The organism is Pseudomonas sp. Irchel s3h9 (genome assembly GCF_900187475.1).
Lineage (GTDB): Bacteria > Pseudomonadota > Gammaproteobacteria > Pseudomonadales > Pseudomonadaceae > Aquipseudomonas > Aquipseudomonas neuropathica.
The window spans coordinates 169,815-227,485 of sequence record NZ_FYDH01000004.1; the positions used below are offsets into that span (position 1 = coordinate 169,815).

General features: G+C 59.3%; 38 protein-coding genes and 1 pseudogene (1 of these 39 only partly in view). 20 read left to right on the forward strand and 19 right to left on the reverse strand.

Features of this window, described 5'->3' with window-relative positions; genetic code table 11:
* Positions 1-89 precede the first annotated feature (89 nt).
* Entirely contained in the window at positions 90-1,448 is a 1,359-nt protein-coding gene (locus CKW26_RS08325; protein ID WP_095048216.1) for an OprD family porin, read from the forward strand.
* Between the two features lie 118 nt (positions 1,449-1,566).
* Here the strand turns inward: CKW26_RS08325 and CKW26_RS08330 are convergent, their stop codons facing one another.
* A complete protein-coding gene (locus tag CKW26_RS08330; protein ID WP_034153426.1) occupies positions 1,567-2,409 on the reverse strand; it encodes a mechanosensitive ion channel family protein in 843 nt (280 codons plus the stop codon).
* A gap of 181 nt (positions 2,410-2,590) precedes the next feature.
* Entirely contained in the window at positions 2,591-3,076 is a 486-nt protein-coding gene (locus CKW26_RS08335) for a YajQ family cyclic di-GMP-binding protein (RefSeq protein ID WP_007912755.1), read from the reverse strand.
* Between the two features lie 140 nt (positions 3,077-3,216).
* Between CKW26_RS08335 and CKW26_RS08340 the strand changes: the two genes are divergently transcribed.
* From CKW26_RS08340 to CKW26_RS08350, 3 genes are read left to right on the forward strand one after another with little or no spacing between them, the layout of a single operon-like run.
* Entirely contained in the window at positions 3,217-4,134 is a 918-nt protein-coding gene (locus CKW26_RS08340; RefSeq protein WP_095048217.1) for a putative 2-dehydropantoate 2-reductase, read from the forward strand.
* Positions 4,135-4,179: 45 nt separating this feature from the next.
* On the forward strand, positions 4,180-6,216 hold the full coding sequence (locus CKW26_RS08345; protein ID WP_095048218.1) for a HAMP domain-containing sensor histidine kinase: 2,037 nt from the start codon (positions 4,180-4,182) through the stop codon (positions 6,214-6,216).
* A gap of 3 nt (positions 6,217-6,219) precedes the next feature.
* Positions 6,220-6,804, forward strand: coding sequence for a cob(I)yrinic acid a,c-diamide adenosyltransferase (locus CKW26_RS08350; protein ID WP_095048219.1), 585 nt, complete (start codon positions 6,220-6,222; stop codon positions 6,802-6,804).
* 120 nt (positions 6,805-6,924) lie between these two features.
* Here CKW26_RS08350 and CKW26_RS08355 read toward each other — a convergent pair whose 3' ends face one another.
* The 4 genes from CKW26_RS08355 to secA form a co-directional block, all read right to left on the reverse strand.
* The gene (locus CKW26_RS08355) at positions 6,925-7,872 is read right to left on the reverse strand and encodes a Nudix family hydrolase (RefSeq protein ID WP_095048220.1); all 948 of its coding nucleotides are present in this window, start codon (positions 7,870-7,872) and stop codon (positions 6,925-6,927) included.
* Positions 7,869-8,501 carry a glutathione S-transferase family protein gene (locus CKW26_RS08360; protein WP_095048221.1) on the reverse strand — a complete coding sequence of 211 codons (633 nt, stop codon included), beginning with the start codon at positions 8,499-8,501 and terminating at the stop codon, positions 7,869-7,871. The genes CKW26_RS08355 and CKW26_RS08360 overlap by 4 nt, the downstream gene beginning before the upstream one ends.
* 159 nt (positions 8,502-8,660) lie before the next feature.
* A complete protein-coding gene (argJ, locus tag CKW26_RS08365; protein ID WP_095048222.1) occupies positions 8,661-9,878 on the reverse strand; it encodes a bifunctional glutamate N-acetyltransferase/amino-acid acetyltransferase ArgJ in 1,218 nt (405 codons plus the stop codon).
* 122 nt (positions 9,879-10,000) lie between these two features.
* The gene (secA, locus tag CKW26_RS08370) at positions 10,001-12,736 is read right to left on the reverse strand and encodes a preprotein translocase subunit SecA (protein WP_095048223.1); all 2,736 of its coding nucleotides are present in this window, start codon (positions 12,734-12,736) and stop codon (positions 10,001-10,003) included.
* Between the two features lie 308 nt (positions 12,737-13,044).
* Here secA and CKW26_RS08375 point away from each other — a divergent pair, with 308 nt between their 5' ends.
* Positions 13,045-13,500 carry a DUF721 domain-containing protein gene (locus tag CKW26_RS08375; protein ID WP_016983197.1) on the forward strand — a complete coding sequence of 152 codons (456 nt, stop codon included), beginning with the start codon at positions 13,045-13,047 and terminating at the stop codon, positions 13,498-13,500.
* Between the two features lie 124 nt (positions 13,501-13,624).
* On the opposite strand, the gene CKW26_RS08380 is transcribed toward CKW26_RS08375, so the two are convergent.
* Entirely contained in the window at positions 13,625-15,112 is a 1,488-nt protein-coding gene (locus tag CKW26_RS08380; RefSeq protein WP_095048387.1) for a helicase HerA-like domain-containing protein, read from the reverse strand.
* A 190-nt stretch (positions 15,113-15,302) separates the two neighbouring features.
* Between CKW26_RS08380 and CKW26_RS30485 the strand changes: the two are divergent.
* From CKW26_RS30485 to CKW26_RS08400, 5 genes and pseudogenes are all read left to right on the forward strand, one after another.
* Positions 15,303-16,334, forward strand: a pseudogene (locus tag CKW26_RS30485) (cache domain-containing protein); the annotation flags it as partial.
* Positions 16,335-16,427: 93 nt separating this feature from the next.
* A complete protein-coding gene (locus tag CKW26_RS30490) occupies positions 16,428-17,192 on the forward strand; it encodes a methyl-accepting chemotaxis protein (RefSeq protein ID WP_371043227.1) in 765 nt (254 codons plus the stop codon).
* Between the two features lie 371 nt (positions 17,193-17,563).
* The gene (locus tag CKW26_RS08390; RefSeq protein ID WP_095048388.1) at positions 17,564-18,676 is read left to right on the forward strand and encodes a glycosyltransferase family 1 protein; all 1,113 of its coding nucleotides are present in this window, start codon (positions 17,564-17,566) and stop codon (positions 18,674-18,676) included.
* A complete protein-coding gene (locus CKW26_RS08395) occupies positions 18,669-19,445 on the forward strand; it encodes a DUF2334 domain-containing protein (RefSeq protein ID WP_095048225.1) in 777 nt (258 codons plus the stop codon). The genes CKW26_RS08390 and CKW26_RS08395 overlap by 8 nt, the downstream gene beginning before the upstream one ends.
* Positions 19,442-20,437, forward strand: a complete 996-nt coding sequence (locus tag CKW26_RS08400; RefSeq protein ID WP_095048226.1) for a lysylphosphatidylglycerol synthase transmembrane domain-containing protein — start codon at positions 19,442-19,444, stop codon at positions 20,435-20,437. The genes CKW26_RS08395 and CKW26_RS08400 overlap by 4 nt, the downstream gene beginning before the upstream one ends.
* Positions 20,438-20,485: 48 nt before the next feature.
* Here the strand turns inward: CKW26_RS08400 and CKW26_RS30040 are convergent, their stop codons facing one another.
* The gene (locus CKW26_RS30040) at positions 20,486-20,662 is read right to left on the reverse strand and encodes a hypothetical protein (protein ID WP_177409234.1); all 177 of its coding nucleotides are present in this window, start codon (positions 20,660-20,662) and stop codon (positions 20,486-20,488) included.
* A gap of 84 nt (positions 20,663-20,746) precedes the next feature.
* The gene (gene purU / locus CKW26_RS08405) at positions 20,747-21,595 is read right to left on the reverse strand and encodes a formyltetrahydrofolate deformylase (protein ID WP_007912774.1); all 849 of its coding nucleotides are present in this window, start codon (positions 21,593-21,595) and stop codon (positions 20,747-20,749) included.
* A 336-nt stretch (positions 21,596-21,931) separates the two neighbouring features.
* Here purU and mvaT point away from each other — a divergent pair, with 336 nt between their 5' ends.
* A complete protein-coding gene (mvaT, locus tag CKW26_RS08410) occupies positions 21,932-22,309 on the forward strand; it encodes a histone-like nucleoid-structuring protein MvaT (RefSeq protein WP_007912775.1) in 378 nt (125 codons plus the stop codon).
* A gap of 96 nt (positions 22,310-22,405) precedes the next feature.
* Here mvaT and sbcB read toward each other — a convergent pair whose 3' ends face one another.
* Positions 22,406-23,836 carry an exodeoxyribonuclease I gene (gene sbcB, locus CKW26_RS08415; protein WP_095048227.1) on the reverse strand — a complete coding sequence of 477 codons (1,431 nt, stop codon included), beginning with the start codon at positions 23,834-23,836 and terminating at the stop codon, positions 22,406-22,408.
* 181 nt (positions 23,837-24,017) lie between these two features.
* On the opposite strand from sbcB, the gene CKW26_RS08420 reads away from it, so the two are divergent.
* From CKW26_RS08420 to CKW26_RS08445, 6 genes are read left to right on the forward strand one after another with little or no spacing between them, the layout of a single operon-like run.
* A complete protein-coding gene (locus CKW26_RS08420) occupies positions 24,018-24,743 on the forward strand; it encodes an RDD family protein (RefSeq protein WP_095048228.1) in 726 nt (241 codons plus the stop codon).
* Positions 24,740-25,717 carry a stage II sporulation protein M gene (locus CKW26_RS08425; protein ID WP_095048389.1) on the forward strand — a complete coding sequence of 326 codons (978 nt, stop codon included), beginning with the start codon at positions 24,740-24,742 and terminating at the stop codon, positions 25,715-25,717. The genes CKW26_RS08420 and CKW26_RS08425 overlap by 4 nt, the downstream gene beginning before the upstream one ends.
* Positions 25,704-27,251: a DUF4129 domain-containing protein gene (locus tag CKW26_RS08430; RefSeq protein WP_095048229.1), complete on the forward strand. Its 1,548-nt coding sequence runs from the start codon at positions 25,704-25,706 to the stop codon at positions 27,249-27,251. Before CKW26_RS08425 ends, CKW26_RS08430 begins: the two co-directional genes overlap by 14 nt.
* Positions 27,248-28,411, forward strand: coding sequence for a DUF4350 domain-containing protein (locus tag CKW26_RS08435; RefSeq protein ID WP_095048230.1), 1,164 nt, complete (start codon positions 27,248-27,250; stop codon positions 28,409-28,411). Before CKW26_RS08430 ends, CKW26_RS08435 begins: the two co-directional genes overlap by 4 nt.
* On the forward strand, positions 28,408-29,409 hold the full coding sequence (locus tag CKW26_RS08440; protein ID WP_095048231.1) for a MoxR family ATPase: 1,002 nt from the start codon (positions 28,408-28,410) through the stop codon (positions 29,407-29,409). Before CKW26_RS08435 ends, CKW26_RS08440 begins: the two co-directional genes overlap by 4 nt.
* Complete coding sequence (locus tag CKW26_RS08445) at positions 29,406-30,737, forward strand: DUF58 domain-containing protein (protein WP_095048232.1); 1,332 nt, start codon at positions 29,406-29,408, stop codon at positions 30,735-30,737. The genes CKW26_RS08440 and CKW26_RS08445 overlap by 4 nt, the downstream gene beginning before the upstream one ends.
* Here CKW26_RS08445 and CKW26_RS08450 read toward each other — a convergent pair whose 3' ends face one another.
* The 6 genes from CKW26_RS08450 to CKW26_RS08475 form a co-directional block, all read right to left on the reverse strand.
* Positions 30,738-34,766, reverse strand: a complete 4,029-nt coding sequence (locus CKW26_RS08450) for an Ig-like domain-containing protein (RefSeq protein ID WP_095048233.1) — start codon at positions 34,764-34,766, stop codon at positions 30,738-30,740.
* Complete coding sequence (locus tag CKW26_RS08455; protein WP_095048234.1) at positions 34,759-38,835, reverse strand: neuraminidase-like domain-containing protein; 4,077 nt, start codon at positions 38,833-38,835, stop codon at positions 34,759-34,761. Before CKW26_RS08455 ends, CKW26_RS08450 begins: the two co-directional genes overlap by 8 nt.
* Before the next feature lie 50 nt (positions 38,836-38,885).
* A complete protein-coding gene (locus CKW26_RS08460) occupies positions 38,886-42,581 on the reverse strand; it encodes a Tc toxin subunit A (RefSeq protein WP_095048235.1) in 3,696 nt (1,231 codons plus the stop codon).
* Between the two features lie 150 nt (positions 42,582-42,731).
* Positions 42,732-45,830: a hypothetical protein gene (locus CKW26_RS08465; protein ID WP_095048236.1), complete on the reverse strand. Its 3,099-nt coding sequence runs from the start codon at positions 45,828-45,830 to the stop codon at positions 42,732-42,734.
* A 423-nt stretch (positions 45,831-46,253) separates the two neighbouring features.
* Entirely contained in the window at positions 46,254-46,610 is a 357-nt protein-coding gene (locus CKW26_RS08470; protein WP_095048390.1) for a PilZ domain-containing protein, read from the reverse strand.
* 229 nt (positions 46,611-46,839) lie between these two features.
* Positions 46,840-47,226 (reverse strand): tol-pal system YbgF family protein, encoded by a 387-nt coding sequence (locus CKW26_RS08475; RefSeq protein ID WP_093430516.1) that lies wholly within the window; start codon positions 47,224-47,226, stop codon positions 46,840-46,842.
* A gap of 170 nt (positions 47,227-47,396) precedes the next feature.
* Here CKW26_RS08475 and pyk point away from each other — a divergent pair, with 170 nt between their 5' ends.
* A complete protein-coding gene (pyk, locus tag CKW26_RS08480) occupies positions 47,397-48,848 on the forward strand; it encodes a pyruvate kinase (RefSeq protein WP_095048237.1) in 1,452 nt (483 codons plus the stop codon).
* 264 nt (positions 48,849-49,112) lie between these two features.
* On the opposite strand, the gene CKW26_RS08485 is transcribed toward pyk, so the two are convergent.
* Genes CKW26_RS08485 through CKW26_RS08495 form a run of 3 tightly spaced genes read right to left on the reverse strand, consistent with a single transcriptional unit; the run spans position 49,113 to position 51,926 of the window.
* Positions 49,113-49,862, reverse strand: coding sequence for an enoyl-CoA hydratase-related protein (locus CKW26_RS08485; protein ID WP_095048238.1), 750 nt, complete (start codon positions 49,860-49,862; stop codon positions 49,113-49,115).
* A gap of 29 nt (positions 49,863-49,891) precedes the next feature.
* Positions 49,892-50,827, reverse strand: coding sequence for an iron-sulfur-binding ferredoxin reductase (locus tag CKW26_RS08490; protein WP_095048239.1), 936 nt, complete (start codon positions 50,825-50,827; stop codon positions 49,892-49,894).
* A complete protein-coding gene (locus CKW26_RS08495) occupies positions 50,820-51,926 on the reverse strand; it encodes a diguanylate cyclase (RefSeq protein WP_095048240.1) in 1,107 nt (368 codons plus the stop codon). The genes CKW26_RS08490 and CKW26_RS08495 overlap by 8 nt, the downstream gene beginning before the upstream one ends.
* A gap of 670 nt (positions 51,927-52,596) precedes the next feature.
* Between CKW26_RS08495 and CKW26_RS08500 the strand changes: the two genes are divergently transcribed.
* Both CKW26_RS08500 and CKW26_RS08505 read left to right on the forward strand, forming a co-directional pair.
* The gene (locus CKW26_RS08500) at positions 52,597-54,120 is read left to right on the forward strand and encodes a fumarate hydratase (RefSeq protein WP_034153454.1); all 1,524 of its coding nucleotides are present in this window, start codon (positions 52,597-52,599) and stop codon (positions 54,118-54,120) included.
* A 202-nt stretch (positions 54,121-54,322) separates the two neighbouring features.
* On the forward strand, positions 54,323-57,671 hold the 5' portion of the coding sequence (locus tag CKW26_RS08505; protein ID WP_095048241.1) for a SpvB/TcaC N-terminal domain-containing protein. The gene runs 1,172 nt beyond the window's last position; 3,349 of the gene's 4,521 nt are visible here — the first part of the coding sequence; the start codon lies at positions 54,323-54,325; its stop codon lies off the right edge, out of view.

Consider the following 57,671-nt stretch of genomic DNA (forward strand, 5'->3'; position numbering starts at 1 on the left):
GTTTGCGCCGACACAAAAAGAAAGAGCCGCCCAGATAATAAAACAGGTGGGACGGCAGTACTCTTCTAAAACCAAAGGAGCAAATCACGATGCGCGTGATGAAGTGGAGCATGATCGCACTGGCAGTTGCTGCAGCCGCCAGTACTCAAGTGGCTACAGCCGCCCCGTTTGTAAGTGACCAGTCTGAAGCCAAAGGTTTTGTTGAAGACGCGAAACTCACCGAGACGTTGAAGAACTACTACTTCAACCGCGACAACAAGAACGGCGGCCATGACCAGAAAGACTGGACTCAGGGTTTCCTGGGCAACTTCACCTCCGGGTACACCCAAGGTACCGTTGGTGTTGGTATTGATGCATTCGGTTACCTGGCCTTGAAACTCGATGGCGGTGACGGTACTTCCGGTTCGGGCAACATGAGCCGTAGCGATACCATCAAAGCCAACGGTTACGCCCGCGACGTCAATGACAGTCAAGGTAAAGCCGGCGCAGCCATCAAGTTCCGCGTATCCAAAACCGAGTTGAAAGTCGGCGATATGCAGCCAAGCACTGCACCAGTGTTCGCTGTTGGCGGTTCCCGCATCCTTCCGCAAACTGCCAGTGGCTTCCAGCTACAAAGCAGCGAAGTCAAAGACCTTGACCTCGAAGCCGGTCACTTCTACTCGGCCACCAGCCAGGACAAAAACGCCCGTGATGGCGAGTTGTGGGCCACTTACGCCGGCGTCAAAGCTGACTCCATCGACTACTTCGGCGGTAAGTACGGTATCACTGACAATCTGTCCGCTTCGCTGTATGGCGCCAAGCTGGAAGATATCTGGAACCAGTACTACGCCAACCTGAACTACACCATCCCGATGGGTGGCGATCAGTCGTTGAACCTGGACGGTAACATCTACCGCACCACCGACACCGGTCGTGCTGAAGCAGGCGAGATCAGCAACACTGCGTTCTCCCTTGCTGCTGCGTTCTCGTTCCTGAAAGCTCACACCTTCACCCTCGCCTTCCAGAAGGTCAACGGTGACACTCCGTTTGACTACATCGGTGTCGGCGGCCACGGTCCTTCGAACCGCGGTGGTGACTCGATCTTCCTCGCCAACTCCATCCAGTACTCTGACTTCAACGGTCCTGGCGAGAAATCCGTTCAAGCCCGCTACGACCTGAAAATGGCCGAGTATGGCGTTCCTGGCCTGAGTTTCATGGTCCGTTACGTCAATGGCTGGAACATCGACGGCACCAACACTCCGACCGTCAGCTCTTATACCGGCGCTTACGGCGAAGATGGCAAACACCACGAAACCAACTTCGAAGCCAAGTATGTTGTTCAATCTGGCCCTGCTAAAGACCTATCCTTCCGCATTCGTCAAGCCTGGCACACTGCCAACGCTGACGAAGGCGAAGGCGACGTCAAAGAGTTCCGCCTGATCACCGAATACCCACTGAACATCTTGTAATCGTCAGTGGTTAGTTTGGAAGCATAAAAAAAGGCCCATCTTGCGATGGGCCTTTTTTATTGCCTGTCACTTGCAATAGTTGCCTGACCGACAAGTCAGGCAATTAATTAGCAACCTATCATTGTGTTGCCGATTCCTGTACCACACGAATCACACGCTGTGGAAACGGAATATCAATACCGGCCGTCTTCAAACGATCACGCGACTGTTCGTTAAACATGAACATTACGTCCCAGTAATCTGCAGTTTTAACCCACACACGCAGGGAAACAGTGATCGAACTGTCGCCCAATGTCGAAATCACGGCCTGAGGTGCAGGATCCTGCAACACACGCTCATCCTTGGCCAGATCCAGCAGCACCTGACGGGCCTTCTGCAGATCGGCTTCGTAATCAACGCCTACATCAAATACGACCTTGCGAGTCGGCTGACGGTTGGTGTTAGTAATGATGCCGTTCGACAGGTTGCCGTTTGGCACGATGATGGTTTTGTTGTCGCCAGTACGCAGCACGGTGTGGAAAATCTGGATGCTGTCGACCGTACCCGATACGCCTTGCGCTTCGATCCAGTCACCGATACGGAACGGACGGAACAGCAGAATCAGCACGCCACCGGCGAAGTTCGCCAGACTGCCCTGCAACGCCAAGCCGATTGCCAGACCGGCAGCACCGATCGCAGCAACGAAGGAGGTAGTTTCAACGCCGATCATCGAAGCGACGCTGACAATCAGCAGCACTTTGAGAATGATGTTCGCCAGGCTGCTGATAAAGCCTTGCAGCGCCAGATCGGCATTACGCAGGGCCAGCAGACCACCGAGTTTCTGCGTGACCTTGTTGATCAGCCACCAGCCGATGGCCAGCGTGATCACTGCCAGCAGCACGCGGCTGCCGTATTCCATGATCATCGGAATCCACGCCTGGGACGCCTTGACCAGGTTGTCCACCTCAGCATTCAAATCCATGTTCTATCTCCTGATTTCCGGCCATTCGGCACGCGAAAAATAAGCGGCAGAAAACCGCCGGGTGTACAAAAAACAATGTGGGAGCGAGCCTGCTCGCGAAGGCGCCGTGTCATTCAGCAATGAGTTGACTGACACACCGCCTTCGCGAGCAGGCTCGCTCCCACAGATCATCTGACCGAGCTTAGTCGCGGAAGTTGTTGAACTGCAGTGGCATGCCGAATTCCTTGGCCCGCAGCGCCGCGATGGCCTCTTGCAGGTCATCACGCTTCTTGCCGGTCACGCGTACTTGCTCGCCCTGAATGGCCGCCTGCACTTTGAGCTTGGCATCCTTGATGTGGCCGACGATTTTCTTCGCCAGTTCCTTGTCGATACCTTCCTTGAGCACGGCGTCCTGCTTCATCAGCTTGCCCGATGCGTAGGCGTCTTTGACTTCAAGGCACTGCACATCGATCTTGCGCTTGACCAGCGCCAGCTTGAGGATTTCGATCATTGCTTCCAGCTGGAACCCGGCTTCAGCAGTCAGGCTGACGGTGAGGTCCTTTTCCTTGAACTCGAAGCTGCCTTTGCCTTTCAGGTCATAACGACGATCGAGTTCCTTCACGGCGTTCTCGACCGCGTTGGTGAGTTCGTGTTTGTCCAGTTCGGATACCACGTCGAACGACGGCATGTAATCTCTCCAATAAAAAGGCGCGCTCGATGTGGATGGAGCGCGCTTGGCTTGCGGTTAAAATCGGGCTCATTATAACGGGTCTTTTCCCACCGACACGGCGAGCCGCACATGCCTGTACGCAATCGAGCAAAAAACTGATGGCCACCCCCTGGCACGTTCTTGGCGCCGGCAGCCTCGGCATGTTGTGGGCCACACGTCTGGCGCGGGCCGGCCTGCCGGTCCGGCTGATCGTGCGTGATGCCGAGCGCTTGCGCAGCTATGAAGCCGTGGGCGGATTGACGCTGGTCGAACAAGGTCAGGCCAGCACCTATGCCGTGCCCGGGGAAACACCCGACAGCCCCGAGCCGATCCGCCGTTTGCTGGTGGCCTGCAAAGCCTACGACGCCGAAAGCGCCGTCGCCCGCCTCGCCCCACGGCTGACTGCGGACGCCGAACTGATCCTCCTGCAAAACGGCCTCGGCAGTCAGGACGCCGTCGCCAACCGTGTGCCGCTGGCACGCTGCATCAGCGCTTCAAGCACCGAGGGTGCCTTTCGCGATGGCGACTGGCGTGTCGTGTTCGCCGGTCACGGATTCACTTGGCTGGGCGACGCGGGCCATCCGGTCGCGCCGATCTGGCTGGACAATCTGGACGCGGCAAAGATCCCCCACGAATGGAGCACCGATATCCTTACGCGGTTGTGGCGCAAACTGGCGCTCAACTGCGCGATCAATCCGCTGACCGTGCTGCACCATTGCCGCAACGGTGGCTTGCAGGAGCACCATTGCGAAGTCGCCACCCTGTGCGCCGAACTCGCCGAATTGCTCGAGCGCTGCGGCCAACCCGCCGCCGCCGACAACCTGCAACAGGAAGTCGAAAGGGTGATCCACGCTACGGCTGCCAACTACTCGTCGATGTATCAGGACGTCGCCAACCGGCGCCGCACCGAAATCAGCTATCTGTTGGGCCACGCCTGCAAAGTCGCCACGCGCCACCAGTTGAACCTGCCGCACCTCAATCGATTGCAGCAACGACTGGTCGCTCATCTGCACAGCCTTGGATTGCCCAGCGACTGAGCAGCGGCTACGCTGGCCACTTGTTCCTTTGTTGCGATAAACCTGATGCCATTGCGCCAGCGTCTCGAAAACCTGCCGGTCGGCCAGAAACTGCTGGCCGCCCTGCTGGTGCTGTTGACCACTGTATTGCTGGTCGCCAACCTGACCTTTATCAGCGCCGCCTATTACATCTCTCAGGAAAGCATGGCGCCGCAGGCCTTGCAGACCATCGGCCGACTGATTGCCAACCCGAGTCTGGTCAGCGAAGCGCTGCAATCACCGCAAAGCGCCGAGCGTCTGCTCAAAGAACTCGACAGTTACTCACCGCTGCGCGCCGCCGCCCTTTATGACGGCAAGGGCGAACGGCTGGCGCAAGTCCAGCGCGGCGAAAAACTCAGCCTGCCGGAACGCTATCGGCACATCGAAGCGTGGCAACTGACCGAGTTTCGCAGCAACCAGTTGATCACCCTGCCCCGCCCCGGCACCGCGCCGGGCCATCTGTTGCTGGTGGCCAGCAGCGAGCTGCCGATGGCGTTCTACACCGGCACGCTGACCGCGAGCCTCGGTATCCTGATTTTCAGCGTGTTGTTGTGGCTGGTGATTGCCCGGCAGATCAAACGCCTGATTACCCGACCGATTCATCAGCTTGAGGAATTGTCGCGTCAGGTGACCCGCGAAGAGAACTACGCCCTGCGCGCCTCACGCGGCAATCATGACGAAATCGGCAGCCTCGCCGAGGCGTTCAACACCATGCTGTCGCGCATCGAAGCCCGCGAACAGCAGCTCAAGCGCGCCCGCGACGACTCGCAAGCGGCTTACGATCAGGCTCAGGGCCTGGCTGAGGAAACCCGCCACACCAATCGCAAACTGGAACTGGAAGTCCAGGTGCGCAGCAAGATCGAAAAGAAACTCACCGGTTTCCAGAACTACCTCAACAGCATCATCGACTCGATGCCCTCGGCACTGATCGCCCTCGACGAGCAGCTCTACGTCACCCAGTGGAATCAGGAGGCCAGCGCTCTCTCCGGTACGCGATTGGACGAGGCACTGAACCAGCCAATTTTCCTTGCCTTCGAACCGCTCAAGCCGTTTCTGCCGCAGCTCAAGCAGACCGTCGAGCAGCACACCGTGGCGAAAATCGAGCGGGTAACCTGGTTCAAGGACGATGAACCGAAGCATTACGCACTGACCTTCTACCCGTTGATGGGCGGCGCCGGGCGTGGTGTGGTGATCCGCATCGATGACATCACCCAGCGTCTGTCGCTGGAAGAAATGATGGTGCAGTCGGAAAAAATGCTCTCGGTCGGTGGCCTCGCCGCCGGCATGGCCCACGAAATCAACAACCCGCTGGGGGCGATCCTGCACAACGTGCAAAACATCCGTCGACGCCTGTCCGCCGACCTGCCGAAGAACCTCGAAACCGCCGAGCAACTGAACATCGACCTGGACACGGTGAACCGCTACCTGCAGGGCCGCGAAGTGCCGCAATTGCTCGATGGCATTCAACAGGCCGGCGCTCGGGCAGCGAAAATCGTCACCCACATGCTCAGCTTCAGCCGTCGCAGTACCCGGCAGATGGCGCCATGCGATCTGCCGGCGCTGATCGATCAAGCCGTGGAAATTGCCGGCAACGACTTCGACCTGGCCATCGGTTTCGACTTCAAGGGGCAAGCGATCATCCGTCAGTTCGACCCGGCGCTCGGCCCGGTACCGGGCACCGCCAACGAACTTGAGCAAGTGCTGCTCAACCTGTTGAAAAACGCCGCGCAGGCGATTCACCAGCGCGAAGACGACAGTGAGCCGGGGCGGATCATCCTGCGCACCAAGCTCAATCCGCCATGGGCTGAAATCCAGGTCGAAGACAACGGCATCGGCATGAGCGAGAACGTGCGCAAACGCACCTTCGAGCCGTTCTTCACCACCAAGGAAATCGGTCAGGGCACCGGGCTTGGCTTGTCGGTGTCGTATTTCATCATTACCAACAATCACAAAGGGCAGATGGAGGTGCAGTCAGCACCGGGCCAGGGCACGTGTTTCACCCTGCGCCTGCCGTTGACGCAACCGCTGCCCATCGCTGCCGAAACCAATCAATTATCGAGGTAACCCATGGGCTTTCGCCTGTCGAAAATCTACACCCGCACCGGCGACAAAGGCGAAACCGGCCTGGGCGATGGCCGCCGCGTGCCCAAGGATCACCCGCGCATCGAGGCGATTGGCGAAGTCGATACGCTGAACAGTCAGGTCGGCGTGTTGCTGGCCGGGTTGATTGCCGAGCGCGAGGCGTGTCCGCGGCTGGATGAACTGATTGAAGTGTTGGCGCCTTGTCAGCATCGCTTGTTTGATCTCGGTGGCGAGCTGGCCATGCCGGCGTATCAGGCGCTGAATACGGCGGAAATCGAACGACTGGAAGCAGCGATCGATGTGTGGAACGAGGAATTGGGGCCGCTGGAGAATTTCATTCTGCCAGGCGGTTCGATGTTGATTGCCCAGGCGCATGTTTGTCGCAGCCTGGCGAGGAGTGCCGAGCGACGCTTTCAGCATTTGAATGCGATTGAGCCGTTGGCCGGGGTCGGGCTGGCGTATATCAATCGGTTGTCGGATTTGCTGTTTGTCGCGGCGCGATTGATTGCGCGGCGGCAGGGGGTTGCGGAGATTCTTTGGCAGCCGGCCCCAAAACCGACAGAGATGTAGCGCCTGACCGGCCGCCATCGCTGGCAAGCCAGCTCCCACAGGTTTCGAGTTGTACACAACATTTGTGAACGACACAAAACCTTGTGGGAGCTGGCTTGCCAGCGATGAGGTCAGCAGCCTTTACAGAGAGTCAGGCCAGAACGCGCGAATCCCCGCCACGCCTTGTGCACCAACGCCCCAGGCTTTTTCGCGCTCGGCCGGGCCAACCCCGCCCAACAGAAACACCGGCTTGCTGAAGCCTTCGATCAACGCCTCAGCCTGCTCCCAGCCCAACGGCTGTGCATCCGGGTGGGTCAAGGTCGGCTGCACTGGCGACAGCGTGACGAAATCCACGCCCATCTGCTCGGCCAACGCCAGTTCTTCAGCGTTGTGGCACGACGCCGCGAGCCAGCGTTCCGCTGGTAACGGGCGCCCTGCCGCCGCGTATTTACGCAACTGTGCAGAGGTGATGTGCCAACCGGCAGACGGGAAATCGCCGAGCCACTCGAACGGACCTTTGATCATCAACTGCGCCTTGCCCGCGCACAGCCCGGCCGCATCGACAGCCAGATCGCGATACTTGGGGTCATAGCCGTTCGGCGCGCGCAACTGGATCAGTTTGATCCCACCGGCAATCGCCTTCTGGATACCGCGCAGTAGAGCCGGGGTCTCCAGATCCTCAGGAGTAATCAGGTACTCCGCCGGCAAACGCGCCGCCGCAACGATCGGCTGGTTGGCGGCCGGGAATTCGTAGCTCGCCAGTTCCTTCGCCGTGACCCAGGCCAACGGCTGCCCTTCGGCACCGTGAGGCTCGCCGGTGAAGGCCGAGACTTCCCAGACATCCAGCAATACCTGTTTGTCGGGGTAATCGTGACGCACTTTGATCAGCGGGCGGGCTGAGCCAACTACTATGCCCAACTCTTCGTGCAGCTCACGGGCCAGTGCGCTTTCGACCGACTCGTCGGCCTCGACCTTGCCGCCGGGAAACTCCCACAGACCACCCTGATGCTGGGTGTCGGCGCGGCGGGCGATGAGGATTTTGCCATTGTTGTCACGAATGACCGCAGCGGCGACGTGTACGCGTTTCACGGATTCAACTCCTCCAGTCCAGCCTTCTGCCATGCCTTGAAGGCGGGCCATTGGTAGACGGTTTCAACATAGGCTTCGTCGGCGGCCGGCAGCGTCACCTGATAGGTGCGCAAACGCACGGCAATCGGCGCGAAGAAGGCATCGGCCAGACTCACCCGACCAAACAGGTACGGCCCGCTCTCGGTGGCAGCAGCACGGCACTCGGCCCACAGCGCGAGCATGCGCTCGATGTCGACCTTCACTTCCGGCGGCACCGGGTTCAGAGGCGCGTCATGGTTGAGGTTGAACGGCATGTGATTGCGCATGGCGAAAAAGCCGCTGTGCATTTGGGCGCAGGCGGATCGCGCCTGGGCACGGGCGAATATGTCGCTCGGCCAGAGTTGCTCGGACGGAAACTGCTCGGCGAGGTATTCGGCGATGGCCAATGAATCGGCAATGGTGCCGCGCGCCGTTTGCAGCAGCGGGACTTTAGCGGTCGGCGAATGCTTGAGCAGCAGCGCGCGGGTGTCGGGCTTGCCGAGTTTGATCAGTTCTTCGCTGTAGGGTGCGCCGGTCAGTTCAACGGCCAGGGCGGCGCGTAGGGACCAGGAGGAAAGCAGTTTGTCGCCGATGATCAGGTGCAGGGACATGATGGGGGTGCCTTTCATCAGGAGGGACAGGCCGGAATCTTCGGTACCTGACAGGTCGCCATCGCGAGCAGGCTCACTCCTACAGGGGATTTGTGAATGACACAGATCTCTGTGGGAGCCAGCCTGCTGGCGATGCAGGCGACTCGGTCTCAGGTTAGATCAAGTGCGGTATTCAGCGTTGATCTTCACGTATTCATGCGACAGGTCAGTGGTCCAGATGGTTTCGCTGCAATCGCCGCGACCCAGCTCGATACGGATGGTGATTTCTTCCTGCTGCATCACCGCCGAGCCCTGGGCTTCAGTGTAGGTCGCCGCACGGGCGCCACGGCTGGCAATGCACACGTCGCCGAGGAACACGTCGATCTTGCTCACGTCCAGATCCGGCACGCCGGCACGGCCGACCGCGGCGAGGATACGGCCCCAGTTCGGGTCGGAGGCGAACAGCGCGGTCTTGATCAGCGGCGAGTGCGCCACGGTGTAGCCGACGTCGAGGCATTCCTGATGGTTGCCGCCACCGTTGACTTCAACAGTGACGAACTTGGTCGCGCCTTCGCCGTCACGCACGATGGCCTGGGCCACGTCCATGCACACTTCGAACACCGCTTGCTTCAACTTGGCGAAAAACTCGCCTTCAGCACGGGTGATTTCCGGCAGCGCAGCCTTACCTGTGGCGATCAGCATGCAGCAATCGTTGGTCGAGGTGTCGCCGTCGATGGTGATGCGGTTGAACGACTTGTTGGCGCCGTCGAGCATCAAGTTGTGCAGGACGTCGCGGGAGACTTTGGCGTCGGTGGCGATGTAGCCGAGCATGGTCGCCATGTTCGGACGGATCATGCCCGCGCCTTTGCTGATGCCGGTGACGGTGATGGTCACGCCGTCATGCTCGAACTGGCGGCTGGCGCCCTTCGGCAGGGTGTCAGTGGTCATGATCCCGGTGGCAGCGGCTTCCCAGTTGTTTTCCGACAGATCATCCAGTGCGGCTTGCAGCGCGCCTTCGATCTTCTCGACCGGCAGCGGCTCGCCGATCACACCGGTGGAGTACGGCAGAATCTGGCTGGCATCAACGCCAGTCAGCTCGGCCAGTTTGGCAGTGGTACGTTCAGCGGCGGCCAGGCCAGGCTCGCCGGTACCGGCGTTGGCATTGCCAGTGTTGGTCAGCAAATAACGCACGGCGTTCTGCACGCGTTTTTTCGCCAGGATCACCGGTGCCGCGCAAAACGCGTTCAAGGTGAACACGCCCGCCACGGTCGAGCCTTCGGCGCAGCGCATCACAACGACATCTTTGCGCCCGGGGCGCTTGATGCCGGCCGAGGCGATACCGAGTTCAAAACCGGCAACCGGGTGCAACGTTGGCAAAGGACCAAGACCAACAGCCATGAATGCGCTCCTTACTCAATGATGTCAGCACCGTCACTCGCAGCGACGGTGGTTTAAATGGCAAAACGCCGCGACGGCAGGAGCCGGTCGCGGCGCGGGTATTTCAGCGATTGAAACGGGGTTTACTGGATCTGCCCGTGGCAATGCTTGAATTTCTTGCCCGAACCGCAGTAGCACAGTTCGTTGCGGCCCAGCTTCTGCTCGTTGCGAACCGGCGCGGTGGCGAGGGCCACATCGACCTCTTCACCGAGAACTTCCGGTTGCTCCAGACCTGGGGCCTCGGCGTGTTCGAACTGCATGCGGGCGGCCAGTGCTTCGGCTTCCTGACGCAGACGTTGCTCTTCGGCTTCCGGATCTTCGCGGCGCACCTGAACGTGCGACAGCACACGGATCGAGTCGCGCTTGATCGAGTCGAGCAGTTCGGAGAACAGCGTGAACGACTCGCGCTTGTATTCCTGCTTCGGGTTCTTCTGAGCGTAACCACGCAGGTGGATACCGTGACGCAGGTGATCCATGGTCGACAGGTGGTCTTTCCACAGGTCGTCCAGCACGCGCAGTACGATTTGCTTCTCGAACGAGCGCAGTGCGTCGGCACCGGCCTGGTCTTCTTTCTCGTTGTACGCCGCCATCAGCTCGGTCATGAGCTTCTCGCGCAGGGTTTCTTCGTACAGGTGATCGTCTTCGTCGAGCCACTGCTGGATCGGCAGTGTCACGCCGAAGTCGCTGGCAATCGAAGCTTCCAGACCGGCCACGTCCCACTGCTCAGGCAGCGACTGCGGCGGAATGTGCGCGCTGACGGTGGCGTTGAGCACGTCCTGACGGAAATCGGCGATGGTTTCACCGATGTTGTCGGCGGCCAGCAACGTGTTACGCATGTGATAGATCACTTTACGCTGTTCGTTGTTGACGTCATCGAACTCGAGCAGTTGCTTACGGATATCGAAGTTGCGGCCTTCAACCTTGCGCTGCGCCTTCTCGATCGCGTTGGTCACCATGCGGTGTTCGATCGCTTCGCCCGGCTGCATGCCCAGGGCTTTCATGAAGTTCTTCACTCGATCAGAAGCGAAGATGCGCATCAGGCTGTCTTCCAGCGACAAGTAGAAGCGGCTGGAACCGGCGTCACCCTGACGGCCGGCACGGCCACGCAGCTGGTTGTCGATACGACGGGATTCGTGACGCTCGGAGGCAATCACCTGCAAACCGCCGGATTCCAGCACTTGCTGGTGGCGCTTCTGCCAGTCGGCCTTGATCTGGGCAATCTGCTCAGGGGTCGGGTTTTCCAGCGACGCGACTTCAACTTCCCAGTTACCGCCCAACAGGATGTCGGTACCACGACCGGCCATGTTGGTGGCGATAGTCAGGGCGCCCGGACGACCGGCCTGCGCGATGATCTCGGCTTCTTTTTCGTGGAACTTGGCGTTCAGAACCTTGTGTTCGATGCCTTCCTTCACGAGCAATGCGGACATGTGCTCGGAGGTTTCGATGGTGGCAGTACCCACCAGCACCGGACGGCCGGCCGCCATGCTTTCCTTGATGTCCGCAACAATGGCCGCGTACTTCTCTTCGGCGGTCAGGAACACCAGGTCGTTGAAGTCTTTACGCGCCAACGGTTTGTTCGGCGGAATAACCATGACTTCCAGACCATAGATCTGGTGGAATTCGAACGCTTCGGTGTCGGCGGTACCGGTCATGCCGGACAGCTTGGTGTACAGACGGAAGTAGTTCTGGAAGGTGGTCGAGGCCAGAGTCTGGCTCTCGGCCTGAATGTTCAGGCCTTCCTTGGCTTCGATGGCCTGATGCAGGCCTTCGGACAAACGACGACCCGGCATGGTACGACCGGTGTGTTCGTCGACCAGTACGACCTGACCATCCTGCACGATGTATTCAATGTTGCGATTGAACAGCTTGTGCGCACGCAGACCGGCATACACGTGGGTCAGCAGGCCCAGGTTATGCGCCGAGTACAGGCTCTCGCCTTCAGCCAGCAGGCCAACGCGGGTGAGCATGTCTTCGATGAACTGGTGACCGGCTTCGTTGAGTTCGACCTGACGGGTCTTCTCGTCAACGGTGTAGTGGCCAGCCTTGGTGACTTCGCCTTCGACTTCTTCAACGTGCAGTTCCAACTGCGGGATCAGTTTATTGATCTCCATGTACAGCTTGGAGCTGTCCTCGGCCTGACCGGAAATGATCAGCGGGGTACGCGCTTCGTCGATGAGGATGGAGTCGACTTCGTCGATCACGGCAAAGTTGAGTTCGCGCTGGAATTTTTCTTCCATGCTGAACGCCATGTTGTCGCGCAGGTAGTCGAAACCGAATTCGTTGTTGGTGCCGTAGGTGATGTCGGCGGCGTAGGCCAGACGCTTCTCTTCCGGCGGCTGGAACGGCGTCACGACGCCGACGGTCAGGCCGAGGAATTCATACAGCGGGCGCATCCAGTTGGCGTCACGACGCGCCAGGTAGTCGTTCACCGTCACAACGTGCACGCCCTTGCCGGACAGTGCGTTGAGGTAAACACCCAGGGTCGCTACGAGGGTTTTACCCTCACCGGTGCGCATTTCGGCGATCTTGCCTTCGTGCAAGGTCATGCCACCGACGAGCTGTACGTCGAAGTGGCGCATACCCATGATGCGCTTGCCGGCTTCGCGGGCGACCGCAAAGGCTTCTGGCAACAGCTTGTCGAGGGTTTCCCCTTTGGCGATGCGGGCCTTGAACTCAGCGGTCTTGGCGCGCAATTGATCGTCCGAAAGGGCCACCATTTGCTCTTCGAAGGCATTGACGAGCTGCACCGTCTTGAGCATGCGTTTGACTTCACGCTCGTTCTTGCTTCCAAAAAGTTTCTTTAACAAAGGCGCAAACATATCGGCAGGATCTTCCACACTAAAGGGATGGAGGGCGGCCCCGTGAGCGTCGCCCGTGCAGCCCTCATGGCCGCATGCGAACGAGCATTCTACCCGGAAACGGAAGTGAGGAAAGTGGCGATGTTCCACGATGCTGGCACTGCGCTTTGACGGGGCTCACTTAAAATAGGGGCGTTTTGCTCAACTTCAAGTCATACAAGGCAGAAGTTAGTCGTTGATTTAATGGGTAAAGCGGGGGCAAAAGCAATGGGCGAGTGATTTCGGCCTTTCTGCTACCATGGCGTTTCTGTTACTTCAGGTGTTCGATCATGGCATTTCGCCCTCTTACGGCCAGAGCACCCGCCGTTCTCCTGCGCGAAGCCAAGCCGCTCAAAGCCATCCTCGGCCATGCCCAACGACTGGGGCATTTGCAGCGTCTGCTCGAAAGCCAACTGCAACCCGCCGCCCGTGAACATTGCCATGTAGCGTCGTGGCGTGAGGGCAGTCTGTTGCTGATTGTCACCGATGGCCATTGGGCCACACGTCTGCGTTATCAGCAAAAACGCTTGCAGAGGCAGCTGCAGATGTTTGATGAGTTCGCCAGTTTGACGCGGATTCTGTTCAAGGTGCAGCCGCCTACAGTGCAGCGCGGGGCGGCCGGGCACACGATGGATTTGTCCACGGATGCGGCGGCTACGATTCAGGCCACAGCGGACGGGATCACTGATCCGAATCTGCGTGCGGCGCTGGAACGCCTTGCGGCGCACGCCAAAGCCAAGACCTGAGCGCTATCCGAACGTGAATAATTATTTAATGTGGGAGCGAGCCTGCTCGCGAAGAGGTTGTGTCAGATAACATTGAAGTTGAATGACACACCGCTTTCGCGAGCAGGCTCACTCCTACATTAGATCAGCGGCGTTTGCTGCCACCGAGTAAAGAGCCCATCAAGCCGCGCACCAATTGCTTACCGAGGTTATTGGCTGCCTGGCGCATCGCCGACTTAAGCGCCTGCCCGGCTGCCGTCCCGAGAAACTCCCCTGCCCTGTCGGCCAGGCTCGGCTCTTCATCTGCTGGCTTACCCGCTGGCACCTCGGCCTCCGGCGCCAGCCCTTTACGCCCCATCAGAATTTCATACGCCGACTCACGATCGATCGGCTTGTCATAGCGCCCCTTGAACGGCGAACCCGCAATCAACAGCGTGCGCTCGGTTTCCGTCAGCGGCCCGATTCGCGACTGCGGTGGCGCCACCAGCCCGCGCTGAACCATTTCCGGCGTGCCTTTCTCGGTCAGCGTGCCGACCAACGCTTCGCCAATCCCCAACTCGGTCAGCACCGACAAACTGTCAAACGCCGGATTCGGCCGGAAGCCGTCCGCCACCGCGCGCAGGGATTTCTGCTCTTTGGCGGTAAAGGCGCGCAAGCCATGCTGAATGCGCAGGCCGAGCTGCGCCAGCACGTCATCGGGCAAGTCCGCCGGCGACTGCGTGACGAAATACACGCCAACCCCTTTGGAACGGATCAAGCGCACCACTTGTTCGAGCCGCTCCTGCAGTGCCTTGGGTGTGTCGCCAAAGAGCAAATGCGCCTCATCGAAAAACAGCGCCAGCAGCGGTTTGTCGGCATCGCCGCGCTCCGGCAACTGCTCGAACAACTCGGCCAGCAACCACAACAGGAACGTCGCGTAGACCTTCGGCGCCTCGTGCACCAGACGGCTGGCATCGAGCAAATGAATGCGCCCGCGACCATCGGCGGTCGGTTGCAGAATGTCTTCAAGTTGCAGTGCCGGTTCGCCGAACAAGGCTTCGGCGCCCTGCTGCTCAAGGATCGCCAGACGGCGTAGCAGCGCCTGACTGGAACCGGTGGTCATCAGCGCCGCGTCTTCACCCAACAGCTGCGGATTGTCCTTGAGGTGATTGAGCAGCGCTTTCAGATCCTTCAAGTCCAGCAGCAACAGGCCTTCGCGATCGGCGACCTTGAAGGCTGCATATAGCGCCGACTGCTGACTGTCGGTCAGTTCCAGCAAGCTGCCGATCAGCAACGGGCCCATTTCGCTCAACGTGGTGCGCAACGGATGACCGGACTCGCCGTGGATGTCCCACAAGGTCACCGGATAGGCCTGCGGCTTGTGGTTGAGCCACGGCATCCCGGCAATGCGCTCGGCCACCTTGCCCTGCGGATTGCCCGCCGCACCGAGGCCACACAGATCACCCTTGATGTCGGCGGCAAATACCGCGACCCCGGCGTCGCTAAACGCCTCGGCCAAACGCTGCAAAGTGACGGTTTTACCGGTACCGGTGGCGCCCGCGACCAGTCCGTGGCGGTTGGCCAGGCGCATGGCCTGAGCGATCTGTTGGCCTGCGAGATCAGCGCCGATTACGAGTTGCGAGGAGTCAGGCATTTTGTCACCCAATGGTTAATCTTTGATTGCGCATGGCCGATAAAGAGGAGTGAGAGACCCCGACCACAAGTCAGGCCGGACATTTCCCTAAGGAGAGACGGAAATATCAGCTTGTTTTCACCCTTGCCCATTTTGCGCGCTTCTATAAAAGCATGCCCTGGACATTAAGACCTTAGCGGAACCCCAAGCCATGAACAAAAATCTGCGCTTCAGCCATAAAATTTTGCTTGCCGCCGCCCTCATCGTCATCGCCGCCTTCGCCTCGTTTACCTTGTACAACGACTGGTTGCAGCGCAATGCGATCCGCGATGACCTGAACAACTATCTCAACGAGATGGGCGAGGTCACTGCCGGCAATATCCAGACCTGGCTCAGCGGCCGCATTCTACTGATCGAGAACGCCGCCCAAAACATCGCCATCAACCCCGAGCCCGCCAACGTCGCCAGTCTGCTGGAACAGAAAAGCCTGACCTCGACGTTCATGGCGACCTATCTGGGCGATGCCACCGGGCACTTCACCATCCGTCCGGACACCAAGATGCCCGACGGTTTCGATCCGCGCGTGCGCCCTTGGTACAAAGGTGCCGAGGGCAGCAGCACCTCGACCCTGACCGAACCGTACATCGACGCTGCTACCGGCCAGTTGATCATTTCCATCGCCACTGCCTCGAAAAAGGCCGGCCAGAGCGTGGGTGTGGTTGGCGGCGACCTGAGCCTGCAATCGCTGGTCGACACCCTCGCCGCCCGGGACTTCGACGGCATGGGCTATGTGTTCCTGGTCAGCGCCGACGGCAAGATCCTCGTGCACCCGGACAAGGCCTTGGTGATGAAATCACTGAGAGAAGCCTATCCACAGGACACCCCGCGCATCAGCAGCGACTTCAGCGAAGTCACCGTCGATGGCAAGACCCGCATCGTCACCTTCGCGCCGATCAAAGGCCTGCCGTCGGTGAACTGGTACATCGGCCTGTCGGTGGACAAGGATCAGGCCTTTGCGATGCTCAGCGAATTCCGCACCTCGGCAGTGATCGCGACCGTGATTGCCGTGGCAATCATCATTGCCCTGCTCGGCATGCTGATCCGCCTGCTGATCCAGCCGCTGCACGTGATGACCCGCGCCATGGAAGACATCGCCGATGGCGAAGGCGACCTGACCAAACGCCTGACCATCGTCAATAACGATGAATTTGGCGTGCTCGGTACCGCATTCAACCGTTTCGTCGAGCGTATTCACGGCTCGATCCGCGAAGTGTCGTCGGCCACCGGCCAGGTTAACGAAGTCGCCCTGCGCGTGGTCGCGGCATCGAACTCATCGATGTACAACTCTGACCAACAAGCCTCACGCACCAGCAGTGTCGCCGCGGCGATCAACCAACTCGGCGCCGCGGCGCAGGAAATCGCCCGCAACGCCGCCCAGGCTTCGAATCAGGCCAGCGACGCGCGCGGTCTGGCTGAAGACGGCCAGCAAGTGGTGGATCGCAGCATCAAGGCGATGAATCAACTGTCGAGCATGCTCAGCGCGTCGAGCAGCAACATCGAGTCGCTGAATAGCAAAACCGTGAACATCGGCCAGATTCTCGAAGTGATCACCAGCATTTCCCAACAGACCAACCTCTTGGCGCTCAACGCGGCCATTGAAGCGGCACGTGCCGGTGAAGCCGGCCGGGGCTTTGCCGTGGTGGCGGATGAAGTGCGCAATCTGGCGCACCGCACCCAGGAATCGGCGCAACAGGTGCAGACCATGATCGAGGAACTGCAAGTCGGCGCCCGTGAATCGGTGAGCACCATGAGCGACAGCCAGCGTCACAGCCAGGACAGCGTCGAGATTGCCAACCTTGCCGGGGAGCGCTTGAACAGCGTGACCCAGCGCATTGGCGAGATCGACGGGATGAACCAGTCGGTGGCCACCGCGACCGAAGAGCAGACGGCTGTGGTGGAGTCGATCAACGTCGACATCACCGAGATCAACACGCTGAACCAGGAAGGCGTGGAGAACTTGCAGGCGACGTTGCGCGCGTGTTCGGACCTGGAGCAGCAGGCTTCGCGTCTGAAACAACTGGTTGGCAGTTTCCGCATCTGAAGATCAAGAGCCTTACCCCCCTCACCCCAGCCCTCTCCCCCAGGGGGGGCGAGGGGGAAAGGGAGCAGATCTTCATGTTCCTCAAAACCTGAGTTCGACTGAAGACTTTCCGGTCGATGCATAAAACCCAAACATCTCGGTCAGTCCCTCTCCCTCAAAATGGTGTGGGGAAAGGGAGCCGATCTTCGTGCTGTTCAAAACCTGAGTTCGACTCAGGTCTCTCAAGTCGGCGTACCTCCAACATCCACCTCGGTCAATCCCCTCTCCCTCTGGGAGAGGGTTAGGGTGAGGGGGCCGCGCAATCCCGACCGAACATCTATTCTTGATAAAGGTCAACCAAGGGAGAACCACGCAACGGAGGGTTGATCACCGTGCATATCGCCGACATCACCATGTTCTACGCCCCGGCCAGCGGCGGCGTGCGTACTTATCTGGATGCCAAACACCGCCGGCTCGGAGTCAAATCCGGTACCCGCCACAGCCTGCTGATTCCCGGTGCGCACTTCGGCGAACACGACGGCGTTTACACGGTTCCCGCCCCCGCCCTGCCCTTCGGCAAAGGCTATCGATTCCCCCTTCGCCTCGCGCCATGGCGAAACGTCCTGCAGGATTTACAGCCCGATCTGATCGAAGTCGGCGACCCTTATCTGACCGCCTGGGCCGCCCTTGATGCGCGACGACAGCTGGATGTGCCGGTAATCGGTTTCTATCACTCGGATCTGCCCTTGCTGATCGGCAATCGCATGGGCCATTGGGTCACACCGAATATCGAGGCGTATGTCACCAGGCTTTACGGCAACTTCGATCGGGTTTTGGCGCCCAGTCAGATCATGGCCGACAAGCTCAGCGGCCTCGGTGTACGCAATGTGTTCGTGCAACCGCTGGGCGTCGACCTGCAAACCTTTCACCCCAAAGCCCGCGACCCGCAACTGCGTGCAGAACTGGGCATCGCCGAAGACACCCGGCTGCTGATTTTTGCCGGACGCGGCTCGAAAGAGAAAAACCTGCCGGTATTGCTCAAATGCATGCAACGCCTCGGCCCGCGCTATCACCTGCTACTGGTCGGTTCGTCGATGCCCACCGCTGTGCCGGAAAACGTCAGTGTGATCGACGAATTCTGCCCCGCGCCACGCGTCGCGCAGTTGATGGCCAGTGCGGATGCCTTGCTGCATGCCGGCGACCAGGAAACCTTCGGCCTGGTGATCCTCGAAGCCATGGCCTGCGGCATTCCCGTGGTGGCCGTGGCCGCCGGGGCTTTCGAAGAGATCGTCACTGATTCCTGCGGCCTCCTGTGCGCACCGAACAACCCGCAAGCGATGGCCAATGCCGTGCGGGAACTGTTCAGTCGCGGCTGTAGCAAACTTGGCACACAGGCGCGCCAGCATGTCGAAACCCACTATGCGTGGGATACGGTGGTCGACAGTTTGTTGGGCCACTATCACGCCGTACTCGGACATACGCTGCCCAAGGTGGCCAATGCTTGAATCGATGAACAACCGCGCCGTGTTGCTGGTGCTGCACGACGTCGCTCCGTCGACGTGGGCGGATTACCAGCCGTTTGTCGAGGCCATCGACGCCTTGGGCAACGTGCCGATGACGTGGCTGGTCGTTCCGAATTTCCACCGGCACAATGTCCTCGACGATCACCCGGCATTTTGCCGACGGCTTGATGAGCGCGTCGCCCGTGGCGATGAGTTGGCGTTGCATGGTTATTTCCACGATGACCAGGAGCCCGGCCCGACGACGCCGCACGACTGGTTCATGCGCCGCGTTTACACCCATGAGGGGGAGTTTTACCGTTTGTCTCGTGAAACCGCCCTCGCTCGCCTGCGCACCGGCATCGAAGTCTTCCAGCGCCACGACTGGCCACTGCACGGTTTCGTTGCCCCGGCGTGGTTGATGAGCGACGGCACCCGCCAGGCCCTGCGCGAGCTGCCCCTGCGCTACGCCAGCGATCCGCAGCATCTGTATCGGTTGCCGGATTTCACCGCGATCGATGCGCCGGGTCTGGTCTGGAGCGCTCGCAGCGCCTGGCGAAGGGGTCTGTCGAAGATTGTCAGCGAGCAGCGTCAACAGCGTTGGCGTCGGGCGTCGGTGATTCGTCTAGGCTTGCATCCCGTGGACATGCGCCACGGCTTTTCCCGTGATTACTGGCTGCACACCCTCGAACGACTACTGAGCGAAGGACGCGTACCGATGACCAAAATCCACTGGCTCGCCCAACAGCGCGGTCAACTGGGAAGCGCCGCATGAGTCGCGGCATTCTCTTGCTGATCGGCCTGCTCGCGGCGGTGCTGATTCCGGTTGTGCTGGGTGGCGGCGACACCTGGGCGCGGCTGCAGAGTTTCCCGTTGCACTGGCTGTTGATCATGTTCGGCATGATCCTGCTTTGCTGGGGCATCAATACCTTGCGTCTGCGCCTGCTACTCGGCGATCAGCGCGAGCGCGTCACGCCGCTGCAAAGCCTTGGTGTAGTGATGGCCGCCGAATTCGCCTACTGCGCGACTCCCGGTGGCAGCGGCGGGCCGTTGACGATCATGGCCCTGTTGGCCCGATCGGGCGTGCGGCCGGCTCGGGGCAGCGCGGTGTTTGCCATGGATCAGCTCAGCGATTTGCTGTTCTTTCTCTGCGCCCTCAGCGGCATTTTGATTTATGCGCTGTTCCAGCACCTCAGCGATCGCCTCGAGTGGTTGCTGATCGTCAGTGCGATTTCGCTGTTCGGCGGTTTATTCAGTTGTGTGCTGGTCGCGCGCTATCACCGCACCTTGATCCGCCTGAGCGGTCGCCTGTTGGCAAGGATGAACGTCAAGGCCAGTACCCGCCGCCGCTGGGCGCGCAAGTTGCTGCATTTTCTCGCGGCGTTTACCGATACGTTGAAGCTGCCCTGGCAAACTTTGATCAAAGTATTCGCCCTGACCTGTGTGCATTGGTTGCTGCGCTACAGCGTGCTGTATCTGGCGCTACGCGGGCTGGGCGCGGACTTGCAGTGGGCGTGGAGTTTTCTGGTGCAGATGCTTTCACTGGGCGCCGGGCAATTCAGCCTGCTGCCGGGCGGCGCGGGGGCGGCGGAGTTGACGTCGGCAGCATTGCTGGCGCCGATGGTGGGGAAATCCACCGCAGCGGCGGCGATTCTGATTTGGCGGGTGGTGACGTATTACTTTTATCTGCTGGTCGGGGGGCCGGTGTTTTTGTTGATGCTGGGCCGACCGCTGTTGAGGAAACTGATGAAGGTGGGGCAGGCTTGATCGTCCGGTCGCGGCCCGAGCCTTTGGCTGCGCCTACATGATCGCGCTTCAGGCATCGTCTTTGTTGTCGCTGGACTTCTCTTGCAATTGTTCCCACAACTCGGCAGCGCCGGGAAACTCGGTGCCATCCTCCGGGCTCATGTCCTCGGGATCATATCGACTCAAACACCCTTCGCCCAACGTCGCCGGCGCTTTGGAAGTGGCTTTGTCCAGTGGATCGGTCATGGCTTTTCCTCACAGCTGAAATGAAAAAGGGTCTGGACGATTGAACGCCCAGACCCTTGGTTTTTCAAGCCCGTGGGGTTGAGATCAGAACACCACAGTCTTGTTGCCGTGCACCAGCACGCGGTCTTCGAGGTGATAACGCAGGCCACGAGCCAGCACCATTTTCTCTACATCACGACCGAAACGCACCATGTCTTCGATACTGTCACTGTGGCTGACACGCACCACGTCCTGCTCGATGATCGGGCCGGCGTCCAGCTCTTCGGTCACGTAGTGACAGGTCGCGCCGATCAGCTTCACGCCACGCAGCGACGCTTGGTGATACGGCTTGGCACCAACGAACGACGGCAGGAAGCTGTGGTGAATGTTGATGACCTTGTGCGCGTATTCGCGGCACATGTCTGGTGGCAGGATCTGCATGTAACGCGCCAGGACCACCACTTCGGCATCGTGCTGTTTGACCAGACGCGACACTTCGTCGAATGCCGGTTGCTTGTCCTGCGGATTGACCGGGACGTGGTAATAAGGAATGCCGTGCCACTCGACCATGCTGCGCAGGTCGTCGTGGTTGGAAATCACGCAGGAGATTTCGCAGTCCAGTTCATCGCTGTGCCAGCGGTGCAGCAAGTCCGCGAGGCAGTGCGATTCGCGGCTGGCCATCAGCACAACACGTTTTTTCTGCTCGGTGTCGGTGATGCGCCAGTCCATCGAGAACTCTTCGGCGATCGGCGCAAACTTCTCGCGCAGCACTTCAATACCGAAAGGCAGCGAATCGGCACGAATTTCGTGACGCATGAAGAACCAGCCCACCTGGTTGTCCGAGTGGTGGCTCGCTTCGGTGATCCAGCCGTTGTGGGCTGCCAGAAAATTACTGACTTTGGCAACAATGCCAACGCGGTCCGGGCAAGATATCACCAGCCGAAAAGTGCGCATGAGGGGGAAACTCCAGAACTTCGCAAAGGCCGCCATTCTAGCGGCTGCGCAGGAAAACTGCAGTATTGATCAGCAGCGGGAGGCGCCAGGCTCAGTGCTACGGATTCTTGATGAGTAACCGACAGACTGGTACTGATCCTGCGGGATCGCTTGATCAGACAACTGTGAATATCTGTGATGACTCGATCACACTATTTAACTGAATATTCAATAGAGAGCAGTTTCTCGTAACTAATTTAAATAAAAACCCTGGTTAAATGTTTACTTGATGAAACAGCCTGACTATTATTGCGGCACTGTCCCCCTGCCATCCCGCACTCTACTAAGGTAGTAATCATGTCCTTGATCAACGAATATCGCGCCACCGAAGAAGCCATCAAAGAGCTGCAAGCCCGTTTGAAGAACCTGTCCCAAGACGACAAACTGCAAGCCGAGCTGGAATTCGAAGGCAAACTGCGCACCCTGATGGGCGAATACTCCAAATCCCTGCGTGACATCATCGCGCTGCTGGATCCGGAAGCTAAAACCAAAGCAGTACGCGGCGGCGCAGTAAAAACTACCGGCACCAAGCGTGCTCGCAAAGTTAAACAATACAAAAACCCGCACAACGGCGAAGTCATCGAAACCAAAGGTGGCAACCACAAAACTCTGAAAGAGTGGAAAGCCAAGTGGGGCGGTGACGTGGTTGAAGGCTGGGCTACCCTGCTGGGCTAAGCCGCAACGTCTTCGCAGAGCGATCCGCGAAAAACAAACGCCAGCGAATGCTGGCGTTTTTTTATGCCCGGGATTTAAGCCCGGTCATGTTCGATTTCAAAGATTCAAACGTTTGCGCAATGCCTGGACATAATTCTGCCATTCATTGAGCACCTCACTCTGCATCGGCGTGGCATTAATCGACCATTGCTCGGCCGCCTCGCTAAAAGATTTCAAGGTATTCGGTGCGCCGCACTCAGGCGTGGACAAACGCTGCTGACAAAATATTCTCCAGCGTTCTTGCTCTTCGAAATTCAACGTCTCGGGAAAGTTGCGTGCGCGATATCGAAAGAGTAATTCAGGCAAACGTTCGTCATCGAAAGGCCATTGCTCTTGCGCTAGTTGTGCCGGGTCAGCGCTCCTCACTTGCTCACATAGACGTCGGTCACGGTCACCGATAAATCCGTCGTACAACTGTTGTTCCGGATCCTCGCTCGGAATGAAATCTTCGCTGACATAAATCTCTGCAACTTTATCTTTCCAAACTTGCTGTGCGTCAGTTAGCCGCAGTGCTCGCTGTTGATAAAGCGCCATGTCCAGCCCCAGACGTTGCTGATCCTGCGCGCGCAAAACCGCAAGCGGCGCCACCACCGGACAACGGTTGATGTGAATCAGCTTGAGCGGCACCGGCAATTCGCCTTCCAGCAAATCATCACGACGCGTGTACAAACGCTGGCGCAGGGTCTGCGCGTCCAGATCGAGCAACCCCTGCGGGTCGAGGTGCAGATCGCAGACGATCAAGGCGTTACGGTTTTTTGGATGCCAGGCTAATGGCAGCACCACACCGACATAACTGCGCGCGGCCGAGAAACGCCCGGAAATATGCACCAGTGGCTGCAGCAGACGAATCTGATCCATGACCTTTTGCTTGCTACGCAACTGGAACAGCCAGTCATAGAGTTTTGGCTGTTTCTCGCGGATCAACCGTGCCAGTGCAATGGTCGCGCGCACATCCGACAACGCTTCGTGGGCATGCCCGTGATCGATATTGTTCGCGGCGGTCAGGCGTTCTAGCTTGAGCGTCACCCGACCTTCGTCATCGGTCGGCCAGACCAGGCCGTCAGGACGCAGCGCATAAGCAGCGCGCACCACATCGATCAGATCCCAGCGACTGTTACCGCCCTGCCACTCCCGGGCGTACGGGTCGAAAAAGTTGCGATACAGGCTGTAACGGGTCATCTCGTCGTCGAAACGCAGGGTGTTGTAACCCGCGCCACAGGTGCCGGGGGCCGCCAGTTGGGCATGCACCCGCGTCATGAAATCAGCCTCGCTCAAGCCTTTTTCGGCCAACTGGCTCGGGGTGATGCCGGTAATCGCGCAGGCCGCCGGATGCGGCAGGATGTCTTCGCTGGGCTGACAATAGAGGTTGACCGGCTCGTCGATCTCGTTGAGCGCATGGTCGGTGCGAATTCCGGCCACTTGCAGTGGGCGGTCGTTTCGCGGATTGATGCCAGTGGTTTCGTAGTCGTACCAGAAGATTGAAGTCACGGGCGGTTCCTGAACAGAAGATCGGCAAAGTCTAGGCGCTCGACCGCGCTCGCGGCCAGCCTCGTGTCATTCAAACACTTCGTACTTCACGATGTGCAATACATAGTTATGTCGTTTTCCCCCGAGAGGCTGCTAGCATCGACCTCACTTGCACCCCGAACAGGCGAACACCAGGTAGCCCATGCTCGAGACCACAGCACCGCCAAGGAAAGCACCGCTGGCCCCGCCGCTGGATACGCGGCATCAGGTCGAAACGCCGGAAGGCATCGACCTGCCGTTGCGTCCCGCCGGGTTAATGGTGCGTGCCGTAGCCTTTGCGATCGATCTGGCCCTGCGCGGCGTGATCATGGGGGTGCTGTTCATCGCCCTGGCGTTTCTCGGCAAGCTCGGCATGGGCCTCGGCTCGCTACTGCTGTTTGCGATCAGCTGGTGGTACATGGTGCTGTTCGAAGTGCTGCGTCAGGGCCGCTCGCCGGGTAAACAATGGATGGGCCTGCGCGTGGTGCACGATGACGGCACCCCGGTTGGCTGGTCGGCCTCACTGCTGCGCAACCTGCTGCGTTTTGTCGATCTGCTGCCCTTCGGCTACTTCCTCGGCACCCTCAGTTGCCTGCAACACCCGACCTTCAAACGCCTTGGCGACATCGCCGCCGGCACATTGGTGGTCTACAGCGAACGCCCGCTCAGTCGTCCGCAACTGCCTGATGCCGAACCTCGACGCTCACCAGTGCCCCTGACACTCGCCGAACAACGCGCCGTGCTGGGCTTTGCCGAACGCCAAGAAGAACTGTCGCCAGCACGGGTCAATGAACTGGCGGCCCTGCTCGCCCAGCCATTGCACATTTCTGCGCCCAAGGCTGTGGCTGAACTCAATGGCATCGCTCGCGGTTTGTTGGGCCCGACATGAAGCAAAGTCTTTTCGAAACGCGGCACAAGGCCGAATGGGAGCGTTTTGCGCTAGCCCTTGAACGCCTTGAGCGCGGCAAGGAGACCTCGCAAGTCGCCGGTTTCCCCAAAGCCTACCGCCGGCTTTGCCAGCATCTGGCGTTGGCGCAGGAACGCGGCTACAGCAGTTTCCTCATTGATTCGCTGCAACAACAAGTACTACGCGGCCATCAACAGCTGTACCGTCACCGCAGTCGACTCGGCGCCAATCTGCTGAGTTTCATCCTCGCCGACTTCCCCCGCCTGGTTCGTGCCGAATGGCCCTTTGTGCTGGTCGCCAGCCTGCTGTTCTTCGGCAGTCTGATCGGCGTCGGCGTGTTGGTGTATTTCTTTCCCGAACTGGTCTACAACCTGCTCCCCGCCGATCAGGTGCGCGAGATGCAAGGCATGTACGACCCGGTCGCCGGACACCTCGGGCGCCCCGCCGAACGTGCGGCCAGCGAGGACTGGGTGATGTTCGGTTACTACGTGATGCACAACATCGGCATTGCCTTTCAGACTTTCGCCAGTGGCTTGTTGCTAGGCGTCGGCAGTGCGTTCTTTCTCTTTTACAACGGCATGGTCATCGGTGCGGTGGCCGGGCACCTCAGCGAGATCGGTTTCGGCCAGACCTTCTGGTCATTCGTCATCGCCCATGGCGCCTTCGAACTCAGTGCCATCGCCCTCGCCGGGGCCGCCGGCCTGGAACTCGGCTGGGCGTTGATCGCGCCCGGGCGGCTGACCCGCAGCGAAGCGCTGAAACGCGCCGCACGCAAAAGCGTGTTGCTGGTCTGCGGCGTGATGTTGTTCCTGTTGATTGCCGCGTTTATCGAAGCTTATTGGTCGTCGAAAACCAGCGTCACACCACTGACCAAGTATCTGGTCGGCGCCGCGCTTTGGGCTCTGGTCGCGGTCTATCTGTTGTTCGCCGGAAGGACCCGCCATGCGCCTGAGTGACGCCACCGTGGTGATCCGCCCGCGCACGACCTGGGAAGCCATGGACCTGGGCGTGCTGATGAGCCAGCAACATCGGCGTCTGCTGATGACCAGTTGGGCGATTGTCACCCTGCCGCTGTTCGCCTTGCTGAGTCTGTTGCTGTGGGATTCGCCGTCACTGGCGGTGTTTATCTTCTGGTGGCTGAAACCGGCTTATGAACGCCTGCCGCTGTACATCCTGTCGAAAGCGCTGTTTGGCGAAACGCCGACACTCAAGCAAGCCCTGCGCGAATGGCCGCGCCTGCTCAAACCGCAATTGCTGGCCAGCCTGACCTGGCGCCGTCTGAGTTTCAGCCGCAGCTTTCTGCTGCCGGTGGTGCAACTCGAAAGCCTCGATGGCAGCGCCCGACAACAACGCCTGCACGTGCTCCTGCAACGCAACGCCGGTGCCGCGCAGTGGTTGACCATCATCGGCGTGCACCTGGAAACCGCGTTGTGGATCGGCCTGATGGTGCTGTTCTACATGCTGCTGCCGCAGCAAATCGAAACGGACTGGAGCTGGCAGTCGCTGATACTCGCGGCGGATCAAGACTGGCGCTGGCTCGAACACCTGACCAATGCCTTCTACGCACTGGTGCTGGTGGTGTGGGAGCCGATCTATGTCGCCTGCGGCTTCAGTCTTTATCTGAACCGGCGCACACAACTGGAAGCCTGGGATATCGAACTGGTGTTTCGCCGCTTGCGACAGCGCCTGAACAACGGTGTATTGGGAGTGCTGCTGGCGGTCTTTCTGGCGCTGCCGAATGTGCCTTCGGCGTGGGCGGCAGAGCCGGATGACAGTCCACAGGCACCGCGACTGTTGAATCAGCCTCTGACCAGTCAGGCCTCACGGGACAGCATCAAGGCACTGCTTGAGCAACCGCCGTTCAAGAACAAGGAATCCGTCACCCGCTATCGCTTTAGCGACGATCCGGCGAAACCTGCCACAGCGCAAAAACCCGGTGAAGCACCGCAGTGGCTGAAAACCCTGCTGGATTGGCTCGACGGGCAACACTTCAATGTGCTGGCGAAGATCATTGAAGTGTTGCTTTGGGGCACGGTGATTGCTGCGTTCGGCTGGCTGATCTGGCGTTATCGCGACTATCTCCAAGCGTTCGTCAGCCGCCGCCCGAGACTGCCTGCCAAACCGAAACGCGCGGTGCCGCAACAAGCCTTCGGTCTGGACTTGAACCGCGACACCTTGCCTGGCGACATTGCAGGCAGCGCCGAACACCTCTGGCAAAGCCAACCCCGTGCAGCGCTGGGCCTGCTGTATCGAGGGCTGCTCAGCCATCTGCTCCACGACTTCGATATGACCCTGAAACCCGCTGACACCGAACTTCAGGTGCTCGCGCACGTTGAACAATTGCAACGCCCGGAACTGCTCGCCTTCAGCCGCAGCCTAACCACCCATTGGCAGAACATGGCCTATGGGCATCGCGTCCCGGCAGCCTCCCTGAAGCAGGAGCTGTGCGATGGCTGGCGCGCCTTGTTTGGTCCTGGAGCCGCCCGTTGAATCGCCGGACACTGTGGTGGGTGGCTGCGTTGATAGCCCTGTTAATCGGCACGCTGAGCGTGTTCCTCTACCTCAACGCCACGCCTTATCAGGAAGAAGTCGATCACGGCCCCTCGCCCGCCGCGCAAGCCAATCCATACCTGGCCGCCGAGCTGTTTTTACGTGAACGCGGGCTCAACGTCAGCCATGCCGAAAGCCTCGCGGCACTCCCCGATATCGACCCGCGCCGCCACACGTTGCTGTTGTTCAACGACCGCTCACACATGACCCCGCGTCAGGTTGACCAAGTGTTGAACTGGACCCGGGCCGGTGGGCGACTGGTGTTCGTCGCCGAGTCGCTGTGGGATGAGCAGAGCAAACAAAGCAACGATCTGTTGCTCGATCGCGTGCAACTGCATCAATCCCTGAGCAAGGATCTGAAAGACTTACCCGCAGACGCTGAACCAGAGCGCTTCCCGCAACTGACCAGACTCTATCTGGAAGACGAAGACGCACCGGCCTACGCTGGCTTCGACACCGACTTCCACCTCGACGACCCGAAGAATCTGGCGCAAGCGTGGGCCAACAGCGCCAAGGCCACGCACATGATGCAGCTGCCCTACAGCCTGGGCACGATCACCGTGGTCACCGACGCCGAGTTGTGGAAGAACAAGACCATCAGCCAATACGACAACGCCTGGCTGCTCTGGTATTTGAGCGCCGACACCGACGTCACATTGATCTACAACACCGAGCACGATGGCCTGCTGACCTTGCTCTGGCGCTACTTCCCGCAAGCCATTGTCGCTTTGCTCGCGTTGATCGGCCTTTGGCTCTGGCACGTCGGCGTGCGTCACGGCCCACTGCAACTACCCGCCCCGAGTGGACGCCGACAATTGCAGGAACACCTGCGCGCCAGCGCCGATTTCCTGTTGCGCCACAACGGCCAGCAGGCGTTGCTGCAAGCACTGCAACAGGACGTTCTGCGCCGTGCCCGTCGCCGTCACCCCGGCTTTGACCAATTAAACGTTGCCGAACAATGGCTGGCTTTGTCGCGTCTGACCCGACAACCCACCCGCGCCATCAGCCAGGCCCTGAGCCCGGTGCCGGATCGGCGCATGTCCAGTGCCGATTTCTGCCGCCAGGTCGCCCACCTGCAAACTTTGAGGAACACGCTATGACTGAACAGATCGAGCCCGGCAGCGCCAGCCACGCCGCCCAGCAACGCCAGCGTGCCAGCCAGTTGGCGCAAGCAGTACGTGGCGAATTGCAAAAAGCGTTGATCGGCCAGAACCAGGTGATCGATGACGTGCTGACGGCGCTTATCGCCGGCGGTCATGTGCTGCTCGAAGGTGTGCCGGGATTGGGCAAAACCCTGCTGGTGCGGGCGTTGGCCCGTTGTTTCGGCGGCGAGTTTGCGCGGATTCAATTCACCCCGGATCTGATGCCCAGCGACGTCACCGGCCATGCCGTGTACGACCTGCAAACCGAGCAGTTCAAGCTGCGCAAAGGCCCGTTGTTCACCAATCTGCTGCTGGCCGACGAGATCAACCGCGCCCCGGCAAAAACCCAGGCTGCCTTGCTCGAGGCGATGCAAGAGCGTCAGGTCACACTCGAAGGTCGTGCCCTGCCCATCGCGCAACCGTTCATGGTTCTCGCAACGCAAAACCCGATCGAACAGGAAGGCACTTATCCCCTGCCGGAAGCCGAACTCGACCGGTTCATGCTCAAGGTGCGCATGGACTACCCCGACGCCGATCAGGAGCTGAACATGGTGCGCCAGGTCTGCCGCTCGACCCGCGCCGACATGCTCGATGTGCAACCGCTGCGCACCGTGTTGCAAGCCAAGGATGTGCAAGCCCTGCAACGGATTGCCAGTGATTTGCCACTGGACGATCAGGTTCTCGATTACGCCGTGCGCCTGGCGCGCGCCACGCGCACCTGGCCGGGGCTGACCCTGGGCGCCGGGCCGCGCGCCTCGATTGCTCTGGTGCGTTGCGCCCGTGCCCGCGCCTTGTTGCGTGGCGGCGAGTTCGTGATTCCCGACGACATCAAGGGCTGCGCGCTGGCCGTGCTGCGCCATCGCGTACGCATCGCGCCGGAGCTGGACATCGAAGGCCTGCAGGTCGATCAGGTGCTCGCACAATTACTCGACCAAGTTCCGGCGCCGCGCCTGTGAAACCCTCGCGCCTGCTGTTGATCTGGCTGGCCTTCCTGCTGCTCATCGGCATTGTGCTGGGCACGTTGCGCGCACTGGAGATCGATATCCCGGCGAGCCTGATATCGATCAACTGGGGATTGCTGCTCGCGCTGCTGGCTCTGGCGGCGCTGGATGCGTTGCGTCTGCACCGTTTGCCAACACCGCGCATCACTCGGCAGATGCCCGGCAGCCTGGCACTCGGCCGTTGGAGTGAGGTGCGCCTGGAAATCGAACACGACTTCAGCGAGCCGATGCACATTCAACTCTTCGACCATCCGCCAGAAGGCCTGAGCTTCGAAAACCTGCCGTTGTCGATTGAATTGCAACCCGGCCAGCGCAGCCTGCTCGGCTACCGTCTGCGCCCGCTCAAACGCGGTCATTTCAACTTCACCCAGTGCGAAATCAACCTGCCCAGCCCCTTGGGATTATGGTCAGGCAAACGCTTGCTCAGGGTCAGCGACCAGACCCGCGTCTACCCCGACTTCGCCCGGCTCTACGGCGGTGAGTTGCTGGCGGTGGACAATTGGCTCAGCCAGCTCGGCGTGCGCCAACGGCAACGGCGCGGTCAGGGCCTGGAATTCCATCAACTGCGCGAATTCCGTGAAGGCGACAGCCTGCGCCAGATCGACTGGAAAGCCACCGCACGCCAACGCTCACCGATTGCCCGTGAATATCAGGACGAGCGCGATCAGCAGATTATCCTCATGCTCGACTGTGGCCGACGCATGCGCAGCCAGGACGATGAACTGTCGCACTTCGACCACGCGCTCAATGCCTGCCTGTTGCTCAGTTATGTAGCCTTGCGTCAGGGCGATGCGGTGGGTTTGAGTACCTTCGCTAGCGAACACCCACGCCATCTCGCGCCGGTCAAAGGCAGCGCACAACTGAATGTACTGCTGAACACGGTTTATGACCTCGACAGCACGCAGCGCCCTGCCGATTATCAGGCCGCCGCCAATCAACTGCTGACGCGACAGAAGCGCCGGGCCTTGGTGGTGCTGGTAACCAACCTGCGCGATGAGGACGATGAGGAACTGCTGAGCGCGGTCAAACGCCTGAGCGCACAACATCGGGTACTGGTCGCCAGCCTGCGTGAAGAGACGCTGGATACGTTACGCCAGACCACGGTGCAAACGCTGCCCGAAGCGCTGGCTTACTGCGGCACGGTGAGTTACCTGAATGAGCGGGCAGAACTCCATGAGCGGTTGAGTGCTCATGGCGTTCCGGTGGTGGATGTCCGGCCCGCCGAGTTGGGGGCCGAACTGGTGACGCAGTATCTCAGTTGGAAGAGAAGTGCGGCGTTTTGATCATCTCTCGATCCGCACGAGCACAAATCCGCTGCTCGAGGTACCGTCAGGATTCTCGACTTTGACGTCAAGGGAAACGGTTTCCGACAGTTCCACCACCCTCCAAGCGGTTTCGTATTTACCGTTGCCATTTGTACTGGAATCAATGAATGGCCTGCCGTTAATGGAGACAAGAATTTTCCTTTTCGGCATCGGTTCTCCAGAAGCCTTGTCTACGATCAACGCAGTCATGGTTACCCAGTCGTTCACGAAAGCCGGATTCGGTGCAGCGACGACGGACTTCACAACCGCAGGACGTTCAGTGACAGTCAACCGCAGCGTTTCCACATCCCAGCCAGCCAAGCCGCCCTTTACCGACGCCCACAACGCTGCCTCACTTGCAGTGCCCAAGACAAAACGCACCGTTGCCATCCCATCGGTACCCGTCAGTGTTGCCGGTAAAGATGTGTTGTTGTATTCCCACATCACTTCGACATTAGCCAAAGGCTCGCCGGTATTGGCTGAGACCACCAAAGCCTGAGCTGAAATTTCTTGCCCTGGATAACCGGTCAAATCATCGCTGAACAGTTCCTTGATCTGTCGAGGTTCATGCAGGAAATACGGCAACGAAATCGATTCCGAATACTGCGCATCCCCCACCGTCGCGGTCAGTTGCGCCGCTCCGGGCGTCTTGGGCACAAAGCGGATCCGCGCCTCGCCATAGAAGTTGGTGGTCGTCGTCACCTCGCCAAGATCCGCACTGCGCCAGACAACGTTCATCCCCGCCATCGGCCTGCCACTGATGGCCGAAACAACGGTGATCTGCTCGGACACAGCCTCGCCCCAAAGCAACGTCTGACTGCCCCGCGAACGCTCGGCGATTTTCACCACTTGGGCGCCTTCGCCCAAAGACATCGCGTTGACGGGAGAAAGATTCGCCAGTCGTTCGCAGGCAAAGCACAGCCCGAAGCGGCCGTTCTTCAGGTCGCCGGCCGAATAGAGGTAGGTAAGTCCCTCCTCAGTGAAACGCTGGAATTCGCCGAGCATGGGTCCATCGAAGCGTATGCCCAATTCCTCTGGACCGTTTCCCGTCATCCCCAGTGCCAGGCTGCAATCGAGCAACGCGCTGTTGGCCGCGGCTTTCACATCGATCCGGTGCTGGCCCTTGCGGCGCGGGAAACAGGTTTTCTCACCCCACAGCTGTGCCGGCTTGTTGTCGAAACTGACCCATAATTCGGTCCACGGATCCGTTAGCTGCGCTTTGACGGCTATCGTGCGAGCGTCTTCGAAGTTATCAAAGTAGCTCTCTACCAGCGCCGTCACCGAATGCATATCGCCGGTGTCCGGACGGAAACCGAAACCGCTCCAACCCTCGGCATCGGTCAACGTCGTCGCGCCATCCAAGCCGTCCCACCATTTCACCGGAACCCGCCCCACCGCGCGGTCGGTAAAATGCGAGTACACCTGGACCCACAGCCAGGCGGGTGTCTGACCCACGACCGGATCCACGGTGGCTTCGCGCACGGCATGGATCTTCACTTTGTTATGGCCCAACACCATCGGCTTGCCTTGGGCGACATAATCCAGCTCAGGCAAGGCAAGGGTCAGCGCAAATCGGCCGGGCTGCTCGCTGGCGGAAAAGTCCAGCTCCCAGATCGTGCCCCCATCGTTCAATGTCTGTGAAGTATCCAACGAGGGGCGGACGCTGGCGTCGAGGTCATCCATCGAGGTGCCCGACCAGCTCAGCGCGGCCTGCAAACCCACCAGCGGGCTTAACTCATTGGGCAGAACATTGAAACGGTGAGTGGCGCCCAGACACGGATAATGCGCTTGTTCATCCGGCGCAGCCCGAATCTGATCCAGCAGCAGGCTGACTTCCGTACTCAAATCCGCAGACAACAGGCGCCCGGACAACTCTCGAACAATCTCGACGCTTTGCAGGCGCAGCTCCAGCTCAAACAGACTGCTGATGCTGCCTTCTGCCGCTGAACTCAGTGTCCATCGCACCCCCTCTGCCGTCAGCGGTTTGCTGACTCCCGGTTCAGAGAACTGCAAGCCGATGTCAGCGGGATCATCGTTACGCCATTGCAGGCTGATACCTTTGCCAATCCACGAACTGCCGGCGACAGGAACGACACTCAAGGTGTGCGGGAGACCTTTCTTACACACCAGACCGAGCGTATTGCGCTGGATAATTTCCCCATCCAGCCGGATCTCGACCTCGGTTTTCCAGGGGCTCGTAGCGATCGCAGTGACTTCGAACTCTCGAGTGATCGGCACGGCTTCCGGGTGTGCCTTAACGTGGGCGATGACCTTCAAATCCCCGGCCCTCAGCGGTGTGTAGAACACGTTCGCCCAACCACCGTAGCCCGTATAGGTAGTAATAACGTCTTCAGGTGTGTGCCATTCGACCAGCGCGTTACGAACCGGATCACCGTCAGCGGATGCCGTTTCATGCAGCACTTGCACGCGTAACAGCACGCTTTCCTGCTCGTCCACGACCGGAAATTTGTTGGCTTCGTGCACCTCGCCGACCCTGACCCGATTACGCGCCAGCGACATCGGTTTGCCCGGCGATGGCAGCAGCAATTTCGAGCAAACCAGCGACAGCAGAAATCGGCCGTCGAGCTCATCATCACAGGTCAGCGTCCAGAGCATGTCGGGCCGCGCGACCTGTACCGGATCCTCCAGTGGCGGGCTGACGTCAACGCCCAGTTGTTCATGACTGTCGCCGCTCCAATGCAAAGACAGCTCTGTATCAAGCAATGGACTGTTATCCGGCAGACGTACCAGCAGATCATGGGTGCTGCCACGGTTCGGATAACCGTTTGCATCCCAGGCTGTTTCGACTTCATCGACAACGGCCCGCAGATCTTTCCACGGATCAGTGGCCAATACCCGCACGTTGAACTGTTCGGTGTAAACGCCGCTGGAGTAATAAGGGCTCCCGACCGACGCTTCGATAAGCGCTTCTACCGCCACTGTCGGCTGAAAATCAAAGTAGGCCCAACCGTACTCATCGGAAACAGAGGCTGCTGTCACACGCTCTGCCGTCGACCAATTGACCGTCACGCCAGCGACGCTCTGCTGGGTATAGAAAGACGCCACCCGCACACCCAGACGCACGCTTTGCTGATACTCCAGTACCGGGTAATACGCGGCTTCGAGTCTCTCGCGAAACTTCAGGCGATGATGTCCCAGCGATACCGGGATCGTAAAAGGCTCTGCGTTGTAGCGGTTGATCAGGTTCAGTGTGAATGAATAAGGATCTTCGTCACCGACCACCGGACAATCGAGCGACCACTGCTCTGTCAGCAGCTGTTCAACCTCAGGCCCCGGTTTGACGACGATTGCTTGCTGTGGATTATCAGTAAGCGTCAGTGCCGCCTCGGTATTCTCCCAGGCATGCTCTGGTTCAGGTTCGAAGGTCAAACTGTGTGGGTTGGCGTCCGTTGCCCCCAGACAAAAACACAACGTGCTGCCCTCGTCCAGAACCTGATCATCCAGTTTCATGGTTCGCAGTTTCAACGGGGCCAGGTGCAACAGGAGGTTGATGCGGGTAATACGGACTTTCGAGGAATAGTCGTCATCATCGTTTGGCGGGCTCTTGATCTCTATACGCAGGGTGTCGCCGGCGTCGAACGATGAGTTCAGCGTTTGTTCGTATTCAATCGGGACAAAATCCAGAGGTTGCCCTACCGCCAATCGGGCCAGATCCTCTTCAAGATTGCGGCCAGTCGCGGGTTTCAGCTCTACCTTCAATATTTCTTCCGAGCCCTTGAAGAGGTATAGCCATCCCGACTGTTCGTGGATCGTCTCGCATAGGAAACTCAGCCGGTATTGCGCATCGCTGGCGGTTTTTCTGGGAACTTCAAACTCTTGGCTGACATAACTTTCATGAGAGAGGTGCAGAAGCAGGATTCGATCCCCGGCGTACCAGTCGCCCGCTACACCGATCGAAGGACCGCTTTTTTTCCAGCCGTCTGTCCCTTCGCTGAAATCACCATTGAACAGCAGATTCCTGTTGGCTTGAACAATCGGCTCATTCATGACGACTCACTCCTTTAACCTGAGTGTTGCGCGCGGCATTTTCAGCTTCGTTGACCAGGTCTTCGACTTTGCTGACAAAGGTCGACTCGCCAACCTTGGCCGAGTAGCGGATACGCAGGATGACGTCGTTCATGGAACGCAGCGTGCCTGCTTGCGGTTGTTTCAAATGCCAGGGAAAAGTCAGTTGCCAGTTCGACACTGCACCCGTTTTCTCAAAGGGATTGAGCAAGTCATTATCGGGTTTCATGGCCGTCAGACCGTTGTCGGCGACCCCTGCCGACAACACGATTTGCTGGCCACTGCGCAAATTGATCAACACGTCGCCAGGCGCCACGTTCCCTGGTTTATGCAAGTACTGCACTGACTGCGTCGTTGCCCGGGTCGCCAACTTGCTTGAGATCTGCAGCAAGGTCGCCCGCACATCCTCATACGGTCCGGTCAGCACCGGCAGGTCGACTTCCACCGAGTCGATCTGCCGACAGAAGTGGCCTGGGTGATCACGATCAAAGAGCAACTGGGTCAGCTGGAATTCCAGTGTGCCGGTGGTCTGTAGCTGCGTGAGCGCAGCCTCCCAGTTGGCGATACCTGGCTGCGGGTCAACCGTGTCGTTGAACAGTTTGCGCAGGGAAACGGTTTTCAAAAACTCCGGCCGGCGCTCGTAGCGCTGCACATATTCGCGCTCCATCCGCAGCAAATGCGCACGCAAGTGCTCGCCGGCCGTCAAACCATGACGCTGTTCCAGAAAGACGTTCGGCAAAGGGATCTGCGCGTCGTAATCGCCGGTTTCGGCATTCAGAGAAGCCTGAGCACTGAGACACAGGCTGATCACGGCGTCATAGGCCTGATAGTGCAAAGCCTTGAACTGGCCAAGCATCCAGCCAAACAACTCGGCATTGCTCGCGCGTTTTTTCAGGAAGTTGTAAACCGCCAAAGCCTGAGCGTTGGCCCGCAGAGTCTGTGCAAGGTTGGAGCGAGCCGCAGTAACCGCATGGCGCTGCGCCTCGATCTGCGCGTTGAGCGCGTCGACCTCGGCCAAGGCCTGATCACGTTGCAGCCCCCATTCGTTGCGACGTCGACGATAACCCTCGGTAGTGGCCTGGTCGTCGGCGTCGATTTGCAACATTGACGCGGCGATTTCCAGGCCGAAACACACCGCATCAATCGCATTTTCGGGTTTCATCCCGCCATTGGACATGCCATAGATTTTCGGCAGCGCCGCGATAACCGCCCCGGTGGGTTTGAGGACTTTGGCGGTCAAGGCATTGGTTTTCGACTGCTTCAGGCTCGCCATGACCTGATACTCAACCGCTGAAACGTTCTCGTCGTAGCGCTGCGCGTAGGCATCCGCCCGCTGTTGCGCCACGACCCGGCTCTGTTCTAGCGCTGTAACGCTGACCTCCAATTGAGCAATGGATTGCTCCTGTACGGTCTGGGCGTAGTCGCCCAGCTCTACCAAATGCGTTTGCTGCAATTCTTCCTGCTCGGCACGATCACGTCGTTCGAGCATATTGAGCACCTGACTGCCGAAATCCTGTAGCACCTGCACCGCACGCAAGGCGATTTCGTGGACCGGACGCCAACGGAATGCGCCGACCACCAGCCGCCCGCCCATCGGCCGTGGCCCACCGACGCCACCCGAGGCCAGAAAACGCAGCAACTCGTTCGGATCGGACGGTGGGCTGAACAACGGGATATCCAGCGGTTTGCCATCGAGCGTGAGGTTGTTACGCAAGTTATGCAGGCGTTGACCGGGGGCGGCAAACAAGTCCTCCAGCGAGTGATCGATCGGAATCCTGAATGGCCCGTAAGCCAACAAACCGAGCCTTGGCGCACGCTCGGAACCGGCCGGGACATCCGCCAGATCGAATTCGAGCGATTGTTCAAACGCCTCCAGCGCCGGACGGCTACTGCTTGCGTCCAAAATTTCTTTCACTGTCGTGGTTTGCCAACGATTCACCGCACGGGCCAGAGGCGGCCTGCCCATCAGGAACTCGGCTTGCACGTAACACAACTTGGCCGCCACCAGACTATCTCGGGTCAGTTGACGGTAATACCAATCGCCCCAGGCCATAAGGTTTTTCACGTACTCGCAGAACATCAGAATCCTGAAGTGCTTGGGCGCCGAATAGCCGATGGCATCCGGATCGGCAGGGGCCAGCGCCTCACAACCTGAATTGCCAGCGTCAAGGGCCAACGGCCGGCAGCGCCAGTACGCCTCTTTGGGAACGGGGCTGTCCGGTTCCGCGATGGCTTGCGGGTCGAATACGTAGTGCAAACATTTCTGCGCTTCGGCAAAACGCCCTTCAACGTGCAGCCGCGTGTACAACAGGTGCGCTACATGAAAAAACAACTCCCAGAAAAACAGGCCATTGGCGCCATCGAAGGCGCCGTTGGGCTCGATAAACTCACTACCCGTCGGCGGTGGTTCGGCAAGAAACTGCGTATCCCAGTGCAGTACGGCTTCAACGGAAATACTGGCACGCAGTACCAGTTCAGGGCCGAACAGTGAGTTCAGCCGGCTGTATTTGAGGTAGGGAGCCGGCAACCCGTAGGCAATGAATTGCGCGGCATCGCGGGTGTTTTTCACAAGCGTTGGCACGGTGAAGTTCGCCAGATTGACGATCTTGAGTTTGAATGCCTTGCCGCCATACTGCGTGTCCGTAGCTTTCAGAGTGACGGTGGTGTCTGCGGGCCATGACCCCTGGTCACGTTTGAACTCCAGCGATGCCGTGGCCCAGTCTCCGGCTTGCGAAAACTGCGCTTTTAAAGGCGCAGGGTCCGTACCGGTTCTGCCCACCAGCGTCAACTCGAACTCTGGAGTAACGCCGCCGGACAACCCGGTAGGCCTGCAAAACCCGTTGACGGTCAACACATCCTGACCGTTTACACGCTGGGCCGCGGCCCGGAGGCCGAGATAACGCGACATCGAACCGGGCGTTTGATCCTCCGAGGTCATCGTCACTTGGCTGCCGAATGAGTGCTGCACCGTCTCGGGCGTGACAAACCGGTCTTTCGCGAAATCCAGCCAGCCACCTCCTTCAGTGGTATCGGGCCGCATCAGTACGTCATAAATCCTGTATATCACTGGTTTTTCCGGAGTTGATTCCTTGTCCACCAGCGGAATCAACACCCCCAGCTTGCCCTTGGGAGAATCCAGATCGATCCACACCGAGGCAATCAACTGAAACCCCTTGTCGTCACCCGGCTCGGCTTGTGCACTGTACAAACTCAGCGGTGCCGACCACTGACCGTTCTGCTTCATGAACGCCAGGTTGACGCTGAGTTTTTCGGGGATGAATTCGTCATTCGTTTTGCCTTCAACCCTGTCACTCCACTCGGCCCAGACCAGGCACAACCGGCCGTTCCAGAATACCGGGCGAATATCCAGCACCCGATACGCTGGCTGAATCTCCACAGCCTGCCATTCACCCCATGCAGCTGGATTGACAGCGACACAGCTCGGCGTGAGTTCAATCTCGGCCTTGCGCCAGAAGTACTGGTAGGGTGGCACCCGCTGACGGCCGACAAAGTAGTAATCGGCGCGGTCAGGTGTGACGCCGTCCATGTAGCAACTGATGACATCCAGGTCACAGACCTGCTCGAACGCTTGCAGATAGTTCTGCAACGCCAGCTGTACTGAATCAGTCGTCAAACGGGTCTGATTAAGATCGTTTTCGAGGATCTTGAACAGACTGCTCTTGCGTTGGCGGACAGACGGGATAATGAAGTTTTCCGGGTAGAGCGGAATCAAATGCACCGCCGCCCAGTCGGGATAGTTGTTGCACAGTTCCCACTCGGCCAGATCGCTGGCGGGAAACTGGTGGGTGGTATATCCGGGCTCAAGTTTGCGATACACCGCATGAATGTATTGCTGCGCGCAACTGGTCGCTTCGGCCACCCAGGAGCTTTGCACGGCGAAGGTGTCCAACGGGTCCATGCGCAGCAGTTCGAAGAGGTCTGCCGACGTTTTCACAAAGGGATACTTCACCTGGCTGGCATGGCCGATGCAATATTCAAGCAAAGCGGAACGCCGTTTTTCCTGCAGATCGCCAATGTAATTCAATGCCATGATCCTGGCTCCTTGATCAAATTCCGGGGGTGAGTGCTGCACCGGCTATGTCAGTTGGGTGATGCACTACCTTCGAACGTAATGGCATCGAAGTAGGCTTGCTTTTCACTCGCTTGGCAGAGCACGCTTAACCTGAATGTGCCGCCCGTAGCGCTGGAAACGTAGACGCGCGTGAGCCCTTCCTGATTGGTGCTCCCGTGCCGTCCCCGGAAGATCACCCTGTGCGTTTCGTCCTCACCACTTTCGACAGCCCAATCCACCAGCTCGTCTACACCCAGGTTCTTGAACTCATCCATCAACGTTGCATAGAGCTCGACTTCCCTGCCGCTTGGCACGACCCCCGATGGAACCGGCGACTTCAGCATCGTGACAAAATCCAGGCTTTTATCGTGGGAAATGAGTTTGATGGTTTTGGCGTTCTCGGGCTCAAACAGGTCCAGCCAGAAAACGGGCGTGTCCTCGCCCATTTTGGCGCCGGGGGTGTAGGTGGCCTCGAATTGCCCGTTATGACCGGTATAGCCGGTTTCGATGTCGCCCAGGCTGGCGCGAAAATGCACGCGGATACCGCTCAAAGGCGCTCCTGCGGGATCTTTGAGCGTCACCGTGTAAGTAGCGGTGTTGGTGGATCGAGCTATCAGCTCGGAGGGTTGCACATCGCAACTGATGGTCACCAGTTGCCGCAGATCCCCCGGCACTTGCGCGAGCGGCGTACGCGCCTCGGACTGACTCAGCAAGGCCAGTTCAGCGGCCTCGGCGTAGGCCTCCTTGCTCACCGCTTCAGGCAAATGGCCCAGCAGGAAGATTGTCAGCGCATCCATCCCCGTTTTCCTGGACATCTCAAGGACGCGGATGAGCACAGCCAACTGGCTAAGGTTGCTTAGCACCGGCGGAATCGGATCCATGCGACTGACGCACTCACGCACCTCCTGCACGCTCCAGTCGAAAAACTCGGCCAGACGTAGGGTAGAAGCCTGTTCCGCCAGTCGCGACGCATCCTCGCCAAGCACTGCTTCCAGTGAGTTGGCTTCGCGCAGGTAGTCGAGCAACTGTTGCGCCGGCTGCGTGCTCAGGCCAAATGCCCGGGTCAGCGTGGTCAGGTGATAAAGCGTGGTGACCGTGAGTGCATACTTGTCGGACTGCCCCATCCAGGCCCGAAAACCGTAATCCAGATAATCCTGGAGCAGGGTGGCACTCAGCCCCAGCGTTGAAACCACCTCACTGCGCCGCCGAACCTCGGCCAATAGCGTAAGCAACACATCGGAATCCGGACTGCGCCTGGATGGTTCGGTACTCGAATCGATGCGTGATTTCACCTGGCGCAAAAACTGGTAAACCGTTTTGTCGGCCCAGTTCAGTACCGGTATTGCCTGATCCGGTTCAATACCGGCATAGACCGCCAGCGTTTCCTTCACCAGCGATGCCTGAGCATCCCTGGCGTCGAGCAGGACTTGGAGCAGGGTATTGACTAAATTCGTGCGCACTCCGGGTTCCAGGTTACCCAGTGCGTGATCGACTGCCCACTCGACCCTTCTCAGCATATCGATCAAATACTGCTCCGGCGTGCCGATGGGCGCCAACATCAACCCATCGGCATCGACAACAGGCTCCAGTTCGTCTTCAGGTGATACCAAGAAATCCAGCCAACTGGCCGCACCGGCGGGCGGTAAACCAGCCATCAATACAGCCGCGTTGGAGAACAGCGCCGTGGGCAACAGATTGCGTATCTGATCAAACAGCTGCTGTTCCTGTTCAGAGGCTTCACGGGCGGCTTGCGGTGTTGCCGCGTGTTGCAACATCCACAGCACAGGCAAGTTGTTTTGCTCGCACCACTGCACGCACGATTGCAGGGCGTCAATGATGTTCAGAACATCAGGCGTCTGGCTGACGGCCGAAGCAATTTTTGGAGTGCCTGCCAACTCTTTGAGCCAGGCCTCCCCCCCCACCAGTAGCAGCATCAGCACGCCTTCAACGGGGGTCATGCTCAGCAATCGGGACAACCGCACCAGTCGATAGAAACTGGAAATGATCGGCAGGCTGCGCTTGAACGTGTTGTCGCTGATGCCGTGGGCCGTGGCCACTTGCAACGCCAGATACTGGTAAGTCTGTGTGTCGATCCCCAGGCTATTACACAACTGGCTGATGGTCAGATTGACTTCGCCCGGTCCGGGCGTTACCGGAAAATCGCCGTCATCCAGCACCAAAGGTTCCCGGTAGCGGCCTTGACTGTTGAACACTTGATCGAATTGCGATAACGCTTCGCCGCGCCCGTAAATGGCCAACTGATCGATGAATACCGCAAAATCTGCCGCTGTGCAGTTGTAGCGTTCGCGCAAGGTCTGGAACAGCCCAATGGCATGCACGACGTTGTCCGTGATCCACCATTTCCCTTCATCCGCACCGCCGCGCACTTCAGCCCTGATCGCAGCAGCCACCAAGACGTCCACCTGGTCACTGGGCAGTTCCAGCCAGTTGCACAGGCGTATCATGCGGTTCATCCGGTCGAAGGTGGCAAGCCCCTTGTCATCGTTGTAAACAACAGATAATCGATGCAGAGACGCAGGATTTTCATCCGCAACGTTGATATTCACGCCGGGGTGGGCATTGGCGTTGATGTACACCGACCCAGAACGCCCGCTTTCTGGCAGAGGCGAGACGGAAACTTCGGCGCCCCTGGCAGGGGTAGAAGGTAACGGAGGAGGATCTTCGGGGTCAAAATTGGCCGATAGTACCGGGGCGAAATCACGAATGGACAGCAAACGTTCGATCGCCAGCGTGTCGAGCTTTGTGTGTTCGCCGAAGTACGGAACCTGATTCAGGTTCTGCGGCCCCGCATCATGTTCTATGTCTGAGCCATAGTTGTCCCGATAAAATGCATCACGGTCTTGAGTCGTTACGGGAGGCTCCGTTAATACGTTCCGTTGATAGGGGCCGAATCGCGAGGAATGCGCCAGCGCACGTTCGGCGAAATCAATCCAGGTGCCGGACTGCAAAAAGTAGGGGTAGTCCAAATGGACCGCGCGGGCAAAATCACCTACTGACAGATTGTTGAGTTGCGCAACACCGTCAAGGGTGACCCAGTGTTGGTAGTACGGCAGGCCATTGGGATAACGCGCTTCAATCATCGCGTCTTCGATTGTCTCTGGCGGATCGGTTTGTGTTGAATGTTCAGCAATGAAGCGTTCCAGAACCGAGACGATGATGTCCACCGAAGACACCGGCCGGAACACGGCATTGAAATCCACGGACAGGTCCATCAGATCAGCACGCCGCTCTTCGAGGGGGAAGCCCGGTGGATCAAGCTTTACGGACTCGATCCGGTCGCGGATCCAGAGCAACAGAAAGATCAGGTAGGCCACCGGGGATATCATGGACTCCAGAGACTCCGGCAGAGCCCGCTTTTCGAAGTCGGTCTTGAAAAGCAGCTCATATCGTGGCCCGGTCACCCACGATAGCAATCCGCCCGCCGGCTCAGGCACACCATCGCCACCGCTCATCTGCTGTTCGATGAACTGACGGCTCACGTAAGTGGCCATGCTGTTGGCACGGCGCAAAAACCGATGGGCGTCCTCCCGGTTCATTTGATACTGGCTGGCCAGGTGCTCCACGCCCTTCTCCACCAGCGGGAAAATCGAGCCACCGTTTTTCAGGTAGGCGTGGAGTGGTTGCAGAACAGTGTCGTTAGCATTTTCCTCTTCTGGAAACAACTGCCTGTACAGTTGCAGACCGGGAAGGCGCGAATCAGCCATGATCGAATTCCTTGGGTCGAGAGCGGGCCTGAACTGCCCGACGTGTTCGTCAGGCTGCACATGTGTTCAGGACAATTTGGCGCTGGATAGCCCGAAGCGTCTACTGTCAGAAATGACAGGTTTAATGACCGCCCGTCGGCTTTTCGCGATTCAGTGGTCCGGGGGAACCTGCACAACTTCAAAGCGTGCGCTTTCGGCCCAATCGGACATGCTTGTTCCCGGCGTGAGGGTTTGCCGGAAACGGCACCATCTGCCGCCCAGTGGTAACGACACAGCGGACTCACCGCGCCAAGCGCTGCCGGCGACGGTAAGCAGCGGCGTCCATTTCTGCTCCGGGTTGAACCAGCTCACGACTTGCCCGACACCGCCCTCGCCCGTACCGGCAAAGGCCACCGGATCATGCACCCAGCGTCCCGCTGCCGGTTCAGCGATGATAGGCAGATACAGCCCCGCCACGACCTTGCGCACGGCAGCGCCTGACTCGAAACCATCAAGCATTGATGTCACTTCCAGAACCATGTCGCCGTCGGTCTGAGCTTCCACGTTGATCGACCAGGTTCGGTCCTCCAGGACGACAGCACTGGGCGTGGCGCTCCCCAGCGTCACCGTGACGGTATCGCCCGGCACACCGAAACCTGACACCACCAACTGCCGGCCAACCTGTTCGTTTTCGACTGGGGTTTCGACAAAAGGCGCTGCCGGGACCACCTCATAGGTCAAGTCGTCTGTGAAGGCAGATTCATGTGTCTTGTTGTTTTCCGTGAACAATTGTCGGGCGCGGATAATGTAGTTGCCGACCGGCAGCGTGACTTCCCGTTGCCAGTCACCGCTACCGGGCACCGTAATATCGCTCAACCACGGTACGTCAGTGCCCTTGAACCAGATCTCGACCTGGGCTGAAGGGAAACCAACACCCCTGAGCGTGGCAGTACGCGTCAGGTTGCCGCCGTCCTGCGGCGTGGTGATCTGCGGTGGCGGCACCACCACGTTGAAGGTTCGATGGTCGCTTCTTTCGGACGGACGCCCGTTGCGCTCCTGTTTCGCGAAGATCGTAGACTCACCGAACTTCAAATCAGTGAGCTGGATGGCCCATTCACCGTCCTCGACAAGCTGAGCTTCTGCTATTTCGTTTCCAAACTGAGACTCGTGCAGTTTCATCAAGGCGCCGCTCACACCTTCGATGCCCTTGATCATCACGTCCGGCTCCACGTCACCGCTCTCGACCGGATAGGTAATGACCGGTTTGAGCATGGCCGGGTAAAGCGTGAAGTTTCTGGATTGCGCCTCAGAGTTTTGCTCGGCTGCCCTTTGGGTAACGAAGATGGTTTGGAGGACCTCCGCGGGAAACGGCTCTGTTCGCTGGAACGTCCATGTGCCGTTGTCGACGATTCCGGCATAAACGCTGCTGTCACCGCTGAAGGTGATGCTCACTGTTGCGCCTTCCAGACAGGTGCCGCGGAACATCGGTGTCAGGCCTTCCCGGGGTGGCTCGTTCACTGTGGGAGGCAGGGGTGGAATCGAGACCTTCAACACTACACGGTTGAGTGAACAATGCTCCTCCAGACACTGCTGGATATGGACTTCCTGATCCTTCACCGGCCCCCAGTCTTCATTGGCTGTGCTCGACCAGGTCCCACCGCTCACGACTGCATCAGGGGCTGCCTTGAGGTCGCCATCAGGATGGTAAAAACTCACGGTGGCGCCGTTGTAACCCTTACCGCTGAAGACCGGCCGATAAGCCTTGGTGTGGGTCACGTCGGTGACATCCGGCATGTCGTTCTGGAGTTTGAATTCAAGAGGCAGCGATTCGATCCAGCCACTGGCGTTGTCGACGATCTTCTGCACGACCTCGACTGAAAAAGCCCCCAAAGCCCAGCCTGTCGATGTTGTTGTCCAGCTACCATCGGCTCGCACAATGGCATTAGGCGGCGTGTTCGGTGGCAGGTCGCCCGGATAGCTCTTGATGGTGAACTGAATCTGCGTTTCGAGGTACTGGTCGTAATGGCCACTACTGAAAAACGTCATGGTTTCCTGATTGAGGGTGTACTCGACCGTCGGTTTGCCCGGGCGTACCCGTATGCCGAAGGGTTCACTCGTTATTGAGGTAATCCCCTTGACTGTCTGCGTGCCAAAAATCGAATGAGGGCCGGGCGTAAGGGTGCATTCTCGGCGCCATTCACCAGTGTCGGGATGTGGCCAGCCCACAGCCACGGCATCGTCCCCCATCTGCTCTGAATACACGTCGACTCTGTTCTGATAAAAACCGGTGGCGCCGATCCCCTCGAACATCGATTTCATTTCCACGATTGGCGGCGACGCGGGATTGGGTCTGGGCGTTATAAACACGGGAGGACCAATAAGATAAAACTCTTGAGGATCGCTCCACTCGGAGTAGCCGCCACCCAGATTCTGTCTGGCAATAATGGTGTAACGTGCCCCTCGCGCGAAAGTATGGCTACTGGTTGCAAGCCATTCGCCGTCGGAATCAACCGGATCGGATGAGGCCACAGGCATGAGGGGATTTACTAAGAAAACACTGATGCGGGTTCCCTGCAGCGCCCCGTTGCCCTTGAACACGGGTAGAACACTCTCGACGGGCAGATTGATATCCGGGGACGTAATTTTGATTTTGCCTAAAACGGTGAACGTCTTCGTCTGGGTATATCGCCCCACCGTTCCGTCGACGTCTTCACGGATTTGTAGCTCGCGCACACCTTGGGGAAGACCCGTCGATAATGTGACAGTCCAGCGCCTATCAGATTGAGTGGTGTGCGTGGTGCTCATTACGGCTTTGTCGGCAGGACGCACAAGCCTTATTACACTGCCAGGACTTGCAGTGCCTGATACCCTTACGCCAACCACATTAGCGGCATCAAACGCGGCAGGCTTCCTCACTTCAACATGCTGGGAAGTCCACGGAGCCCACTCGTCACCTCGCCTCCAGACACCATCAAATTTGGCCTTCCCTTCTACAAGTCCATTGACCTGAATAGTGTTCCAATGAACTGCCTGAAACCAGTCTCCATCAAGAATCTTCCTGCTCGAGTTTGCAGAATGAAAGTCCATCCACACCTGATTATGTTCTCCGACATACGATGGGATACTGAATTTAAGCGGCGTATCGGGGCTAACAAGAATCGTGCTGTCTGCGTGGAGAAACTGGAGAGGTTTCCAAGCCCGAACATCTGAATTCCCGTCATCCTCGTTCAGAGCATGCTCAACCTTCTGATTAAAAGTATTCTCTGACATGATCGCGCGCCTTTCGCCTGGGCCTTCGGCCGATAAGTCTTGTTTTTACAGAACACGCGGATACCTAGGCACCTGTAAAATCTGACAGTCCCGACGAGCGGTAGATCAAACCGGCAACGTCATGCGACTGCAGCCAGTGGGTACATCACACAACCATTACCTGCGCATCTCTTGGAGTCTGGTGGTCTGTACGCTTACGGATCGAACTGACAGGCCGCCGCGTCTCGCGATGGGATCAATCAGTTGAGCGAGATGAGAATGTGGCTGGCATAGAACCTGGATCACGAACGGCCAAATGACAGAGCCTGTCCGTCAGTGTTCGTGTGCCGGGGAGGACGCGTTCGTCGACAAGCTCAGAGGATCCACGTGCACCGGATCCAGTGTAGGAGCAAGCTTGCTCGCGAAGCTTTTAGCGGGTTTGAATCAGGCCGAAGCCGGCAACGGCTGAAAACTGAAATAACGCCGCAACGCCTGCACCAGTTGCCCAAATTCCGGCGGTGCGCGTTGCAGGACGAAGCCGGCGTCGTAGTGCAGCGGCGTGGCGTCCTCATGGCACCACACGCAACACGCCGTGAGGTCGATTACCTGCTGACAGCCATCGCTGGCGGGGATTTTCAGGCGTAACTGAAAGTCCACGCCGACCATCATGGGCAATTGGCTGATGAGCATTAGCCCGTCTTCGGAGAGGTTGCCGAGAAAACCGATGGGCTTGTCGGTGACGCTGTTGAACACTCTGAGGAAATACGGCAACTGATGCCGTTCGATCCGTTCGGTAAACATGCGCAGTTCGCCATGCAAGGCTCCATCACAGAGCCGCACCCTTGCTTCGGAACGAGCCGGTTTCGCCGGCCGCTCTCCCCGCTTCCGGTGTAACGGTCGCTACGTCGCCGTCACCTTACAACTGCCAGTCGCGGGTGTTGCTCCGGATTCAGGAACCTGACGCTGAATCCGGGTTATTCGACTATAGCTCAGCTTGTACACACAGCCAGATTTTGTATGACAACTGTGATCAGAAACGGGTCGGGCGCACCACGGCAGCGGCACTGCGCGTCGGGTAGTGGCCCAGGCTCTGCAAGGTTTCCAGACGGGCACGGGCACGGTAGGCGTATTCGCTGTTCGGGTACGAGGCGATGATGAACTGATAAGTCTGCGCCGCGTCGACAAACATTTTCTGCCGTTCCAGGCACTGGCCGCGCATCATCGACACTTCCGGCCACACGTACGGGCGGGCACGGCTGGCGCGTTCGACCTTGGACAGTTCGAGCATGACCTGCTCGCAGTTTCCGCGGTCATAGGCGCTGTAGGCGTTGTTCAAATGGTGGTTCATCGACCAACGGGTGCAGCCCGAAACGGCGAGGACGCTGAGGGCAAGGGCGGCAATGGGCAACAATCGCATGGGGGTTCTCCTGTCTTGTGCTCTGTATCGACCCCTGCCGGGAATTCTTCAGAAGTGTTTGCGCCAATCGTCGTGTTCAATAAAGAAAGTAATAAGTAGTGCAAACGAACAATGACTACACCCCAAGAGCATAGTAGCCTTCGCTAGCGCTTGAACTCAGGAGTCTTTGCATGTCCGTCCGTCGTACCAAAATCGTCGCTACCCTTGGCCCGGCCAGTAACTCGCCGGAAGTTCTTGAACAGCTGATTCTGGCTGGTCTGGACGTTGCCCGTCTGAACTTCTCCCACGGCACCCCCGACGAGCACAAGGCTCGCGCGAAACTGGTGCGTGACCTCGCTGCCAAGCACGGCCGCTTCGTCGCCCTGCTGGGTGACCTGCAAGGCCCGAAAATCCGTATCGCCAAATTCGCCAACAAGAAGATCGAGCTGAAGATCGGTGACAAGTTCACCTTCTCCACCAGCCATCCGTTGACCGAAGGCAACCAGCAAGTGGTCGGCATCGACTACCCGGATCTGGTCAAGGACTGCGGCGTGGGTGACGAGCTGCTGCTCGACGACGGCCGTGTGGTGATGCGCGTTGATACCGCCACCGCAACAGAATTGCATTGCACCGTGACCATCGGCGGCCCGCTGTCCGACCACAAAGGCATCAACCGTCGCGGTGGCGGCCTGACCGCGCCGGCCCTGACTGAAAAAGACAAGGCCGACATCAAGCTCGCTGCAGAAATGGAAGTCGACTACCTCGCGGTGTCCTTCCCGCGTGACGCTGCCGACATGGAATACGCCCGTCAACTGCGCGACGAAGCCGGCGGTACTGCCTGGCTGGTGGCGAAGATCGAACGCGCTGAAGCCGTAGCGGACGACGAAACCCTCGACGGCCTGATCAAGGCATCCGACGCGGTGATGGTTGCCCGTGGTGACTTGGGCGTGGAAATCGGCGACGCCGAACTGGTCGGCATTCAGAAGAAAATCATTCTGCATGCACGCCGCCACAACAAGGCGGTGATCGTCGCGACCCAGATGATGGAGTCGATGATCCAGAATCCGATGCCGACCCGCGCTGAAGTGTCCGACGTAGCCAACGCCGTGCTCGACTACACCGACGCCGTGATGCTGTCCGCCGAATCCGCCGCTGGCCTGTACCCGCTGGAAGCCGTGCAGGCAATGGCGCGCATCTGCGTCGGCGCCGAGAAGCACCCGACCGGCAAGACCTCCAGCCACCGTATCGGCAAGGAATTCACCCGCTGCGACGAAAGCATCGCGCTGGCGACCATGTACACCGCCAACCACTTCCCGGGCGTCAAAGCGATCATCGCTCTGACCGAAAGTGGCTTCACTCCGCTGATCATGTCGCGTATCCGCTCCTCGGTGCCGATCTACGCCTTCACCCCGCACCGCGAAGCCCAGGCCCGCGCGGCAATGTTCCGTGGCGTGTACACCATTCCGTTCGATCCGGCTTCGCTGGAACCGCACGAAGTCAGCCAGAAGGCCATCGACGAGCTGACCAAACGCGGCGTTGTGGAAAAAGGCGACTGGGTCATCCTGACCAAGGGCGACAGCTACCACACCACCGGCGGCACCAACGGCATGAAGATCCTGCACGTGGGCGACCCGCAGGTCTGAGTGACGCGCTGAAAAACCAAAGCCCCGGCATGTGAGTGCCGGGGCTTTTTGTTGTCTGCGTTGAATCGAAAGCCCCTCACCCTAGCCCTCTCCCAGAGGGAGAGGGCTAGGGTGAGGGATATTGCAGAATTGCACCGACCTGATAGCTCTGCGCTGAATCCGACCGTTTCTTTCAAGTCGATGTGTAGCGCATTACACCTCGGTCGTCTCCCTCTCCCTCTGGGAGAGGGCTGGGCGGGCGGCGTTCCGATGAGGGTTGGCTTTTTAATGCCGTTTGATAAATCCGGTCAACGCCACCATTGCTTCTGGCGAACGAAGGCGCTGGGTGAACAATGCGCCCTCCTCCTCGATCACCTTACGAATCAACTCGCGATCCGGCGCTCGCATCAATTGCTTGCTGATACGCACCGCTTCGGCCGGCAGTTCATCGAAACGCAGCGCCATTTCCCGCGCCTTGCTTAGCGCCGCAGCGCCGCTACCCAATGCTTCGGTCGCAATCCCCCACTGCGCCGCCTGTTCACCGCTGAAGCCTTCGCCCAGTAACAACAACTCTGCCGCTTTGGCCTGCCCAAGCAGGCGTGGAAGGATCAGGCTGGAGCCGAACTCCGGGCACAAACCCAGGTTGACGAATGGCATGCGCAACCGCGCATCGCGGGCCACATAGACCAGATCGCAGTGCAGCAACAATGTAGTACCAATGCCCACCGCCGCGCCGGCTACAGCGGCAATTACCGGTTTGCGGCACTCAAGCAGGTTGAGCATGAAGTGAAACACCGGGCTGTCGAGGTCACTCGGCGGTTGCTGGATGAAGTCGGCAATGTCGTTGCCGGCGGTGAAGCATTCGGCGCTGCCGGTAATCAGCACGGCGTTGATCGCCGGGTCGCTATCGGCCTGTTTCAGCGCCTCGGCGAGGCGACTGTACATGGCGCGGGTCAGGGCGTTTTTCTTGTCCGGACGGTTGAGGCGCAGGGTCAGCAAACCGCGCTCGCGTTCCAGCAGGATGGCTTCGGTCATGATGTGTCTCGCGTCTGAAATATCAGCGCTCAACCACGGGACAGGAACACGTCAGCCAGTAGTTGATTGCGCGGCAATCCGGCCAGGTACAGACGCCGCGCGAAGGCGTCGACGCTGGCCGTCGAGCCGCAGACTAAGGCCAGGGTTTGCCGGGAGACAAGGCGCAGTTGCGCCAAAGCGGCGGCTGACTCGGCCGCCGTCCACAGCTCGACACTGAGGTTTTCCCGCTGCGCAGCCAGTGCCGCCAGGGGTTTGGCCAGATAGTGCTCGCGATCGTCATGAGCCACGTGAATGACGCGGATCAGGCCTTGGTGATCCTGGCGCAAGGCTTCGCGCAGCACGCCGAACAAAGGGCCCAGACCGGTGCCAGCGGCCAGCAGCCACAAGGGGCGACTGTGCCAGTCGGGATCGTAATGCAAAGCACCGCCGCGCAGTTCGCCGAGACGGATCGGATCGCCGATCTGCAATTTTCGTGCGCCATCGCTGAATTCACCAGGCTGGCGGCAATCGAGATGGAATTCGAGAAAGCGGTCTTCCTCCGGCAGGCTCGCCAGCGAATACGGCCGCGCAATGTGCCCGATCCACAACACCAGATGTTGCCCGGCGCTGTAGCGCAACGGCCGTTGCGGGGTCAGACGCAAGCGCAGGACGCTGTCGCTGAGCCAGTCCAGCGCTTCGACCACTGCCGGGCGACCATCGGTGATCGGGTCGAAGGTGTGCACCTGCAAATCTTCGACGACCTGACACTGACACGCCAGGCGCCAGCCTTGCTGACGCTGTTCGGCGCTCAAGGCGTCCGGCCGATTGTCGGCGGGCAGGCCTTGCACGCATTGCACCAGACAGGCATGGCAACTGCCGGCGCGGCAGCTGTAAGGCACGGCGACGCCATTCTGATTGAGGGCATCGAGCAGATTGCTGCCCGCTGCCACTGACCATTGTCGTTCACCGACGCGAAGTTCAGGCATCGACGTTCTCCCACGCGGCCGCACAACGATTGCGCCCGTCACGCTTGGCCCGATACAAGGCCTGATCGGCGCGCTGCAAGGCGTCGTCCAGATCATCGCCCAACACCAACAGCGTCATGCCGGCCGACAGGCTGAGGTTGCGCACATTCAGGCCGACCAGTTCAACGTCAGTAAAGGCAATACGCAGACGTTCACAGCAAGTAGTCAGCCGTTCGGCGTCGCAATCGGGCAACAACACAACGAATTCTTCACCACCATAACGCGCCAGCACATCACCGTCGCGCAGACACGCCTGGGCAACGCCGGCGAAGGCCTGCAACACCTGATCGCCGGCGGCATGGCCGTGCAGGTCGTTGATGCGTTTGAAATGGTCGAGGTCGATCAGCGCCAAGCCGTGCACCACATCGTCGTCCATTTCATCCAGCTCTCGCGTGGCCAGACGCAGAAAATGCCGACGATTGAACAGCCCGGTCAGTTCATCGGTGGCGACCAGATCTTCCAACTGCCGCATCATCCCGCGCAGGGTGTCCTGATGCGCCTGCAAGGCAAACCGGCGCTGGCGCTGGCGTTGCCGCGAAACCTGGACGAAGCGCGCGTACAGCACCAGCCACGCCAGCACCATTGCCAGAATGCACACCTGCAAGGCGGCAAGCGCCGGCTCGCGCAAGCGGAAGTAGTAGCCGTCCCACAGCGTGATGGCACAGAAACTGAAGAACACCAGCAGGGCACAGCGTATGAACGCCCGTCGACTGAGATGGAACAGGCCGAACAGCAGGATCAGCACGTAGAACACCAGAAAGGCGCCGCGGGCTTCATCCAGATGGGCGATCAGCCAGGTCTGCCAGCCGAGACCGATCAACACCTGCGCTTCGGTCAGGCTGGGATCGGCAAAGCGCAGGTTGCGCCCACTCCAGAACAGTGCGAACAGCACCGACTGGCTGATCACCACCAGCGCACTGCCGACGGCCACAGAAGTCAGGGACTGCTCGTAGTGCCCCGTGAAAAATGCCAGCCACAGCAGCAGCAAAGCCAATCCATAGGTGGCCGCAGCGAGGGCAAAGCGTTTGAGCAAAAGACGTTGAATGGCGTTATGGGTCAATCGTTGACTCACCGTGCGATAAGAGGCTGACCGAGTGTCCTACTCTACAGACCGGCTGCCACTTTAGAGGCGTAGTCGATAAATGACCACCGATTTTCGGGCCCGAAATTTGACGTCAAAAGTGTGGCCTGCGTAGACCGCCAAAAGCCCCTCACCCTAGCCCTCTCCCAGAGGGAGAGGGCTAGGGTGAGTCGATTGTTGGCGATACGCCGACCTGAAATACCGAGCCGGACTCAGACTTGAACAGCCTGAACATCGCCCCCCTTTCCTGAGTCGAACTCAGGTTTTGAACAGCATGAAGATCAGCTCCCTTTCTTGAGTCGAGCACAGGTTTGAACAGCATGAAGATCGGCTCCCTTTCTTGAGTCGAGCACAGGTTTGAACAGCATGAAGATCGGCTCCCTTTCCCCCTCGCCCCCCTTGGGGGAGAGGGCTGGGGTGAGGGGGTAGCTCTTGAAGTGCAAACCCGCTGTCCGATATTCGCCCACCCATGCGACCAACGAATGATTGCCGGCGCGTGTACGCCCCACCGAGGCGCGTTATACTGCCGCGCCTTTTTAGCGTCGCGCCAGCAGCCCCGGCGTGCCTTGAAAGGTGCTTGCGACCGACCGATGCACCCAAGCCGCAGGCACCTTATTGAATGTTCCCGTCTTTTAGAGGAGCGCGACTCATGACCGTGATCAAGCAAGACGACCTGATTCAGAGCGTTGCCGACGCCCTGCAGTTCATTTCCTATTACCACCCCGTGGATTTCATCCAGGCGATGCACGAAGCCTACCTGCGCGAAGAATCGCCAGCGGCCCGTGACTCGATGGCGCAGATCCTGATCAACTCGCGCATGTGCGCCACCGGCCATCGCCCGATCTGCCAGGACACCGGTATCGTTACCGTGTTCGTGCGCGTCGGCATGGACGTGCGTTGGGATGGCGCCACCATGGGCCTGGACGACATGATCAACGAAGGCGTGCGTCGCGCCTACAACCTGCCGGAAAACGTCCTGCGTGCCTCGATCCTCGCCGACCCGGCGGGTGCTCGGAAAAACACCAAGGACAACACCCCTGCCGTGATTCACTACTCCATCGTCCCGGGCAACACCGTGGAAGTGGACGTGGCGGCCAAGGGCGGCGGTTCCGAGAACAAGTCGAAAATGGCCATGCTCAACCCGTCCGACTCGATCGTTGACTGGGTATTGAAGACCGTTCCGACCATGGGCGCCGGCTGGTGCCCACCGGGCATGCTCGGCATCGGCATCGGCGGCACCGCCGAGAAAGCCGCCGTCATGGCCAAGGAAGTGTTGATGGAATCCATCGACATCCACGAACTGAAGGCCCGTGGCCCGCAGAACCGCATCGAAGAAATGCGCCTGGAGCTGTTCGAGAAGGTCAACCAGTTGGGCATCGGCGCCCAGGGCCTCGGTGGCCTGACCACCGTGCTCGACGTGAAGATCATGGACTACCCGACCCACGCAGCCTCGCTGCCGGTGTGCATGATCCCGAACTGCGCCGCCACCCGTCACGCACACTTCGTGCTCGACGGCTCCGGCCCGGCCTCGCTGGAAGCGCCGCCGCTGGACGCCTACCCGGAAATCGTCTGGGAAGCCGGCCCGTCGGCTCGCCGTGTCAACCTCGACACCCTGACCCCGGAAGACGTGCAGAGCTGGAAGCCGGGCGAAACCGTCCTGCTCAACGGCAAAATGCTCACCGGTCGCGACGCCGCGCACAAGCGCATGGTCGAGATGCTCAACAAGGGTGAAACCCTGCCGGTCGATCTGAAAGGTCGCTTCATCTACTACGTCGGCCCGGTTGATCCGGTCGGTGACGAAGTGGTTGGCCCGGCGGGCCCGACCACCGCGACGCGGATGGACAAGTTCACCCGGCAGATCCTCGAGCAGACCGGCCTGTTGGGCATGATCGGTAAATCCGAGCGCGGCCCGACCGCCATCGAAGCGATCAAGGACAACAAAGCCGTGTACCTGATGGCCGTTGGCGGCGCTGCTTACCTGGTCGCTCAGGCGATCAAGAAGTCGCAAGTGCTGGCGTTTGCCGAACTGGGCATGGAAGCGATCTACGAGTTCGAGGTCAAGGACATGCCGGTCACCGTTGCGGTGGACAGCAAAGGTGAGTCGGTGCACATCACCGGCCCTGCGATCTGGCAACAGAAGATCAGCGAAAGCCTGGCGGTAGAAGTGCAATAAGCCCTTCGCTGCCATAAAAACGGCCGGTTCATCTGCAACGATGACCCGGCCGTTTTCACAGGGGCCAACCGTTCGCGATAAAAAAAGCGCCGAAGCATACAAAATGATCTTGCGCACCTGTCAGATCTGACAGGTTCATTTACCCGCCATTCTTGTTAGCGTCAGTCCATTCACGCCCACCCCGTGCGCAATGGATTCGACCATGCCTGATCAACAAGAGCTGAGCATCACCACCCCTTCCATCGCCAAAAGCGCATCGATCGCCACCATCGGCAAAAGTTGGGGCGCTGTGGGCCCGACCGGAGCCGCCTCGTTCGAGTTGCCGATTCCAACGTCTGCCGGGCGGGGCTGGGATCCTCAGTTCTCGCTGAGTTACAGCAGTCAGAGTGGCAACGGTCCATTCGGCCTTTCCTGGCACCTGGCCGGCGTGGGTCAGATCAATCGCAGAACCAACAAAGGCGTGCCACGTTATACCGATCACGACGAGATCGTCGGTGCCGATGGCGAAGTGTGGATGCCGGAGCTCGATGAGCATGGTGAACTCAAGTTCCGAGAGGAAAGCGTCTACAACGGCGTCGACATTGGCCCGCACAGAGTCGTGCGCTATTGGCCTCGAGTGGAAAGCGATTTTGCCTTGCGCGAGCGCTGGCAGCGGCAGACCCGAGAAGCCGATCCACCGGTATTCTGGCTGATACACGGCGCTGACGGCTCGCTGCACCTTTACGGCAAAACCGAAGCCACACGAATTGCCGATCCCCAGGCTCCTGGACGAATCGCCACATGGCTGCTGTGCGAAAGCATGAACGCGCGCGGCGAACACATCTGCTTTGAATACAAGGCCGATGATCAGGATCCCGCCCCCGTGCGTGACTATCGCGCCCAGCGTTATCTGCGCCGCGTGTGTTACGGCAACTTCACGGCCAGCAGCGATCTGTACAGCTGGACGACGGACAATCCCGCCGAACTGGGCTGGCACTTTCATCTGCTGTTCGATTACGGCGAGCGCAGCACGTCACTGACCGACATCCCGGCATATGACGGTGCCCCCCTCAAACCCTGGACCGTTCGCCCAGACAGCTTTTCAACCCACGGTCAGGGTTTTGAACTGGGCACTCGCAGACTCTGCCAACAGGCATTGCTGTTTCATCATTTTCCCGAGCAATCGACTGACCAACCGAAACTGGTACGCCGCCTGCTGTTGGAATATCACCAACCGCAAAATATCGCGCAGTGGGCCTACAGCCAGATCAGCGCGGCGCACTATCAGGCATTCGATGCGAGCGGCATTGTCGAAAACACGCCGCCGGTCGAGTTCGACTATGCCCCCTTCGACATCAATAAAACCCCGGCGCGCTTCTTCGAACCCGATGTTCAACCGGGTATCGAGGACGGTGGTTTTTACCAGTGTGTGGATCTTTATGGCGAAGGTGTGCCGGGTTTCCTCTGCCGTTATGACCAGGCCTGGTACTACCGCGAACCACTACGCGCGACCAAGGGCACCGATGAAATCGGCTATGGGCCATGGACCGCACTGGAAAAGATTCCGCTCGCCGATCGCAACCGTCCGGTCCAGCAACTGCTGACCGACCTGACCGGTGACGGTCGGCTCGATTGGGTCACCGCGCAACCGGGTATCAGTGGTTTTCGCACCCTGACAGAACAACGCGAGTTTGCCGACTTCGTCCCCTTCGGCAAATTCCCACCAGAGTTTTTCAACACTCTCTCGACACTTGGCGACTTGAGCGGTGACGGCTTGAGTAGCCTGGCGTTGATCGGGCCCAGCTCCGTGCGTTTGTATGCCAACGAGCGCGAACAAGGCTTCGCCGCGCCTGAAGAGGTGCTGCACGAACCCGACGACGACCGCTTGCCACTGTTCAGCAATTCGCGCACAGAACTGGTGCTGTTGGGCAACCTGCTGGGCAGCGATATGCCCGAGTTGTGTCGGATACGCCATGACGAAATCCGCTGCTGGCCGAACCTGGGCCACGGCCGGTTTGGCAAGGGTCGCAAGATCAGCGAGTTGCCCTTCAACTACGAGCAATTCGATTCGTCCCGGGTGCGCCTTGCCGACCTCGACGGCTCCGGTGCCGCGTCGCTGATTTATCTGAAGTCGGATACCTTCGAGATCTACCTGAATCGTGGCGGCAACGGCCTGGAGCAAATACCGATCAGCGTGCCGTGGCCCGACGGCGTGCGCTACGATCGCCTCTGTCAGGTGAGTTTCGCCGATCTGCAAGGCCTGGGCTGCGCCAGTCTGATCCTTACGGTGACGCACATGCAGCCGCAGCATTGGCGCTACGATTTCGTTTCGGCCAAGCCGTATCTGTTGACCAGCAGTAACAACAACATGGGTTGCAGTGCCAGCGTCGCTTATCGCAGTTCGGCGCAGGAATGGCTGGATGAAAAACACCGTTTGCTCACCCTTAAGCGTTTGCCGGCTTGCCACCTGCCGTTCCCGGTGGCGGTGGTCAAGAAACAACGGCAGCTGGATGAAATCACTGGCAATTGCCTGACTCAGACCTTCACTTGGCGTGAAGGCGTCTACGACAGCCGCGAGCGTGAGTTCCGCGGTTTCGGTCTGTTGCAACAAACCGACAGTGAGAGCGCCAGAGCAGATGAGAGCGAAGGTTTCAGCGAGCCGGTGCGTGTCTGCACCTGGTTTCATACCGGGCAATCGATGGACCGGCCGCGCGACGACTACTTCAATCAGGATGCACAAGCGGTAGCCCTGGGTAACACCCTGTTCAGTCGCCATCACCCGGAAGACGATGCCGATGAACTGATTCCGGTGCAGGATGAAGACAGCCGATACCAGCTCTCCCGAGCGTTGGTCGGCTCGATGGTCCGCAGCGAAACCTACGCTGATGCAGACATGGACGCCCCCGGGATTGCCACGCCTTATGCCGTAGAAGAAGTGCGATATCAGGTGCGCGAGGTTCGCGAGCAAGGTCCTTATGCCACCGCCGTCTTGCTGCCACTGGTGGTGGAAAGGATCAGCTACCAGTACGACGGTTTCGTCGATGACCCCATGTGTCGCAACGATGTGGTCCTGCGCTACAACACTTACGGCCAGCCGACGCACGCCATCACGGTGAGTTACGCCCGGCGACTGACCGAAAAAGATGCACCACCGTTCGACGACCCGGATGTACAGCAGTGGTGGTTCGACGCCCATGACCCGGCGCAACAATCGTTCTACCTGAATGAAAGCCGTTCAGCGTTCATCGATCTGGACAAGGACCGGCAGCATTGGCGTCTCGGTTTGCCCTATCAGCAGCGTGGCAATGCACTGGTCTTGCCCAAAGGCACCCTGCCCACCGGGCTTGAAGCCGCGCAAGTGTCCTATGAGTGCCTGAAGGCACATGAGGATTCGGCGCACTGGAACGCTGAACGGGTGCTGACCACGCAGTCTGTACAGCGCTACTTGAGTACCGATGGCCAACGGCTGGACGACGGCGTTGCCGGATTCGAGGCCCTGGTCGGTCCACTGGAAGTGGCACAACTGGACAAGACGGCGCTGGACGCTTACAGCGTGCTGCCTGCGCCCTTCA

Bases quoted from the DNA above. Each gene is read 5' to 3' on its own strand.
- CKW26_RS08470 (WP_095048390.1), bottom strand. From the start codon at position 46,610: ATGTTTACCGAACGGATCGAACGGCATCAGTTGCCGTATTTCCTCAGA.
- CKW26_RS08380 (WP_095048387.1), bottom strand. From the start codon at position 15,112: ATGCCTGACTCCTCGCAACTCGTAATCGGCGCTGATCTCGCAGGCCAA.
- CKW26_RS08340 (WP_095048217.1), top strand. From the start codon at position 3,217: ATGGCCACCCCCTGGCACGTTCTTGGCGCCGGCAGCCTCGGCATGTTG.
- CKW26_RS08455 (WP_095048234.1), bottom strand. From the start codon at position 38,835: ATGGCATTGAATTACATTGGCGATCTGCAGGAAAAACGGCGTTCCGCT.
- CKW26_RS08375 (WP_016983197.1), top strand. From the start codon at position 13,045: ATGGCATTTCGCCCTCTTACGGCCAGAGCACCCGCCGTTCTCCTGCGC.
- CKW26_RS08335 (WP_007912755.1), bottom strand. From the start codon at position 3,076: ATGCCGTCGTTCGACGTGGTATCCGAACTGGACAAACACGAACTCACC.
- CKW26_RS30490 (WP_371043227.1), top strand. From the start codon at position 16,428: ATGTACAACTCTGACCAACAAGCCTCACGCACCAGCAGTGTCGCCGCG.
- argJ (WP_095048222.1), bottom strand. From the start codon at position 9,878: ATGGCTGTTGGTCTTGGTCCTTTGCCAACGTTGCACCCGGTTGCCGGT.
- purU (WP_007912774.1), bottom strand. From the start codon at position 21,595: ATGCGCACTTTTCGGCTGGTGATATCTTGCCCGGACCGCGTTGGCATT.
- CKW26_RS08420 (WP_095048228.1), top strand. From the start codon at position 24,018: ATGCTCGAGACCACAGCACCGCCAAGGAAAGCACCGCTGGCCCCGCCG.
- CKW26_RS08360 (WP_095048221.1), bottom strand. From the start codon at position 8,501: ATGTCCCTGCACCTGATCATCGGCGACAAACTGCTTTCCTCCTGGTCC.
- CKW26_RS08490 (WP_095048239.1), bottom strand. From the start codon at position 50,827: ATGCCTGAACTTCGCGTCGGTGAACGACAATGGTCAGTGGCAGCGGGC.
- CKW26_RS08330 (WP_034153426.1), bottom strand. From the start codon at position 2,409: ATGGATTTGAATGCTGAGGTGGACAACCTGGTCAAGGCGTCCCAGGCG.
- CKW26_RS08400 (WP_095048226.1), top strand. From the start codon at position 19,442: ATGAGTCGCGGCATTCTCTTGCTGATCGGCCTGCTCGCGGCGGTGCTG.
- CKW26_RS08395 (WP_095048225.1), top strand. From the start codon at position 18,669: ATGCTTGAATCGATGAACAACCGCGCCGTGTTGCTGGTGCTGCACGAC.
- CKW26_RS08460 (WP_095048235.1), bottom strand. From the start codon at position 42,581: ATGGCTGATTCGCGCCTTCCCGGTCTGCAACTGTACAGGCAGTTGTTT.
- CKW26_RS08425 (WP_095048389.1), top strand. From the start codon at position 24,740: ATGAAGCAAAGTCTTTTCGAAACGCGGCACAAGGCCGAATGGGAGCGT.
- CKW26_RS08325 (WP_095048216.1), top strand. From the start codon at position 90: ATGCGCGTGATGAAGTGGAGCATGATCGCACTGGCAGTTGCTGCAGCC.
- CKW26_RS08475 (WP_093430516.1), bottom strand. From the start codon at position 47,226: ATGCGATTGTTGCCCATTGCCGCCCTTGCCCTCAGCGTCCTCGCCGTT.
- CKW26_RS08500 (WP_034153454.1), top strand. From the start codon at position 52,597: ATGACCGTGATCAAGCAAGACGACCTGATTCAGAGCGTTGCCGACGCC.
- pyk (WP_095048237.1), top strand. From the start codon at position 47,397: ATGTCCGTCCGTCGTACCAAAATCGTCGCTACCCTTGGCCCGGCCAGT.
- CKW26_RS08440 (WP_095048231.1), top strand. From the start codon at position 28,408: ATGACTGAACAGATCGAGCCCGGCAGCGCCAGCCACGCCGCCCAGCAA.
- CKW26_RS08430 (WP_095048229.1), top strand. From the start codon at position 25,704: ATGCGCCTGAGTGACGCCACCGTGGTGATCCGCCCGCGCACGACCTGG.
- CKW26_RS08345 (WP_095048218.1), top strand. From the start codon at position 4,180: ATGCCATTGCGCCAGCGTCTCGAAAACCTGCCGGTCGGCCAGAAACTG.
- CKW26_RS08450 (WP_095048233.1), bottom strand. From the start codon at position 34,766: ATGAATGAGCCGATTGTTCAAGCCAACAGGAATCTGCTGTTCAATGGT.
- CKW26_RS08350 (WP_095048219.1), top strand. From the start codon at position 6,220: ATGGGCTTTCGCCTGTCGAAAATCTACACCCGCACCGGCGACAAAGGC.
- mvaT (WP_007912775.1), top strand. From the start codon at position 21,932: ATGTCCTTGATCAACGAATATCGCGCCACCGAAGAAGCCATCAAAGAG.
- CKW26_RS30040 (WP_177409234.1), bottom strand. From the start codon at position 20,662: ATGACCGATCCACTGGACAAAGCCACTTCCAAAGCGCCGGCGACGTTG.
- CKW26_RS08465 (WP_095048236.1), bottom strand. From the start codon at position 45,830: ATGTCAGAGAATACTTTTAATCAGAAGGTTGAGCATGCTCTGAACGAG.
- secA (WP_095048223.1), bottom strand. From the start codon at position 12,736: ATGTTTGCGCCTTTGTTAAAGAAACTTTTTGGAAGCAAGAACGAGCGT.
- CKW26_RS08485 (WP_095048238.1), bottom strand. From the start codon at position 49,862: ATGACCGAAGCCATCCTGCTGGAACGCGAGCGCGGTTTGCTGACCCTG.